Source organism: Paraburkholderia aspalathi (genome assembly GCF_905220735.1).
GTDB lineage: Bacteria > Pseudomonadota > Gammaproteobacteria > Burkholderiales > Burkholderiaceae > Paraburkholderia > Paraburkholderia aspalathi.
In genome coordinates, this window is record NZ_CAJNBA010000002.1 from 230,164 (window position 1) to 287,834 (window position 57,671).

The 57,671-nt window shown below is 62.4% G+C and carries 48 protein-coding genes and 1 tRNA gene (2 of these 49 only partly in view); 34 read left to right on the top strand and 15 right to left on the bottom strand.

Annotated features, from left to right (window positions below; translation table 11 throughout):
* From dapA to KHO30_RS12015, 3 genes are all read left to right on the top strand, one after another.
* On the top strand, nucleotides 1-790 hold the 3' portion of the coding sequence (gene dapA, locus KHO30_RS12005; RefSeq protein ID WP_200650619.1) for a 4-hydroxy-tetrahydrodipicolinate synthase. 125 nt of this gene lie to the left of the window's left edge; only the last 790 of its 915 coding nucleotides appear in the window; its start codon lies off the left edge, out of view; it ends in the stop codon at nucleotides 788-790.
* Between the two features lie 129 nt (nucleotides 791-919).
* Complete coding sequence (gene bamC, locus KHO30_RS12010) at nucleotides 920-2,059, top strand: outer membrane protein assembly factor BamC (RefSeq protein ID WP_200650618.1); 1,140 nt, start codon at nucleotides 920-922, stop codon at nucleotides 2,057-2,059.
* Between the two features lie 9 nt (nucleotides 2,060-2,068).
* Nucleotides 2,069-2,842, top strand: coding sequence for an MBL fold metallo-hydrolase (locus KHO30_RS12015; RefSeq protein WP_200650617.1), 774 nt, complete (start codon nucleotides 2,069-2,071; stop codon nucleotides 2,840-2,842).
* Between the two features lie 153 nt (nucleotides 2,843-2,995).
* Here KHO30_RS12015 and KHO30_RS12020 read toward each other — a convergent pair whose 3' ends face one another.
* Entirely contained in the window at nucleotides 2,996-3,694 is a 699-nt protein-coding gene (locus KHO30_RS12020) for a Bax inhibitor-1/YccA family protein (RefSeq protein WP_093633529.1), read from the bottom strand.
* A 311-nt stretch (nucleotides 3,695-4,005) separates the two neighbouring features.
* Here KHO30_RS12020 and ndk point away from each other — a divergent pair, with 311 nt between their 5' ends.
* From ndk to KHO30_RS12105, 17 genes are all read left to right on the top strand, one after another.
* A complete protein-coding gene (gene ndk, locus KHO30_RS12025; protein WP_012433533.1) occupies nucleotides 4,006-4,431 on the top strand; it encodes a nucleoside-diphosphate kinase in 426 nt (141 codons plus the stop codon).
* A gap of 214 nt (nucleotides 4,432-4,645) precedes the next feature.
* A complete protein-coding gene (gene rlmN, locus KHO30_RS12030; RefSeq protein WP_028199529.1) occupies nucleotides 4,646-5,797 on the top strand; it encodes a dual-specificity RNA methyltransferase RlmN in 1,152 nt (383 codons plus the stop codon).
* 217 nt (nucleotides 5,798-6,014) lie between these two features.
* Entirely contained in the window at nucleotides 6,015-7,145 is a 1,131-nt protein-coding gene (locus KHO30_RS12035; RefSeq protein ID WP_200650616.1) for a helix-turn-helix domain-containing protein, read from the top strand.
* 86 nt (nucleotides 7,146-7,231) lie between these two features.
* Nucleotides 7,232-8,548, top strand: coding sequence for a flavodoxin-dependent (E)-4-hydroxy-3-methylbut-2-enyl-diphosphate synthase (gene ispG, locus KHO30_RS12040; protein ID WP_200650615.1), 1,317 nt, complete (start codon nucleotides 7,232-7,234; stop codon nucleotides 8,546-8,548).
* 20 nt (nucleotides 8,549-8,568) lie between these two features.
* On the top strand, nucleotides 8,569-9,909 hold the full coding sequence (hisS, locus tag KHO30_RS12045) for a histidine--tRNA ligase (protein ID WP_171925482.1): 1,341 nt from the start codon (nucleotides 8,569-8,571) through the stop codon (nucleotides 9,907-9,909).
* Between the two features lie 66 nt (nucleotides 9,910-9,975).
* Nucleotides 9,976-10,605, top strand: a complete 630-nt coding sequence (locus KHO30_RS12050; protein ID WP_054038226.1) for a YfgM family protein — start codon at nucleotides 9,976-9,978, stop codon at nucleotides 10,603-10,605.
* Between the two features lie 75 nt (nucleotides 10,606-10,680).
* Entirely contained in the window at nucleotides 10,681-11,826 is a 1,146-nt protein-coding gene (gene bamB, locus KHO30_RS12055) for an outer membrane protein assembly factor BamB (protein ID WP_093633526.1), read from the top strand.
* A gap of 433 nt (nucleotides 11,827-12,259) precedes the next feature.
* Nucleotides 12,260-13,597, top strand: a complete 1,338-nt coding sequence (gene der / locus KHO30_RS12060) for a ribosome biogenesis GTPase Der (protein WP_093633525.1) — start codon at nucleotides 12,260-12,262, stop codon at nucleotides 13,595-13,597.
* A 153-nt stretch (nucleotides 13,598-13,750) separates the two neighbouring features.
* Nucleotides 13,751-13,987 carry an RNA chaperone Hfq gene (gene hfq / locus KHO30_RS12065; protein ID WP_006051315.1) on the top strand — a complete coding sequence of 79 codons (237 nt, stop codon included), beginning with the start codon at nucleotides 13,751-13,753 and terminating at the stop codon, nucleotides 13,985-13,987.
* A 73-nt stretch (nucleotides 13,988-14,060) separates the two neighbouring features.
* The gene (gene hflX / locus KHO30_RS12070) at nucleotides 14,061-15,233 is read left to right on the top strand and encodes a GTPase HflX (protein WP_408194124.1); all 1,173 of its coding nucleotides are present in this window, start codon (nucleotides 14,061-14,063) and stop codon (nucleotides 15,231-15,233) included.
* A 49-nt stretch (nucleotides 15,234-15,282) separates the two neighbouring features.
* Nucleotides 15,283-16,662 carry an FtsH protease activity modulator HflK gene (gene hflK / locus KHO30_RS12075; RefSeq protein ID WP_200617859.1) on the top strand — a complete coding sequence of 460 codons (1,380 nt, stop codon included), beginning with the start codon at nucleotides 15,283-15,285 and terminating at the stop codon, nucleotides 16,660-16,662.
* Between the two features lie 12 nt (nucleotides 16,663-16,674).
* Complete coding sequence (hflC, locus tag KHO30_RS12080; RefSeq protein WP_211701145.1) at nucleotides 16,675-17,577, top strand: protease modulator HflC; 903 nt, start codon at nucleotides 16,675-16,677, stop codon at nucleotides 17,575-17,577.
* A 44-nt stretch (nucleotides 17,578-17,621) separates the two neighbouring features.
* Entirely contained in the window at nucleotides 17,622-17,813 is a 192-nt protein-coding gene (locus tag KHO30_RS12085) for a DUF2065 domain-containing protein (protein WP_054041860.1), read from the top strand.
* 232 nt (nucleotides 17,814-18,045) lie between these two features.
* Nucleotides 18,046-19,197 carry an ATP phosphoribosyltransferase regulatory subunit gene (locus KHO30_RS12090; RefSeq protein WP_093633521.1) on the top strand — a complete coding sequence of 384 codons (1,152 nt, stop codon included), beginning with the start codon at nucleotides 18,046-18,048 and terminating at the stop codon, nucleotides 19,195-19,197.
* A 214-nt stretch (nucleotides 19,198-19,411) separates the two neighbouring features.
* Nucleotides 19,412-20,758, top strand: a complete 1,347-nt coding sequence (locus KHO30_RS12095) for an adenylosuccinate synthase (RefSeq protein WP_093633520.1) — start codon at nucleotides 19,412-19,414, stop codon at nucleotides 20,756-20,758.
* A gap of 3 nt (nucleotides 20,759-20,761) precedes the next feature.
* Nucleotides 20,762-21,352, top strand: coding sequence for a phosphoribosyltransferase (locus KHO30_RS12100; RefSeq protein WP_175053700.1), 591 nt, complete (start codon nucleotides 20,762-20,764; stop codon nucleotides 21,350-21,352).
* 301 nt (nucleotides 21,353-21,653) lie between these two features.
* On the top strand, nucleotides 21,654-23,540 hold the full coding sequence (locus KHO30_RS12105; protein WP_211701146.1) for a potassium transporter Kup: 1,887 nt from the start codon (nucleotides 21,654-21,656) through the stop codon (nucleotides 23,538-23,540).
* A gap of 150 nt (nucleotides 23,541-23,690) precedes the next feature.
* Here KHO30_RS12105 and KHO30_RS12110 read toward each other — a convergent pair whose 3' ends face one another.
* A complete protein-coding gene (locus KHO30_RS12110; protein WP_211701147.1) occupies nucleotides 23,691-26,042 on the bottom strand; it encodes a Tex family protein in 2,352 nt (783 codons plus the stop codon).
* A gap of 379 nt (nucleotides 26,043-26,421) precedes the next feature.
* On the opposite strand from KHO30_RS12110, the gene KHO30_RS12115 reads away from it, so the two are divergent.
* The 3 genes from KHO30_RS12115 (at nucleotide 26,422) to yoaA (ending at nucleotide 29,991) form a co-directional block, all read left to right on the top strand.
* Nucleotides 26,422-27,324, top strand: coding sequence for a hypothetical protein (locus KHO30_RS12115; RefSeq protein WP_211701148.1), 903 nt, complete (start codon nucleotides 26,422-26,424; stop codon nucleotides 27,322-27,324).
* Between the two features lie 129 nt (nucleotides 27,325-27,453).
* On the top strand, nucleotides 27,454-27,672 hold the full coding sequence (locus KHO30_RS12120) for a DUF465 domain-containing protein (protein ID WP_093633515.1): 219 nt from the start codon (nucleotides 27,454-27,456) through the stop codon (nucleotides 27,670-27,672).
* A gap of 63 nt (nucleotides 27,673-27,735) precedes the next feature.
* Nucleotides 27,736-29,991, top strand: a complete 2,256-nt coding sequence (yoaA, locus tag KHO30_RS12125; RefSeq protein ID WP_211701149.1) for a DNA repair helicase YoaA — start codon at nucleotides 27,736-27,738, stop codon at nucleotides 29,989-29,991.
* Nucleotides 29,992-30,141: 150 nt separating this feature from the next.
* Here yoaA and KHO30_RS12130 read toward each other — a convergent pair whose 3' ends face one another.
* Together KHO30_RS12130 and KHO30_RS12135 are read right to left on the bottom strand one after the other, a co-directional pair.
* On the bottom strand, nucleotides 30,142-30,402 hold the full coding sequence (locus tag KHO30_RS12130) for a hypothetical protein (RefSeq protein ID WP_093633513.1): 261 nt from the start codon (nucleotides 30,400-30,402) through the stop codon (nucleotides 30,142-30,144).
* Between the two features lie 231 nt (nucleotides 30,403-30,633).
* Nucleotides 30,634-31,884 (bottom strand): cupin domain-containing protein, encoded by a 1,251-nt coding sequence (locus KHO30_RS12135; protein ID WP_211701150.1) that lies wholly within the window; start codon nucleotides 31,882-31,884, stop codon nucleotides 30,634-30,636.
* Between the two features lie 32 nt (nucleotides 31,885-31,916).
* Between KHO30_RS12135 and KHO30_RS12140 the strand changes: the two genes are divergently transcribed.
* Nucleotides 31,917-32,459: an FKBP-type peptidyl-prolyl cis-trans isomerase gene (locus tag KHO30_RS12140; RefSeq protein WP_093633511.1), complete on the top strand. Its 543-nt coding sequence runs from the start codon at nucleotides 31,917-31,919 to the stop codon at nucleotides 32,457-32,459.
* Here the strand turns inward: KHO30_RS12140 and KHO30_RS12145 are convergent.
* The 4 genes from KHO30_RS12145 to KHO30_RS12160 form a co-directional block, all read right to left on the bottom strand.
* Nucleotides 32,439-33,794 (bottom strand): hypothetical protein, encoded by a 1,356-nt coding sequence (locus KHO30_RS12145; RefSeq protein ID WP_211701151.1) that lies wholly within the window; start codon nucleotides 33,792-33,794, stop codon nucleotides 32,439-32,441. The two genes, KHO30_RS12140 and KHO30_RS12145, sit on opposite strands and share 21 nt — an antisense overlap.
* Nucleotides 33,781-36,468, bottom strand: a complete 2,688-nt coding sequence (gene mutS / locus KHO30_RS12150) for a DNA mismatch repair protein MutS (protein ID WP_211701152.1) — start codon at nucleotides 36,466-36,468, stop codon at nucleotides 33,781-33,783. Before mutS ends, KHO30_RS12145 begins: the two co-directional genes overlap by 14 nt.
* Before the next feature lie 147 nt (nucleotides 36,469-36,615).
* A complete protein-coding gene (gene lplT, locus KHO30_RS12155; RefSeq protein ID WP_200617868.1) occupies nucleotides 36,616-37,914 on the bottom strand; it encodes a lysophospholipid transporter LplT in 1,299 nt (432 codons plus the stop codon).
* A 218-nt stretch (nucleotides 37,915-38,132) separates the two neighbouring features.
* A complete protein-coding gene (locus tag KHO30_RS12160) occupies nucleotides 38,133-38,936 on the bottom strand; it encodes an inositol monophosphatase family protein (protein ID WP_093633508.1) in 804 nt (267 codons plus the stop codon).
* 67 nt (nucleotides 38,937-39,003) lie between these two features.
* On the opposite strand from KHO30_RS12160, the gene KHO30_RS12165 reads away from it, so the two are divergent.
* From KHO30_RS12165 to cysE, 3 genes are all read left to right on the top strand, one after another.
* The gene (locus KHO30_RS12165) at nucleotides 39,004-39,156 is read left to right on the top strand and encodes a hypothetical protein (RefSeq protein WP_167378324.1); all 153 of its coding nucleotides are present in this window, start codon (nucleotides 39,004-39,006) and stop codon (nucleotides 39,154-39,156) included.
* A gap of 145 nt (nucleotides 39,157-39,301) precedes the next feature.
* Nucleotides 39,302-40,138: an RNA methyltransferase gene (locus KHO30_RS12170; RefSeq protein ID WP_211701153.1), complete on the top strand. Its 837-nt coding sequence runs from the start codon at nucleotides 39,302-39,304 to the stop codon at nucleotides 40,136-40,138.
* Nucleotides 40,139-40,320: 182 nt separating this feature from the next.
* Entirely contained in the window at nucleotides 40,321-41,151 is an 831-nt protein-coding gene (gene cysE, locus KHO30_RS12175; protein ID WP_211701154.1) for a serine O-acetyltransferase, read from the top strand.
* Nucleotides 41,152-41,161: 10 nt separating this feature from the next.
* Here the strand turns inward: cysE and KHO30_RS12180 are convergent, their stop codons facing one another.
* The 4 genes from KHO30_RS12180 to KHO30_RS12195 form a co-directional block, all read right to left on the bottom strand.
* Complete coding sequence (locus tag KHO30_RS12180) at nucleotides 41,162-41,959, bottom strand: UDP-2,3-diacylglucosamine diphosphatase (RefSeq protein WP_093633506.1); 798 nt, start codon at nucleotides 41,957-41,959, stop codon at nucleotides 41,162-41,164.
* A 47-nt stretch (nucleotides 41,960-42,006) separates the two neighbouring features.
* Nucleotides 42,007-42,501 carry a peptidylprolyl isomerase gene (locus tag KHO30_RS12185; protein ID WP_211701155.1) on the bottom strand — a complete coding sequence of 165 codons (495 nt, stop codon included), beginning with the start codon at nucleotides 42,499-42,501 and terminating at the stop codon, nucleotides 42,007-42,009.
* A 136-nt stretch (nucleotides 42,502-42,637) separates the two neighbouring features.
* Complete coding sequence (locus KHO30_RS12190; RefSeq protein WP_093633505.1) at nucleotides 42,638-43,219, bottom strand: peptidylprolyl isomerase; 582 nt, start codon at nucleotides 43,217-43,219, stop codon at nucleotides 42,638-42,640.
* Nucleotides 43,220-43,268: 49 nt separating this feature from the next.
* Nucleotides 43,269-44,000 (bottom strand): tetratricopeptide repeat protein, encoded by a 732-nt coding sequence (locus tag KHO30_RS12195; RefSeq protein ID WP_093633504.1) that lies wholly within the window; start codon nucleotides 43,998-44,000, stop codon nucleotides 43,269-43,271.
* A gap of 278 nt (nucleotides 44,001-44,278) precedes the next feature.
* Here KHO30_RS12195 and cysS point away from each other — a divergent pair, with 278 nt between their 5' ends.
* From cysS to KHO30_RS12225, 6 genes are all read left to right on the top strand, one after another.
* A complete protein-coding gene (gene cysS / locus KHO30_RS12200) occupies nucleotides 44,279-45,676 on the top strand; it encodes a cysteine--tRNA ligase (RefSeq protein WP_211701156.1) in 1,398 nt (465 codons plus the stop codon).
* 47 nt (nucleotides 45,677-45,723) lie between these two features.
* Nucleotides 45,724-46,791, top strand: coding sequence for a DNA-3-methyladenine glycosylase family protein (locus KHO30_RS12205; protein WP_093633502.1), 1,068 nt, complete (start codon nucleotides 45,724-45,726; stop codon nucleotides 46,789-46,791).
* 125 nt (nucleotides 46,792-46,916) lie between these two features.
* Nucleotides 46,917-47,888: an acetyl-CoA carboxylase carboxyltransferase subunit alpha gene (locus KHO30_RS12210; protein ID WP_028199560.1), complete on the top strand. Its 972-nt coding sequence runs from the start codon at nucleotides 46,917-46,919 to the stop codon at nucleotides 47,886-47,888.
* A 48-nt stretch (nucleotides 47,889-47,936) separates the two neighbouring features.
* Nucleotides 47,937-49,421: a tRNA lysidine(34) synthetase TilS gene (gene tilS / locus KHO30_RS12215; RefSeq protein WP_211701157.1), complete on the top strand. Its 1,485-nt coding sequence runs from the start codon at nucleotides 47,937-47,939 to the stop codon at nucleotides 49,419-49,421.
* A gap of 375 nt (nucleotides 49,422-49,796) precedes the next feature.
* Nucleotides 49,797-51,047, top strand: a complete 1,251-nt coding sequence (locus KHO30_RS12220; RefSeq protein ID WP_054041838.1) for an aspartate kinase — start codon at nucleotides 49,797-49,799, stop codon at nucleotides 51,045-51,047.
* Nucleotides 51,048-51,275: 228 nt separating this feature from the next.
* Nucleotides 51,276-51,369: transfer RNA gene (locus KHO30_RS12225), tRNA-Ser, on the top strand.
* Between the two features lie 124 nt (nucleotides 51,370-51,493).
* Here the strand turns inward: KHO30_RS12225 and KHO30_RS12230 are convergent.
* Genes KHO30_RS12230 through KHO30_RS12240 form a run of 3 tightly spaced genes read right to left on the bottom strand, consistent with a single transcriptional unit; the run spans nucleotide 51,494 to nucleotide 56,471 of the window.
* Nucleotides 51,494-52,681, bottom strand: a complete 1,188-nt coding sequence (locus KHO30_RS12230) for a porin (protein WP_093633384.1) — start codon at nucleotides 52,679-52,681, stop codon at nucleotides 51,494-51,496.
* A 60-nt stretch (nucleotides 52,682-52,741) separates the two neighbouring features.
* A complete protein-coding gene (locus KHO30_RS12235) occupies nucleotides 52,742-55,165 on the bottom strand; it encodes a glycoside hydrolase family 31 protein (protein ID WP_211701158.1) in 2,424 nt (807 codons plus the stop codon).
* Nucleotides 55,166-55,184: 19 nt separating this feature from the next.
* Complete coding sequence (locus KHO30_RS12240; RefSeq protein ID WP_211701159.1) at nucleotides 55,185-56,471, bottom strand: MFS transporter; 1,287 nt, start codon at nucleotides 56,469-56,471, stop codon at nucleotides 55,185-55,187.
* 868 nt (nucleotides 56,472-57,339) lie between these two features.
* On the opposite strand from KHO30_RS12240, the gene KHO30_RS12245 reads away from it, so the two are divergent.
* On the top strand, nucleotides 57,340-57,671 hold the 5' portion of the coding sequence (locus KHO30_RS12245; protein ID WP_093633381.1) for a hypothetical protein. Its footprint extends 16 nt past the window's final position; only the first 332 of its 348 coding nucleotides appear in the window; its start codon is at nucleotides 57,340-57,342; its stop codon lies off the right edge, out of view.

Genomic DNA, 57,671 nt, shown 5'->3' on the forward strand with positions numbered 1-57,671 from the left:
GCATATCGCAGAGGGCACGAACGCACTGGTCGTGGTCGGCACGAGCGGCGAGTCGGCCACGCTGTCGGTCGAAGAGCACGTGCTGATGGTCAAAACCGCAGTCGAGCACACAGCGGGCCGGATTCCGGTGATCGCGGGCTCGGGCGGCAATTCCACCACTGAAGCCATCGAGCTCACGCAGCAGGCGAAAGACGTCGGCGCGGACGCTACGCTGCAGGTCGTGCCGTACTACAACAAGCCGACCCAGGAAGGCATCTATCGCCACTTCGCGAAGATCGCCGAAACCGTCGATCTGCCGGTGATCCTGTACAACGTGCCGGGCCGCACGGTCGCGGACATGAGCAACGAAACGATCCTGCGTTGCGCACAGGTGCCGGGCATCATCGGTGTGAAGGAAGCGACCGGCAATATCGATCGCGCCGCGCACCTGATCAAGTCGGCGCCGGCCCATTTCGGCATCTACAGCGGTGACGATCCCACGGCGATCGCGCTGATGCTGCTTGGCGGCCACGGCAATATTTCGGTCACCGCGAACGTCGCGCCGCGCGCCATGAGCGAACTGTGCAAAGCTGCGCTTGCCGCGGACGCGAAGACCGCCCGCGAGATTCATCTGAAACTCCTGTCGCTGCATAAGAACCTGTTCATCGAGTCGAATCCGATTCCGGCGAAATGGGCGTTGCAGCAACTGGGTCGTGTGCAGGGCGGAATTCGCCTGCCGCTCACGCCGCTCGACGCGCAATACCACGAAGTGGTGCGCGGCGCGCTGCGCGAAGCGGGCCTGCTGGGCTAAGCGGGCTCAAACCCGCGCCCCCAGCGCTCAAGAAAGCCTGCCACCGGCATTCCCTTAACCGACGTCGATCCAGCCCACGTTCCCGGCACACAGAACCAGGCACCGCGTTCCAGCATCACGAAGGACCTCATGAAACGTTCCGCACTTTCCCTCCACGCAACCCGCATGGCGGCGCTGGCGCTTGCCCTGGTAACGCTCGCCGGCTGTGACACGCTGAACGACTGGTTCGCCTCCGACCGCGTCAACTACAAGGGCGCGGGCAGCGCACCGCCGCTCGCCGTTCCGGGTGACCTGAGCACCGCCCCGACCGACGGGCGCTATGTTGCGCCGCCGGCCAATCTGGCGCTGGGCGGCGCGCAGCAACGCGCAGTCACGGCAGCGGGTAATTCCACCGAAGGCCAGCCGAATGCGCAAGACCCGCTGGGCATGCACATCGAGCGTGACGGCGATCGTCGCTGGCTGGTCGTCGACGGCCGCACGCCTGAACAACTGTGGCCGCAGCTGCAGGAGTTCTGGCAGGAAAACGGCTTCGCGCTGAAAACCGATGCGCCGGCCACGGGCATCATGACCACCGACTGGGCTGAAAACCGCGCCAATATTCCGGACGACTGGTTCCGTCGCACGGTCGGCAAGGTGATCGACTTCGCTTACTCGTCGGGCACCCGCGACAGCTTCCGCACGCTCGTGTCGCGCGGGCCGGCTGAGACGACGGACATCTCGATCACGCATAGCGCGATGGAAGAAATGCTGACGGGCCAGGACAAGACGTCGTCGCGCTGGGAAGAACGTCCGCGCGATCCGGCGCTGGAAGCGCTGTTCCTGACCAAGCTGATGCAGAAGTTCGGCCTGACCGAAGCGCAGTCGAAGCAACTCCTGACCGATGCCCGCTCGGCCACCGCGCCGGCCACGATCGACCAGAGCGCGGGCGCATCGACGCTCGACTTGCAGGAATCGTTCGACCGCGCATGGCTGCGCGTGGGTCTCGCGCTTGACCGCACCAACTTCACGGTCGACAACCGCGACCGCGCGAAAGGCATCTACTACGTGCGTTACGCGGATTCGATGCAGGAACTGAAGAAGGAAGGGCTCTTCGGCAAGCTGTTCTACAGCGGCAGTTCGTCGAAGAAGCCGGGTCAGGAATTCCTCGTCAATGTGCGCTCGAAGGGCGACACCGTCACGCAGGTGGCGGTGCTGGACGCGAACGGGCAGGTGGATAATTCGTCTGACGCGCAGCGCATCGTGACGTTGCTGCACGCGCAACTGAACTAAGCGCGGGCTGTGCGCTTCGCCAGTCTCGGCAGCGGCAGTGAAGGCAATGCCTTGCTGGTGGAAGCGCAATGCGGCGCGACCACCACGCGCGTTCTGCTCGATTGCGGCTTTTCGGCCAAGGAAGTCGAGCGGCGTCTAACGCGGCTCGGCGCGGGCGTCGAAGGTCTCGACGCCATTCTGATTACACATGAACACAGCGACCACATTGGCAGCGCGCTGACGCTGGCGCGCAAGTGGTCGATTCCGTTGTACATGAGCTGGGGCACCGCCCGCGCGGTGGGTGCCGACGAAGCCGACGTCGACCTGCAGGTGCTGTGGAGCGACGAAGCGGTGGCGATCGGCGACCTCAGCGTCCTCCCTTACACCGTTCCTCACGACGCCCGCGAGCCGCTGCAGTACGTGCTCTCCAACGGCGCGAGCCGGCTTGGCGTGCTGACCGACGTCGGCACTTCCACGCCGCATATCAGCGCGGTGCTGAGCGGCTGCGACGCGCTGGTGCTCGAATGCAATCACGATGTGCGAATGCTGGCGGGTAGCCGGTATCCTCAATCGCTGAAGGCGCGTATCGGCGGCAATCACGGGCATTTGAACAACGAAGCCGCGGCTGAAATCCTGGCCTCGCTCGACCGTTCGCGCTTGCGCCATCTGGTGGCAGCGCATCTGAGTCAGCAGAACAACACGCCGGAATTGGCGCAGGCCGCCATGGCGGGTGTGCTGGGTGCCGCGCCGACCGACGTGGTGGTCGCTTCTCAGGATGAAGGCTTCGCCTGGCTGAGCTTGTGATCCGTCTCTGATTGACTGGCATCTGACATCTCGCCAGGCTCGGCGATTTACCGCTGACATGCCGGCAGTGCAAAGAAAAAAGCCCATGACGATTGCTCGCCATGGGCTTTTTCTTCAAGGCCGGCGTTTCGGGCGCCGCGCCTTGCGTCAGACTTAGTTGCGGTTGCCGCCGAAGATGCCGAGCAACGCGAGCAGGTTGACGAACACGTTGTACAGATCCAGGTAGATCGCGAGGGTAGCGGTGATGTAGTTCGTTTCACCGCCGTTCACGACGCGCTGGACGTCGAACAGCATGTAGGCCGAGAAGATCACGATGGCCAGCACCGACACCGTCAGCATCAACGCCGGCAGGTGCAGGAAGATGTTGGCGACCGAAGCCAGCAGCAGCACGATGACGCCCATGAACAGCCACTTGCCGAGGCCCGAGAAGTCACGCTTGCTGACCGTGGCGATCGTTGCCATGGCGGCGAAGATCACACCAGTGCCACCAAAGGCCAGCATGATGAGCGACGGGCCGTTCGAAAAACCGAGCACGAAGCTCAGGATGCGCGACAGCATCAGGCCCATGAAGAACGTGAAGCCGAGCAGCACAAACACGCCAATGGCGCTGTCTTTGGTTTTCTGGATGGCGAACATGAAACCGAAGGCGATCGCGAAGAACGCCAGCATGCTCATGCCGGGGCTGGTGGCGGCGAACAGCGAGAAACCGGTTGCCACGCCCACCCATGCGCCGAGCACGGTCGGAATCATGGACAGCGCTAGCAGCCAGTAGGTGTTCCGTAGTACGCGGTTGCGTGTTTCGACCGTGCTGACTGCGCCATTGCGGCCAAAGCTATACGGATGATCGTTCATGGTCTCTCCTTACCTCAGAAGCATGTTGCGTAATGGTTGTGCCGCGGGTTGCGCAGCAGGTGGTGCGTCAGGTAGTGCGGCGCCGGCCGGAATGCTTGCCGCCAGTCGCAGGGTGTTCATCCCTAAGATTGGCGCGGTGGCAGGGAGTTTCAATACCCAGAAAATGTCCACACGACCTACGCTACCAGTATTCAGAAACTCCTGCTTGGAGTCTTTCAATGTTGTAAGGGTTCAATCGCAATCATACACGGGAACATGCTACAATAGCGGATTCATTTGAATCTGTAACCTCTTAATTTTTTGGAGTTTTTATGGCGATCGAACGCACCCTGTCGATTATCAAGCCGGACGCAGTGGCCAAGAACGTGATCGGTCAGATCTACAGCCGTTTCGAAAACGCTGGCCTGAAGATCGTGGCTTCGCGCATGGTCCACCTGTCGCGCGCTGACGCAGAGAAGTTCTACGCTGTGCACGCTGCACGCCCGTTCTTCAAGGACCTGGTCGATTTCATGATCTCGGGCCCGGTGGTCGTGCAAGCGCTGGAAGGCGAAAACGCGATCCTGAAGCACCGCGACCTGATGGGCGCAACGGATCCGAAGAAGGCAGAAAAGGGCACGATCCGCGCTGACTTCGCTGACAGCATCGACGCTAACGCGGTGCATGGTTCGGACGCCGCTGAAACAGCTGCAGTTGAAATCGCGTTCTTCTTCCCGCAAGTGAACGTCTACTCGCGTTAAGCGGGTTTAGGCAGGTTTGAGCGCGTCTGAACGCGCTTGCCCTGCAAGGCGCTATCCGCGCGATTCGTGCGCTGCCGTTGGATTTGTCGCACGAATCCGCACGAACAGCCCGGCAAAGTAGTAAGGTAAAGCAGCAGGAATGGGCGCGAACGGCATTGCGTTCATGCAGCTTGTTGCATGAACGTAGTCTCGCACTGAAATGGCAGGATTCGATATGACGAGCAGTCCCACCGTCAACCTTCTCGACCTCGACGCCCAAGGGCTTGTCGCTTACTGCGACAGCCTGGGCGAGAAGCCGTTTCGCGCCAAGCAATTGCAGCGCTGGATCCACCAGTACAACGCTGCTGACTTCGACGGCATGACCGATCTGGCGAAGTCCTTGCGCGAAAAGCTCAAAGGGCGCGCAACGATCACGATGCCCGGCATCGTCAGCGACAATATTTCGACTGACGGCACACGCAAGTGGCTGATCGACGTCGGCAACAGCAACGCGGTTGAAACCGTCTATATCCCCGAAGAAACGCGTGGCACGCTGTGCGTGTCGTCGCAGGCGGGGTGCGCGGTCAACTGCCGTTTCTGTTCGACCGGCAAACAGGGTTTCTCCCGCAATCTCACCACCGGCGAAATCATCGGCCAGCTGCGTATGGCCGAGTTCGCGTTGCGCGCGACGCGCGGCACGGATGGCGGCCGCGCCACGGGCGGTGACGGCAAAGGCGAGCGTGTCGTCACGAACGTGGTGATGATGGGTATGGGCGAGCCGCTGCTCAATTACGACGCGGTGGTGCCCGCCATGCGCCTGATGCTGGACGATAACGCGTACGGCCTGTCGCGCCGCCGCGTCACACTATCCACCTCGGGCGTCGTGCCGATGATGGACCGGCTTGGCGCCGATCTGCCGGTGGCGCTCGCGGTCTCGCTGCATGCCCCGAGCGACCCGCTGCGCGACATGCTGGTGCCGCTGAACAAGAAGTATCCGTTGCGCGAATTGATGGCCGCTTGCCAGCGCTATCTTAAAGTCGCGCCGCGCGATTTCATTACGTTCGAATATTGCATGCTCGACGGCGTGAACGACAGCGAAGCGCAAGCGCGCGAATTGCTGGCGGTTACGCGCGACGTACCGTGCAAGTTCAACCTGATTCCGTTCAATCCGTTCCCTGAATCGGGCCTCATCCGCTCGAAGCCGGAACAGATCAAGCGGTTTGCACAAGTGTTGATGGACGCGGGCGTCGTCACCACAGTGCGTAAGACACGCGGCGATGATATCGACGCTGCCTGCGGTCAGTTGGCCGGTGCGGTGAAAGACCGCACGCGCCTCGCTGAGCGCACCGGGAAGGCGGCGAAGATTATCGAGGTGCGCGCCGTGTAATCGCGCGAGATAGTGGGGCGCGACCGTTCGGAGGAAAGCGATCCGGACGCGCGAAAACCCTCCACGCCATCCACGATTGAAAAGAAAGTTTGCAGAAGCGATCGGAAGCGGCACACAAGGCCGCGCATTTTGTTATAAACGGTCTGCGATTCGGGCGTGAGGCTTTGGCCCGTCCGGGTTGCACAAGTGAAAAAGAATCGACGCGAAAGGATTTGGGATGAGTGAGCCGCAGCACCCGCAGCCGCAGCCGCAGGAAACAGACACAAACGAAGGCCATCCGGCGCCAGTCGCCCGGGCGGTAGTGCAGCCTGTTGAGCAGCCGGGCCCGGCGAGTTTTGATTCCCTGGCGGCAGTTGGCGCGCGCTTGACCCAATTGCGTGAATTGAAGGGCTGGACGATCGAAGACGTGTCGGCGCGCCTGAAGGTCTCCGTCACCAAGCTGCGTGCGCTCGAATCGGGCGACATCAGCCATCTGCCGGACACGACCTTCGCGCTCGGCGTGGTGCGCAGCTACGCGAAGATGCTCGGCGCTGATCCCACGCCGTTTACGCAGGCTTTGCGCCGCGAGAAGGGTGTGCCCGCGCCGGATCTGTCGATGCCGGCATCGTCGGGCAAGGATTTGCCGCGCGGTCGTGTATCGCTGTCGCTCGGCGGCAGTGGACAAAAGAGCCGCTCATGGCTGTGGGGCATTGCAGCGATAATCGTCGCGGTGATCGCGCTCGGTATGTGGCATACCAATGGCGGTGATTCGTCGGCGTGGCTCGCACGATTGAAGGCGAGCGCCAACGGCGCGGCGGGTGGCGCGACCGGTGCATCGGGCGCGGTGGCGCAGGGTCAGCCGGCAGGTTCCGAGGCAACCGCGGAAGACGCGGCTTCGGCCCCGGAAGCGCAGGCCGCAACGGATAACGCAGCGTCGGGTACGCCGATGCCCGCCCCGCTGGCAACCGGTGAAGCGCCGTCTCCCGCTCCGGCGGTCACGGCAGCAGCAGTCGCCCCGAAGGCCGGTTCGCAGGTTCAGGCGGCGGCGCAAGGCGCGAGCGCGCCGGTGGTCGCCGCGATAGGCGCATCGGCGGCAGCGGATACGGCGGCGCCGGCCGCGGGTGAGGCGATCATCGCGTTGCGCGTGACGCAGGACAGCTGGTTCAGCGTGCGTGGCAAGGACGGCAAGGAAGTGTTCTCCGGCCTCGTGCACGCAGGCGATACGAAGGAAGTGACGGGCGCGGCCCCTTTCAAGGTCACGGTCGGCAACAAGGCGGGTCTCGAGTCGCTTACGCTCGATGGTCAGCCAGTCGATCCGTCGAAATATTCGGCAGCCAAGGGTAACGTGGCGCGCTTCGCGTTGCCTTGATAGATACGGTATGCGTCGCGGCCAACCGGTTCGCGGCGCTTTTTCAATTCAGGCGCTACGTCTTTTGTGTGGCGCATGCGGCGTAAATGGGTTTTTCGATGCAATCCGAAGCTCAATCCCAATCCAGTAGCAAGATCGTTTCAAACGAACCGGTGTTCGGCGGCCACGCTGTACGGCGCAAGTCGCACGCAGTCGATGTGCGCTGGGGCGGTCAGCTCGTCACCATCGGCGGCGATGCGCCCGTGCGCGTCCAGTCGATGACCAACACCGACACCGCGGACGCGATCGGCACGGCGATCCAGATCAAGGAACTGGCGCAAGCCGGTTCGGAACTGGTGCGTATCACGGTCAATACGCCGGAAGCGGCGGCGGCCGTGCCGGCGGTTCGCGAGCAGCTCGACCGCATGGGCGTGTCGGTGCCGCTGGTCGGCGATTTTCATTACAACGGCCATTTGCTGCTGCGCGATTACCCCGCGTGCGCGGAGTCGTTGTCGAAGTACCGGATCAATCCGGGCAATGTCGGCCACGGCGCGAAGCGCGACACGCAGTTCGCGCAAATGATCGAAGCGGCGGTGAAGTACGACAAGCCGGTGCGGATCGGCGTCAACTGGGGCAGCCTCGACCAGGACCTGCTCGCGAAGATGATGGACGAAAACGCCGCGCGTTCCACGCCGTGGGAAGCGCAGAGCGTGATGTACGAAGCGCTGATCCAGTCGGCGATTGGCTCGGCGGAGCGCGCGGTCGAAATCGGCCTGCCGCGCAACAAGATCATTCTGTCGTGCAAGGTCAGCGGCGTGCAGGATCTGATCGCGGTGTATCGTGAACTCGCGCGCCGTTGCGACTTCGCGCTGCATCTGGGTCTGACCGAAGCGGGCATGGGGTCGAAGGGCATTGTGGCGTCGACCGCTGCGTTGTCGGTGTTGCTGCAGCAAGGCATCGGCGACACGATCCGTATCTCGCTCACCCCGGAACCGGGTGGCCCGCGCACGGGTGAAGTGATCGTCGGTCAGGAAATTCTGCAGACCATGGGCCTGCGCTCGTTCACGCCGATGGTGATCGCGTGCCCGGGTTGCGGCCGCACCACCAGCACGCTGTTCCAGGAACTGGCGTCGCAAATCCAGACCTATCTGCGCACGCAGATGCCGGTGTGGCGCGATCAATATCCTGGCGTCGAAAAGATGCACGTCGCGGTGATGGGCTGCATCGTCAACGGTCCGGGCGAATCGAAACAGGCGAATATCGGCATCAGCTTGCCGGGTTCGGGCGAAAATCCGGCCGCGCCGGTGTTCATCGACGGCGAGAAGGTCAAGACGCTGCGCGGCGAGAACATCGCGCAAGAATTCCAGCAAATCGTGAGTGACTACGTCGAGCGCCGCTATGGTCGCGCCGAAGCACTCAACTAAATACCGCCAATCGAAGACAGATGACTGAACAGAAGAAAAAGCTCGAAAAGTTGTCCGGTGTGAAGGGCATGAATGACATCCTTCCGCAGGACGCCGGGCTGTGGGAATTTTTTGAAGCGACCGTCAAGTCGATGCTGCGCTCGTACGGATACCAGAATATTCGTACGCCGATCATCGAGCATACGCAGTTGTTCAAGCGCGGTATCGGTGAGGTGACCGACATCGTCGAGAAAGAGATGTACAGCTTTACCGACGCATTGAACGGCGAAAATCTGACGATGCGCCCGGAAAATACGGCGGCTGTGGTGCGTGCGACGATCGAGCACAACATGCTGTACGACGGTCCGAAGCGCCTGTGGTACATCGGCCCGATGTTCCGTCACGAGCGTCCGCAGCGCGGCCGTTATCGCCAGTTCCATCAGGTCGGCGTGGAAGCGCTGGGCTTTGCCGGTCCGGACGCCGACGCCGAAATCATCATGATGTGCCAGCGTCTGTGGGACGACCTCGGCTTAATGGGCATCAAGCTCGAGCTCAATTCGCTGGGTCTCGTGGAAGAGCGCGCGGCGCATCGCGTCGAGTTGATCGCCTACCTCGAAAAGCACATGGACGTGCTCGACGAAGAGGCGAAGCGCCGTCTGTACACGAACCCGCTGCGCGTGCTCGACACGAAAAATCCGGCCATGCAGGAAGTCGCGCAGAACGCGCCCAAGCTGATCGATTTTCTCGGCGAAGAATCCCGCGCGCACTTCGAAGGCCTGCAGCGCATTCTGAAGGCGAACAACATTCCGTTCACGATCAATCCGCGTCTCGTGCGCGGTCTCGATTATTACAATCTGACCGTGTTCGAGTGGGTGACCGACAAGCTTGGCGCGCAAGGCACGGTCGCGGCCGGCGGCCGTTACGATCCGCTGATCGAACAGCTTGGTGGTAAGCCGACGGGCGCATGCGGCTGGGCCATGGGCGTCGAGCGTATCCTCGAGTTGCTGAAAGAAGAGCAGCTCGTGCCGGAAGACGAGGGGTGCGACGTATACGTGGTCCATCAGGGCGACGCGGCGCGCGAACAGGCCTTTATCATCGCCGAGCGTTTGCGCGACACGGGTCTCGACGTGATCCTGCATTGCAGCGCGGACGGTCAGACGGCGAGCTTCAAGTCGCAAATGAAGCGTGCTGACGCGAGCGGCGCGGCATTCGCGGTGGTCCTCGGCGAAGACGAGATTGCGAACGGCACGGTCGGCGTCAAACCGCTCCGTGATACAAGTTCTAACGGCGGTAAAAACGAGCAACATAACGTGCCTGCCGAAGACTTGACCGAATTTCTAATCAATGCGATGGTTGCAACCGCCGAAGACGGCGACGACTGATCGCGATGTCGTCGGGCCCCTTGGCTCGACACGCACACGTATCAAGAAAGAGGAAATCGCCGGGCGATGAGTTACCACGACGAACAAGAATCGATTGAAAGTCTGAAAGCATGGTGGACGCAGTGGGGCAATGCAACCACGTGGATCGTGCTGGTGGCCCTGGTTGCCGCCGCCGGCTGGAACGGCTGGAATTTCTGGCAACGGCGCCAGGCCGCGGAAGCCGCGGTGCTGTATGACCAGGTGCAGCAGGCCGTGGCATCGGGCGACAAGGCGAAGATCACGCGCGTTGCCACCGATATGGAAGACAAGTTCAGCCGCACCGCGTATGCGCAGATGACCGCGCTGGGCGCCGCCAAGGCGCTGTACGCCGCGGGTGACGAAGCCGCCGCGAAGGCCCAGTTGCAATGGACCATCGATCACGCAAAAGACGACGAGTTCAAGCAGATTGCCAAGCTCCGTTTGGCTTCGCTGCTGCTCGACGACAAGGCTTACGACCAGGGGCTCGCACTGCTCGCCGAACCGCAGTCCGATGCGTTCAAGGGCATTGTGGCGGACGGCCGCGGTGATTTGCTCGCCGCCCAAGGCAAGCGTGACGATGCGCGCGCGGCCTACAAGCTCGCCCTCGACTCGCTGTCGAAAAACGATAGCTCGGCTCGCCAGTTGATTCAGTTCAAGCTGGATGCGCTGGGCGGCTAATCGCCGCATGCAGCGCGCCGCATGACACGACCAACCGGTCTCCTTTAACTCATTTCCTGAATGCTTCGTCCACCGATGAATCTGCTGAAACGTTACGCTGTGCCCGTTGCCTGTGCGATGACCGTGCTCACCATGGCGGCTTGCTCATCCACGAAAGACGAGCGCCGCGAGCCCACGCCGCTCACCGAGTTCAAACCCGTGCTCGACGTGCAGCAGGCGTGGAAGACGAGCGTCGGCAAGGCGGGTCGTTACCTGTTCTCGCCGGTCGCGGTCGGCAACGCGGTGTACGCGGCGGGCGCGAACGGCTCGGTTGCGAAGATCGACGCGCAAACCGGCAAGGACATCTGGCGCGTCAAGCTGCGTGACGATCTGTCGGCCGGTGTCGGCAGCGACGGCACGCTCACGGCGGTCGGCGGCCTGAAGGGCGATGTCTACGTGCTCGGCGCGGACGGCAAACAATTGTGGACCGCCAAGGCGCCTGGCGAAATCATCTCGCCGCCGCTGGTCGGCAACGGCCTCGTGGTTGTGCGCACGGTCGACGGTCAGATCGTCGCGTTCAACGCGCAAACTGGCGAGCAGAAGTGGAATTATCGCAATCGCGCGGTGCCGCTCAACCTGCGCGTGTCCTCGGGCATGACGTTCGCGGGTGACGCGGCGGTGCTGGCCGGCTTCCCGGGCGGCGCCTTCGCTGCGATCAACCTGCAGACCGGCGACAACTACTGGCAGACCCCGGTGTCGTATCCGAAGGGTGTGACGGAAGTGGAGCGCATCAACGACGTGACAGGCCCGCCCACGCTGCTCGGCTCGGAAACCTGCGCGGTGACGTTCCAGGGTCAGATTGGCTGCTTCGACGCGAACTCGGGCCGCGCGGTGTGGGAAAAGGCGTTTTCGAGCACGAGCGGTCTCGCGCAGGATGACCGTGCCGTGGTGGCGGCCGACGACTGGTCGGTGGTGTCGGCGTTCGACGTCAGCAACGGCGCGACCCTGTGGAAGAACGACAAGCTGAAGAATCGCGAACTCAGCGTCCCGTTCATTCTGGGTCATGCCGCCGTGCTGGGCGACTATCAGGGTTACGTGCACTTCCTGTCGCGCGACGACGGTACACTCGTGGCCCGTGTGAAGACCGACGGAACCCCGATTACCGCAGCGCCGGTGCTGGCCGGCGAAACGCTGGTCGTGCTGACACACGACGGCGATCTGTACGGCTACCGTCCGCGCTGATCGCGCAGGCTATCGGCAGTCAAGCGTCGTCAAACGTGCAGGCCGGCTTCGCCGGCCGCACGCGTTTTTGTTGTATAGCTGGGCAACTAGAAATATTCCGCCGGACTGGCTGGTCCGGCAAGTCGGATCAGAAACGGCCCATGTGGCCATCGGTGGCTGCTTGCGGCGCCACCTTCGACGGCATCCTGGTCGATACGCAGAGAATCGTATCGAACCGGTCTGAGCCGTTGAGCAAGAAAGACTGAAGCTGGCGGCCCATTGGCGCCGCCCCATACAGCCAAACCCCCGTCCGCCCGGGTGCGCATATTGACAGCACATCCGGGGCTGGCCGAATTCGTGATAATTTTCGTCAAAGGCTGCCGTGTAGCGGCCGCATGGCGTCGCTACGCGGGCCGTCGATTTCGATCCCGCGTTTCACCGTGAACAACATCTGATGAAACCCGTTATTGCCCTGGTTGGGCGCCCCAATGTGGGGAAATCCACGCTATTCAACCGTCTCACGCGCACGCGTGATGCGCTGGTTGCCGACCTGCCCGGTCTCACCCGCGATCGCCATTACGGCGAGGGGCGCGCCGGCGACCGGCCGTATCTGGTCGTCGATACCGGCGGCTTCGAACCGGTCGCGAAAGACGGCATCCTGCACGAGATGGCGCGTCAAACCCGCCAGGCGGTCGAAGAATCGGACGTCGTCGTGTTCATCGTCGACGGTCGCAACGGTCTCGCGCCGCAGGACAAGACGATTGCCGACTACCTGCGCAAGACCGGCCGGCCGATCTTCCTCGTCGTCAACAAGGCGGAGGGGATGAAGTACAGCACGGTGGCCGCCGACTTCTACGAACTCGGCCTCGGCGACCCGCGCGCGATTTCGTCGGCACACGGCGACGGCGTCACCGAAATGATCAATGACGCGCTGGGTGTCGCGTATGCCGGACAGCCGGAAGAGAGCGACGAGGAAAAACAGGCGCACGGCGTGAAGATCGCGATCGTCGGCCGGCCGAACGTCGGCAAGTCGACCTTGATCAATGCGCTGGTGGGCGAAGAACGCGTGATCGCGTTCGACATGCCGGGCACCACGCGCGATTCGATCTACGTCGACTTCGAGCGTCAAGGCAAACCCTACACGCTGATCGACACGGCCGGTTTGCGCCGTCGCGGCAAGGTGTTCGAAGCGATCGAGAAGTTCTCGGTGGTGAAAACGCTGCAGTCGATTTCGGACGCGAACGTCGTGATCCTGCTGCTTGACGCGCAACAGGATATTTCCGAACAGGACGCGCACATTGCCGGTTTCGTGGTGGAGCAGGGCCGCGCGCTGGTGGTGGGCGTGAACAAATGGGACGGGCTCGATTCGCATGTGCGCGAGCGCACTAAGGCGGACATCGAGCGCAAACTAAAATTTCTCGACTTCGCCAAATTCCACTTCATTTCCGCCGCGGAAAAAACCGGAATTGGCCCGCTGATGCGCTCGGTCGACGACGCCTACGCCGCCGCCATGGCCAAGCTGCCGACGCCGAAGTTGACGCGTGCGCTGATCGAGGCAGTGGAATTCCAGCAGCCGCGCCGACGCGGTCCGGTGCGCCCGAAACTGCGTTACGCGCACCAGGGCGGACAGAATCCGCCGATCATCGTGATTCACGGCAATGCGCTCGATGCGATCACCGAAACGTACAAACGCTACCTCGAAAACCGCTTCCGGGAAACTTTCAAGCTGACTGGGACTCCATTGCGCATAGAGTTCAGATCGTCGACGAACCCTTACGCGGATAAAGGCTAAATCCAGGCTGAAACCCGCGTGTGTGTTGGGTTTGGCCGCAAGGCCGGCCCGCTCGCGCAAAAATGAAAATCGGCTATAGTGTAGCGGTTGACGGCGGATCTCTTTTTCTTCGTCGTCAATTCAGTCAACCTGCAAAAAAATACGGAGTTTGCTATGAGCAACAAAGGGCAATTGTTACAAGACCCGTTTTTGAACGCACTGCGTAAAGAGCATGTGCCGGTGTCGATCTACTTGGTCAACGGCATCAAGCTTCAAGGGAACATCGAATCGTTCGACCAGTACGTCGTGTTGCTCCGGAATACGGTCACCCAGATGGTTTACAAGCACGCAATTTCTACGGTCGTGCCTGCCCGTCCGGTGAATTTCCACCCGGATTCCGAACAGTCCTAACCCCCGTCCGCGGCCGGCGTAGCGTCGCCCGTTGGCGATTACTCCCGGCCGCCTTATTTTGATACCCTCCAATTTGATCAATGCAGCGCTTGTCGGCATCGACTTCGGTAAGATCGATTTCGAAGCCAGTCTGGAAGAACTCAGCCTGCTCGCGCAAAGCGCGGGCGCCAATCCCTTAGTCACCCTCACGGGGCGCCGGTCCAGTCCCGATGCCAAGATGTTTGTAGGCAGCGGCAAGGCCGAAGAATTGCGTCTGGCCTGTGAGGCGAACGACATCGAACTCGTCATTTTCAATCACGCTCTGGCGCCTGCACAGCAGCGCAATCTGGAGCAGGCGCTTAACCGCCGCGTGATCGATCGCACCAGTCTCATCCTCGATATTTTTGCGCAACGCGCCCGCAGCCATGAAGGCAAGCTGCAGGTGGAGCTCGCGCAGTTGCAGTATCTATCGACGCGGCTAATCCGCGCATGGACCCACCTTGAACGCCAGAAGGGCGGTATTGGTTTGCGCGGTCCTGGCGAAACGCAGCTCGAAACTGACCGCCGTTTGATCGGTGAGCGCATCAAGGCGCTCAAAACCCGCCTCGAAAAACTGCGCCGCCAGCACGGCACGCAGCGCCGCGCGCGCAGCCGCAATCAGACGATGTCCGTGTCGCTCGTCGGCTACACCAACGCGGGCAAATCCACGCTCTTCAATGCGCTGACGAAGGCTCAGGCGTACGCTGCCGACCAGCTGTTCGCCACGCTGGACACCACGTCCCGCCGTGTCTATCTGGGCGATGAAGCCGGCCAGGTGGTGGTATCCGACACGGTCGGTTTCATCCGCGAATTGCCTCACCAACTGGTGGCGGCTTTCCGCGCCACGCTCGAGGAAACCATCCACGCCGATCTGCTGCTGCATGTGGTCGACGCGTCGAGCGCCGTGCGTCTCGATCAGATCGATCAGGTGAACGAGGTGTTGCACGCAATTGGTGCGGACACGATCCGGCAGGTGCTGGTGTTCAATAAGATCGACGCCGTGCCGGAGTTGGCGGCCCGTGGCGACGCGGTCGAGCGGGATGAGTATGGTAATATTTCGCGCGTCTTTTTGAGCGCGCGCACGGGGCAAGGGCTGGATACATTGCGCGCTGCCATCGCTGAAATCGCTACTGCCGAACCTCTCTCCGATCCGCTGGTCGATCTGTCGGAAGAAGACCGGTCGGCAGCACCACGCGAGGACCGTAAGGTCTCAGAACTCGGGCACTGACCCGCTCCAATTGCACTGACCCGCTGTCTACTCTGGTGAACGAACACAGGTGAACGATTACAACGAGCGGAGTATCTGGCTGCGCATGCGCGCCATGCTTTCACTGAACGATCCGCGCTGGGGCCGGGGCGACGGCAATGGCGAACGCCAACGACCTAACGAACCCAAGCGGCCGCCGGCCAAGGACGGTGAAGGCCCGCCCGATCTCGACGAGATGTGGCGCGATTTCAACCGCCGTTTGAGCCGGGTGTTCGGCCGCAAGGGCGGCGGTGCGGGTGGTGGCCGTCCGGACAACGGTCGCGGCGCGCGCATTGGCGTGGGCATCGTGATCGGCGTGTTGATCGCGATCTATCTCGGCAGCGGCGTGTTCGTCGTGCAGGATGGCCAGGCCGGCGTCGTGATGCAGTTCGGCAAGTATCGCTACACCGCGGGGCAGGGTGTGCATTGGCGTCTGCCGTATCCGTTCGAGGCGCACGAGCTCGTCAACGTCGGCCAGATCCGCCAGGTGGAGATCGGCCGTAACAACGTGGTGCGTCTCGCCAACGTGAAAGACGCGTCGATGCTCACGCACGACGCCGATATCGTCGACGTGCGCTTTGCCGTGCAGTACCAGGTGAGCAAGCCGACCGACTATCTCTTCCGCAGCGTCGATCCCGATCAGAGCGTGATGCAGGCCGCGCAGGCGGCGGTGCGTAGCATCGTCGGTGCGCGCAGCACCAGTGACATCCTCTATCAGGATCGCGAAACAATTCGCCAGCAACTGATGGCGTCGATTCAGCAATCTTTGGATGAATACCAGTCCGGCCTCGCCGTGACCGGTGTGACGATCCAGGGTGTGCAGGTGCCCGACCAGGTGCAGGCCGCTTTCGACGATGCCGCCAAAGTGCGCCAGGACAACGAACGCGCCAAACGCGACGCGCAGGCCTATGCCGCCGAGCTGCTGCCGCGCGCGCAAGCGGATGTGGCGCATCAGGTCGACGAAGCGAAAACGTATAGCGACAAGACGGTGGCCCAGGCGCAAGGCGATGCCGAACGCTTCAAGCAGGTCTACGCGCAGTACTCGAAAGCGCCCGCTGTGATTCGCGAGCGCATGTACCTGGAAACCATGCAGCAGATCTATTCGAATACGACCAAGGTGTTTGTGGACAGCAAGAGCGGCAACAACGTGTTGTATCTGCCGCTCGACAAGCTGGTCGAGCAGACTCGCCAGCGCGTAGCCGACGCTGCTGCAGCCGCTTCCGGTGCTGCCGTTACGTCGGGCGCCGCCGCGCCGCAAGCCGCGAGCAGCGCCACCGCACCGGCTGCTGCTGCCGCTGCTTCCGCGCCCGCCGCGGTTGCGACGCCTGCCAGTCAGGCCGCCGCCAGCAGCGACGCACTGCGTTCACGCGACTCCTTCCGCAGCCGTATGCGCGAAGACGACGTTCAATAAGGAGCGCACATCATGAACAAGATCATTGCGCTCGTCGTAGCCGTCGTCATCGTGCTGTTTGCCGCGTCGTCGATGGTATTCGTGGTCGACCAGCGGCATATGGCTGTGTTGTCCTCGCATGGCGACACCGCGCCCGAATTGCTCGGCCCGGGCTTGCATGTGAAGCTGCCGCCGCCGTTGCAGACGGTCACGCTGGTCGATAACCGCATCCAGTCGCTCGACGCGCCGGATGAAGACCGTTATGTCACGTCGGACAAAACCGACCTGCTGGCCAACCCGGTCATCAAATACCGCGTAACCGATCCGCTGAAGCTGCTCGCCGAAACCCGCGGCGACGTGCAAAGTCTGGCGGACCGCCTCGCGCTGTTGTCGCGCAGCGCGCTCGGCGACGCGTTCGCCAAGGTCACGCTGACCGATGCGCTGGCAAAGCAACAAGCCGTCGCGGACGAAGCACGTGGCACGATGAGCAAAGCCGCGGCGTCGCTGGGCGTTTCGGTGCTCGACGTGCAACTGACGCGCGTCGATTTCCCCGCGGCGATGGCCGACTCGGTCTACAAGCGGATGATCGCCGCACGCGAGCAGGCCGCGGCCGACGAACGTGCGAAGGGCACGGCCGAGGCCGACCAGATCAAGGCGGATGCCGTCGGCCAGCAACAGGCGATTCTCGCGGACGGCTATAAGCAGGCGCAGACCATCAAGGGCGAGGGCGATGCCAAGGCCGCGGAAATCGCGGCGGAAGCATATGGCAGCGACCCGCAGTTCTACCAGTTTTATCAAAGCATGCAGGCGTACAAGAACACCTTCAAGCCGGGCGACGTGATCGTGGTCGACCCGAGCAGCGAGTTCTTCCGCTTCATGCGTAGCCCGACCGGTGGCGCCGCCCCGGACGCTCCCGCGGTACCGCGCAAACACTGATAACCGGAAGGCCGCGGCATCCGCATCGCGGCCCCTTCATTCGCATGGACATAGCCGGCTCGTTACTGCTCGCGATCGCATTGATGCTGATTATCGAAGGGATGTTTCCCTTCGTTTTTCCGAGCGCCTGGCGCGACACGTTCCGTAAAATAGCGGAACGGCCCCCGCATCAGATTCGCGTCGGCGGGCTGGTCGTGATGGTGCTCGGATTGATCCTGCTGTTTATCGTGACCTGAGGGCGTCGCATAGCGCCGCCGCTGCGCGCCGTTGCGTTGGCGCTCCATTTGCGCGGCATCAGCGGCTTGGCAACAGCGAGCGTTCAGCGGCGCGGGCCAGGAAGGGTTATGAAGGGCCGTAAAGGGCCGCCCCAATACCCGCGACAGCCGCCAGAATAGAGCCGTCGCCCGCCATTCACACACATTTACCGGCGCACCCAGCCGCCGTGTTCAACGTCGTAGGACTGTATCGATGTCGACCTGGTTACTTCCCGAGAATATCGCCGACGTGCTGCCGTCGGAAGCCCGCAAGATCGAAGAGTTGCGGCGCCATTTGCTGGACCGTTTCCGCTCGTACGGCTACGAGATGGTGATGCCGCCGCTGCTCGAGTACATCGAGTCGCTGCTTACCGGCGGCGGGCAAGATCTGAATCTGCGCACGTTCAAGCTCGTTGATCAGATGTCCGGGCGCACGCTCGGTCTGCGCGCCGACATTACGCCGCAGGTCGCGCGTATCGACGCACACCTGCTGAATCGTCAGGGCGTGACGCGTCTTTGCTATGCCGGCAATGTGGCGCATACGCGTCCGCGCGGCCTGCACGCCACGCGTGAACAGATCCAGATCGGGGCGGAAATCTATGGTCACGCCGGTCTCGAAGCGGATCTGGAAATCCAGCAGTTGATGCTCGACGCGCTGCGTCTGGCCGGCCTCGCGAAAGTGCGGCTCGATCTGTGCCATGCCGGCGTGCTCGCCGCGCTGATCGAAGCGGAACCTGCTGCTGCGGAGTTGGGCCAATCGCTGTACGACGCGTTAGCCGGCAAGGATGTGCCGCGCCTCGTCGAGCTGACCGCCAATCTCACGCCGGTTACGCGCGACGCATTGCGCTCGCTCCCTACACTTTACGGCGACGCGTCGGTACTCGACGAAGCCCGGGCACGCTTGCCGAACGCACCAGCTATCGCCCGCGCGCTCGACGACCTCGCATTCCTCGCGAGCCAGGTGGACGGCGCCGAAGTGATGATCGATCTGGCTGATTTGCGCGGCTACGCGTACCACAGCGGCGTGATGTTCTCGGCGTATGTGGACGGCGTGCCGAACGCGGTTGCGCGCGGCGGCCGTTACGACCACGTCGGCCAGGCCTACGGCCGGGCACGTGCCGCAACTGGCTTCTCGCTCGATCTGCGCGAAGTTGCTCGAATTTCGCCCGTAGAAGCGCGCAGCAGCGCGATTCTCGCGCCGTGGCAGCATGACGACGCGCTGCGCGTGAGCGTCGCCGCACTGCGCGATGCCGGTGAAGTCGTGATCCAGGCGCTGCCTGGCCACGAGCACGATCTGGACGAGTTCGCCTGCGACCGCGTGTTGGTCGAGCGCAACGGCGCGTGGGTCGTCGAACCCCGTTCCTGAGCGTGAATCGATAGACCGCCCGAGGGCCATCCCAAGGGCCATCCCAAGGGCATTTCAGAAGGCGTCCAAAGCGTCGCCGAACCCGGCGCGGCCACTCGCCGCGCTATTTTCGATATACCCACCATAACGTGCATACCGTTGAGCGGAAACGGAAAAATTCGGAAGGTTCCGCGAACATAGGTAGAATACGTTTTTAACCAGCTTACGAAACAACATGTCTGCCAGCGCAGTGAATGTGAACCCCGGGCGCAACGTCGTCGTCGTGGGGACCCAGTGGGGTGATGAAGGCAAGGGCAAGATCGTCGACTGGCTGACGGACCACGCCCAAGGCGTCGTTCGCTTCCAGGGCGGTCACAATGCCGGTCACACGCTTATCATCGGCGGCAAGAAAACCATCTTGCGTCTGATTCCGTCGGGCATCATGCATCCCGGCGTCGCGTGCTACATCGGCAATGGCGTCGTGTTGTCGCCGGAAGCGTTGTTCAAGGAAATTGGCGAGCTCGAAGCCGCCGGGGTCGATGTTCAGAATCGCCTCTTCATTTCCGAAGCCACCACCCTGATCCTGCCGTATCACATTGCCATCGACCAGGGCCGCGAAGCGCGCCGTGGCGCGAGCAAGATCGGCACCACCGGCCGCGGCATCGGCCCGGCCTACGAAGACAAGGTGGCGCGCCGCGGTTTGCGCGTGCAGGACCTGTTCGAGCCAGAAAGCTTCGCCGAACGTCTGCGTGAAAATCTCGATTATCACAACTTCGTGTTGACGCAATACCTGGGCGTCGCTGCAGTCGACTTCCAGCAAACGCTCGACACGATGCTGAGCTATGCCGACCGTCTGAAGCCGATGGTGACCGACGTGTCGCGCCGTCTGTACGATGAAAACGCCGCCGGCAACAATCTGCTGTTCGAAGGCGCGCAAGGCACGCTGCTCGACATCGACCACGGCACCTATCCGTACGTCACGTCGAGCAACTGCGTGGCCGGTGCGGCTACCGCGGGCGCAGGTGTGGGTCCGCAAAAGCTGAACTACATTCTTGGCATCACCAAGGCGTATTGCACGCGTGTCGGTTCGGGCCCGTTCCCGAGCGAACTGTACGACGCGGATAACGCCGCGCGTCAGGAACCGATTGGCCTGGAACTCGCCAAGGTCGGTAAGGAATTCGGCTCGGTCACCGGTCGTCCGCGCCGCACCGGCTGGCTCGACGCCGCCGCACTGCGCCGCTCGATTCAGATCAACGGCGTGTCGGGTCTGTGCATGACCAAGCTCGACGTGCTCGACGGCCTCGACGAAGTGAAGCTGTGCGTCGGCTACACGGTCGACGGCAAGAATATCGACCTGCTGCCGCGTGGCGCATCGGAAGTCGCGCGTTGCGTACCGGTGTACGAAACCTTCGCGGGCTGGAAGGAAAGCACCGTCGGCATCACGGAATGGGACAAGCTGCCGGCCACCGCGCGTGCGTATCTGACGCGTGTGCAGGAAGTCGCGGGCATTCCGATCGACATGGTGTCGACCGGTCCGGATCGCGACGAAACGATTCTGCTTCGTCATCCGTTCAAGGTTTAAGCCATGGTGCAAGGTGTACCCATGATTGCGATGAAAGATCCGCGCAACGACGACAAGAACCTGTGGGTCGGCTGGGACGAATATCACCGGCTGATCGAACTGCTGGCGTTGCAGGTGCATGAATCGGGCTGGAAGTTCGACAAGATTCTGTGTCTCGCGCGCGGCGGTTTGCGCGTCGGCGACCAGCTCTCGCGTATTTACGATCTGCCGCTGGCGATTCTCGCCACCAGTTCGTACCGCGAAGCGGCCGGCACGGAGCAGGGCGAGCTTGACATCGCGCAATACATCACGATGACGCGCGGAGAGCTGCACGGCAACGTGCTGCTGGTCGACGATCTGGTCGATTCGGGTGTGACGCTGGCACGCGTGCAGGCGCATCTGAAAGAACGTTATCCGGCGATCACCGCGGTGCGCTCGGCGGTACTCTGGTACAAGGGCTGCTCGAAAGTGAAGCCTGATTACCATGTGCAGTATCTGCCGACCAATCCGTGGATTCACCAGCCGTTCGAGGAATGGGACACGGTTCGTCCGCATAACCTCGGCGCGTGGATCAAGCGCGGCATGCAGCAGGACCAGGAGTCGTCGGGCACGTGATGCGCGCTACGACGTCGTGTGTATCGCGTCGTATCCCGTGCAGTGTCTGCAAGACGGAGCCCGATTGGGCTCCGTTTTTTTTATGTGCGTTATGTGTCCGCCGTATGTCCCGCGAAGGGTGCCTCGCAAAACGCGCATGCCGCGCTGGCGAAACGCCTGACGCAGCAGACGCGCCTAAATCGCAGTGCTACACTGCGCGGACCATCCACGTGGTGTATCCACAACAAGCCGGGCGGCGCTAGGCGGGCAGTTTAGAATAGCGGTCGTTTTTTCCGCTCAGGGAACGGATTTCCTCGCGTCTATGACAGATAACAATCACGTGCACAAACAGCCTCTGCCTTCCCTCGCGATTGCTGCGATCGGAGTGGTGTTCGGCGATATCGGCACGAGCCCGCTGTACTCGCTGAAAGAAGCTTTCAGCCCGGCACATGGCATTCCGCTGACCAACCAATCGATTCTGGGTGTGATCTCGCTGCTGTTCTGGGCGATCGTGATCGTGGTCAGCATCAAGTACGTCTTGTTCGTGATGCGCGCCGACAACAACGGCGAAGGCGGCGTCCTCGCGCTGATGGCGCTGGCGCTGCGCTCTCTCGACCAGAAGTCGAAAATGGCCGGCCTGTTGATGATGCTCGGCATTTTCGGCGCCTGCATGTTCTATGGCGACGCGGTGATTACGCCCGCCATTTCGGTGATCTCCGCAGTCGAAGGCCTTGAGATCGCGGCGCCCAATCTGTCTCATCTGGTGCTGCCGCTCACGATGGTGATCCTCGTGCTGCTGTTCTGGATTCAGCGGCACGGAACGGCCACCGTCGGTCGCCTGTTTGGCCCGATCATGGTGCTGTGGTTCGTGGTGCTCGCCGCGCTCGGCCTGTGGCACATCCTGCAGTCGCCGAATGTGATCCGCGCACTGAATCCGTACTACGCCTACACCTTTATGGCCGCGCACGTGTTGCAGGCTTACGTGGTGCTTGGCTCGGTCGTGCTGGTGCTGACGGGCGCCGAAGCGCTGTACGCCGATATGGGCCACTTCGGTGCGAAGCCGATCCGCATGGCCTGGTACTTCCTCGTAATGCCTTCGCTGGTGCTGAACTATTTCGGCCAGGGCGCGCTGCTGATGCACGACCCGAAGGCAATCGAAAACCCGTTCTTCCTGCTTGCACCGGATTGGGCGCTGCTGCCCCTCGTGGTGCTGTCCACGGTGGCGACCGTAATCGCGTCGCAAGCCGTGATTTCTGGCGCCTATTCGTTGACGAGCCAGGCGATCCAGCTCGGCTACGTGCCGCGCATGAAGATCCTGCACACGTCGGAACTGGCGATCGGCCAGATCTATGTGCCGGTGGTGAACTGGATGCTGCTGTTCATCATTCTGTGCATCGTGATCGCGTTCAAGAGCTCGGATAACCTCGCCGCCGCGTACGGTATCGCGGTGACGGCCACCATGGTCATCACCACGGTCCTGGCCTGCGTCGTCATGGTGAATGTGTGGAACTGGAACAAGTTCCTCGTGGCGCTGATCATCGGCGTGTTCATGGCGGTCGATTTAGGCTTTTTCGGCGCCAATCTGCTCAAGGTGGCCGAAGGCGGCTGGCTGCCGCTCGGCATCGGCGCGCTCCTGTTCTTCCTGCTGATGACCTGGTTCAAGGGCAGGATGATCGTCAAGGAGCGTACAGCGGCTGACGGTATTCCGCTTATGCCGTTCCTGCAGGGTCTGCTCGCGCATCCTCCGCATCGTGTGTCGGGTACCGCGATCTATCTGACGGGTAGCGATTCGCTCGTGCCGGTGAGCTTGCTGCACAACCTGAAGCACAACAAGGTGCTGCACGAACGCACGATTTTCCTGACTTTCGTGACGCTGGATATTCCGTATGTGAATGATGCGGAACGCGTGACGGTAAAGGATCTGAACGGCGGCTTGTTCCTCGTCAAGGCAGCGTACGGTTTCAACGAAACGCCTGACGTGAAGGCTGTGTTGCTCGAAGTCGGCCGCACGCACGACATGACCTTCGAGTTGATGGACACGTCGTTCTTCCTCGCCCGTGAAACGGTCGTGCCGACGCAGTTGCCTGGCATGTCGGTGTGGCGCGAACGTGTGTTCGCATGGATGCATCAGAATGCCGCCAAGCCGACCGACTTCTTCAGTATTCCCGCCAACCGGGTGGTGGAGTTGGGGACGAAGATCGAGATCTGACGCGACGGATCGAGGTTCGGACGCGCCTTGCATGTGAAGGCGCGGCAAGCGAAAAGAGATAAAAAAAGCCCACGCAATTGCGTGGGTTTTTTTTCTGCTCAGTCATCGCGGATGTCAGTGCGTGAGCGAATCACGCACTGACGAACCCGCTTATTTCTGCTTGAGCTTGGCGAATGCCGCGGCCATTGCGCCGCCTGCTTCCGGCTCACGCGAGCGCTGTTGCTGCGCGCCGCGGCCAGCACCGCCCGAACGGCTCGAACCGCCCCGATCCTGCTGGGCGCCGCCACCGCTGCGCGGCGCGGCTGCCGCGCCGAACTCGTCGTCCAGACGCATGGTCAGCGCGATACGCTGGCGCTTCACGTCGACTTCCAGCACCTTCACCTTGACGATCTGGCCGGCCTTGACCACTTCGTGCGGGTCTTTGATGAACTTCGTCGACATGGCCGACACGTGCACCAGACCGTCCTGATGCACGCCGATGTCGACGAACGCACCGAAGGCCGCCACGTTCGTCACGACGCCTTCGAGCACCATGCCCGGCGTCAGATCGCTGACCTTCTCGACGCCTTCACGGAAGGTCGCGGTCTTGAACTCGGGGCGCGGGTCGCGGCCCGGTTTTTCGAGTTCCAGCAGAATGTCGCGCACGGTCGGCAGGCCGAAACGTTCGTCGACGAATTCGGCCGGCGAGAGGCCACGCAGTGCATCGCGATTGCCGAGTACTTCGCCGACATGCTTGCTGATCTTCGCCAGCATGCGTTCCACGACCGGATACGCTTCCGGGTGAACCGACGAACGATCGAGCGGGTTCTCGCCGTTGTTGATGCGCAGAAAACCGGCGGCCTGTTCGAAGGTCTTGTCGCCCAGACGCGGCACCTTGCGCAGATGTTCGCGCGACGGGAACGGGCCGTTTGCATCGCGATAGTCAACGATGTTACGAGCCAGCGTCGCGTTCAAACCCGACACGCGCGCGAGCAACGCGACCGACGCCGTATTGGCGTCCACGCCGACCGCGTTCACGCAATCCTCGACCACCGCGTCGAGCGAGCGGGCCAGTTCGCGCTGATTCACGTCGTGCTGATACTGGCCGACGCCGATTGCCTTCGGCTCGATCTTCACCAGTTCCGCGAGCGGATCCTGCAAACGGCGCGCAATCGACACCGCGCCGCGCAGCGACACGTCCATGTCCGGGAATTCTTTCGCCGCGAGTTCGGAGGCCGAGTACACGGACGCACCGGCTTCCGAGACGACGATCTTCTGCAGCTTGAATTCCGGATGACGCGCGATCAGCTCGCTCGCAAGCTTGTCCGTTTCGCGCGACGCCGTACCGTTGCCGATACTGATCAGCTCAGCCTGCGTCTGTGCACAGATGCGCGCCAGTTTCGCAATCGAGCCGTCCCAGTCGCGGCGCGGCTCGTGGGGATAAATCACGTCGGTGGCGAGCACCTTGCCGGTCCGGTCGACCACGGCGACTTTCACGCCGGTGCGCATGCCCGGATCGAGGCCGATCACGGCCTTCGGTCCGGCGGGCGCTGCCAGCAGCAAGTCCTTCAGATTGCGCGCGAACACGCGGATCGCTTCATGTTCGGCTTCGTCGCGCAGATTGGTCAGCAGTTCGTTTTCGATATGCGGCTGCACCTTCACGCGCCAGCACCAGCGGCACACGTCGGCGAGCCACTTGTCGGCCGGACGGTTCTGATTGGCGATGCCGAAGTGGCGGGCGATCAACGCTTCGCCCGGATGCGGCACTTGCGCGTCGAGTTCTTCGCCGAGCCCGAGCTTGACCATCAGCACGCCCGCATTGCGGCCGCGGAACAGGGCCAGCGCGCGATGTGACGGCACGGTTCGAATGGTTTCCGCGTAATCGTAGTAATCGCGGAATTTTTCTTCTTCCGCGTTTTCCTTGCCCTCGACCACTTTCGACGACACCACGCCCTGGTTGAACAGGTAATCGCGCAGCTTGCCGAGCAGATCCGCGGTTTCGCCGAACTGTTCGGAGAGGATGTCGCGCGCGCCGTCGAGCGCGGCCTTGATGTCGGCGACGCCTTTCTCGGCGTCCACGTAGGCGGCGGCTTCGGTTTGCGGGTCGAGGAGGGGATTGGCCAGCAGCGCGTCGGCGAGCGGCTGCAGGCCGGCTTCGCGGGCGATCTGCGCGCGCGTGCGGCGCTTGGGCTTATACGGGAGATACAGGTCTTCCAGCACCTGCTTGCTGTCGGCGCCTTCGATCGCGGCGCGCAGTTCGTCGGTGAGCTTGCCCTGTTCGTCGATGCTCGCGATGATCGTGGCGCGCCGGTCTTCCAGCTCGCGCAGGTACAGCAGGCGCTCCTCGAGATTACGCAGTTGCGTGTCGTCGAGATTGTCGGTCACTTCCTTCCGGTAGCGGGCGATGAACGGAACAGTCGCTCCTTCGTCGAGAAGTTGCACCGCGGCCGCGACCTGGCGCGGCTGGACGGACAGTTCGGCGGCGATGCGCTGTACGATCTTGAGTGCTACGGTTTCCGTCATAAGGTCTTGGTGTTCCTGCTGCTCAATCAAAGGTCGCGCCGTAGTGGCACATGCCCGACACATGCCAGGCATACTCCGGGCCCACGTCGGGCACACCGGTGTACGCTGGGTATGCGCGCTGCGACCAGGTTGCTGGAGCGGGGCATTTTGCCATAAATGCAAAAGGGCTCAACCGCAGGGTGATAGAATTTCGGGCATGTTCCGTTGACCAATTACGACGTTGCCAACCTCCCTGTCCCTCAACCGCCTGGACTCCCGCTTGGTCTCTCGCTTGTCACAATTACCGCTTTTTCTGACGCCGCGTGTGTCGCGCTCGCCGCTTACATCGCTCACGTCGGTGTTGCGGTCCCTGTTCAGGTCAGCGCTTCCGTCCAATGGGATGTTTTTCGTTTCGTGCGCGTCGTGCGTCATGGCAGCTTCGCTGGCCATGTCCGCGCCGGCCGTAGCGCAATCCGCAGCGCCGCTCGTGGCCGCCAGCAGCCTCGCGCCGGCAGCGGCTTCGGGCACAACGAGCACCCTGAGCGCCACGGGCGCGGACAATGCCGATAACGCGGCATCGCCCAACAGCGCATTCGACGCGCGGCAGAAAGTCCTCGATCAGCGTACTGAGGAAAACAACTACCGTTACGCGGTCGCCGAACACGATTGCTACAGTAAGTTCTTTGTCAACCACTGTCTGAACAAAGCGCGCGACAGCATGCGTTCGGTGCAGGCCGATATTCGCAAGGAACAGCTCGCGCTCGACGGCGAACAGCGTGTCCAGCACGCCCGCCAGCGTGACGAGCAGGCAGCGCTCAAGCGCGCGCAAGACGAAGCCAGCGCGCCGCAGCGTGCCGCTGACGACGCGCGCAACGCCCAGGCCTACGAAGACAAGCAGCGCCAACACCAGCTCGACCAGGCGCAGCGCGCGGCCGAGGCGCCGCAACGCAGCGCCAACGAGCAAGCCTATCAGCAGAAGCAACAACAGCACGCGCTGGATCAGGCGCAGCGCGGCATCAGTCCGTCGCAGGCCGCTGCCAACAGCCAGGCATACGACCAGAAGCAGGGCGACTTCCAGCGCAAGCTTGACCAGGCGCGTCAGCAGGGCGCGCAAAAGGCGCAGGAGCGGGTGGAGAAGCAGCAGACCTTCGAGAAAAAGCAGGCCGATGCGGCGCAGCACAAGGCCGATGTCGAGGCTCGTCAGAAGCAGGCGGCCGAGAAAGCCGAGCAGAAACGTCAGGACCAGTTGAAAGAGCAACAGCAGCTTGAAGAACAGCAAAAGCAGCAAAAGGAACAACAGTAGGTGTGCTGTAGCGGGTTCTGGTAGGGTAGTAGCCAGGCAGCAGTCGTCGTAACGCGTTTTAAGCCGGACAGCAACCTCAGGCATTGGGCTGCATATGCAGCCCTGTGCCGCATACGAGAGGAGGCGAGCATGCGCGATCAACATCACGTCATCACCGCGGACACATTGCGCGACCGTATTCTGCAACTGGAATCGGAGCATAGTGGGCTCGATCGCTTGATCGACCGAATGTCGGAAGAGCCCGGCATCGACGACTTCGAGTTGCAGCGCCTGAAAAAGCGCAAACTCAAAGTCAAGGACACCATCATCTTGCTGCAATTGCAGCTCGAACCGGACGCACGCGCCTGAGTTCGCGCCCTGGCAGGTGCCGGGTCGCGCCGCGCGCGCCGGACTTTGCAGGAAACGCTTGCCTTGAATTCACCGCTTGAAACTTCACCACACGCCACGGCGGGCGAGGACGCTCCGGCGGCCGGCACGCCCGCGCTGCGTCCTCCCGCGTCTGCGCTCTCCGCGTCGCTGAATCCACGCCGCGTTGCCGAACTGGACGATATCTTCGCCGACAACGGCCTGCTCGCCCGTCAGATCGACGGCTATCGTTCGCGCGCGTCGCAGATCGAGATGTCGCGCGCCGTCGCGGCGGCCATGGAAGCGTCGGGCCGTGCGATGCCTGAGCCCGCGATGTTCGAGGCGCAAAAGCGTCCGGCGCGGCGTCTGCAATCGCCAGGCGCGGAGGCGGCAACTGGGGCTCCTGAAAACGACGAATCGAGCGCTCTCGACGGCAGCGAAAACACGCTGATCGTGGAAGCGGGCACCGGCACCGGCAAGACCTATGCGTATCTCGTGCCGGCCATGTTGTGGGGCGGCAAGGTGATCGTCTCCACCGGCACCAAGCATCTGCAGGATCAGCTCTTTCAGCGCGATATTCCGACCGTGCGCGATGCGCTCGCTGTGCCGGTGTCGGTGGCGATGCTCAAGGGCCGCGCGAACTACCTATGCCATTACTATCTGCAGCGCACAGCGGATAACGGTCGCCTGCCGTCGCGCCAGGAAACCTCGTATCTGCAGGACATCATTCGCTTCGCCAAGATCACGCGCACCGGCGACAAGGCCGAACTCGCGAGCGTGCCGGAAACGGCGGCAGTGTGGTCGATGGTCACGTCCACGCGTGAGAACTGTCTTGGCCAGGAGTGCCCGCATTACAAGGAATGTTTTGTGATGCAGGCGCGCCGCGAGGCGCAGCAGGCCGATATCGTGGTGGTGAATCACCATCTGTTTTTCGCCGACATCATGTTGCGCGATACCGGCATGGCTGAATTGCTGCCGACGGCCAACACCATCATCTTCGACGAAGCGCATCAACTGCCTGAAACCGCGACGCTGTTTTTCGGCGAGACGCTTTCCACCACGCAATTTCTCGAGCTCGCGCGCGATTCCGTGGCGGAGGGCCTGGGTCATGCGCGTGAATCGGTCGACTGGGTCAAGCTCGGCTCGACACTCGAACGCGCGGCGCGTGACGTGCGGCTCGCTTTCAAGGAGGACACGGTGCGCTTGTCGATCGGTCAGTTGCCCGACGATCATCCGCTATTCCCCGCACTCGAAACACTTGAGACCGAGCTCGACGCATTGACGTCCGCGTTGGCGGGTCAGGCCGAGCGAGCCGAATCGATCGGGGCGTGTCTGCGCCGCGCACGCGAACTGCAAGGCGTGCTCGCGGGCTGGACCACACCGCCCACCGAGACCGAACGCGCATCCGCTGACGCCGCCGCGGAGGACGCCAAGGCCGAACGCACCGATCCGAACGAAAAGGTGCGCTGGATCGAAGTGTTCGCGCATACGGTGCAATTGCACGAAACACCGCTGTCGGTTGCGCCGATCTTCGCTAAGCAGCGCGCGGGTGTGCCGCGCGCTTGGATCTTCACCTCGGCGACATTGTCGGTGCGTGGCGACTTCACGCACTACGCGGCGCAGATGGGCCTGAACGCAAAGCGCTCGATGACGCTGCCGAGCCCCTTCGACTATCCGACGCAAGGGCTTCTGTATGTGCCGCGCAATTTGCCGCAGCCTTCGTCGCCAATGTTCACCGACGCCGTGTTCGACGCCGCATTGCCCGCGATCGAAGCATCGGGCGGCGGCGTATTCATGTTGTGCACGACGTTGCGCGCGGTGGACCGCATCTCGGCCAAACTGCGCGACACCATTGAAGCACGCGGCTGGGACTATCCGTTGCTCGTGCAGGGTGACGCGAGTCGCACCGAGTTGCTCGATCGCTTCCGTGCGTATGGCAATGCGATTCTGGTGGGCAGCCAGAGCTTCTGGGAAGGCGTGGACGTGCGGGGCGATGCGCTCTCGCTGGTCGTGATCGACAAGCTGCCGTTTGCGCCGCCTGATGACCCGGTGTTGTCGGCGCGTCTCGATGCGCTAACGAAGAAGGGATTGAGCCCGTTCGCCGTCCACCAGTTGCCGCAGGCTGTGATTACCCTCAAGCAGGGCGCAGGCCGTCTGATTCGCGCTGAGACCGATCGTGGCGTGCTGATGATCTGCGATACCCGTCTCGTCGACAAACCGTATGGGCGCCGTATATGGCAAAGCCTGCCGCCATTTAAACGCACGCGAGAGATCGAAGTCGTGCGTGAATTCTTCGAAGAGAACGCAACGCCGGCTGAATAGCAGGTGATTAAGCGAATGCCGTTGTAAAAAACGGCGCTTAAATGACAAAACGCCACGGATTTGAATCCGTGGCGTTTTGCTTTACTGCCCAGGAAATCGAGGTGATTTCCCGGAGCAGTTTTCGCCCAGAGGCGAACCCTATGCGACAGCTTACTGGCTTGCGCCCGAAGCCGGAGCAGCAGCCGAAGCAGCAGCGCCTGCGTCCGAAGCAGCGGTCGTAGCCGAAGCAGCAGCGTCGCTCGCAGCAGCAGCCGCACCCGATGCAGCAGCAGCCGAATCCGAAGCTGCAGCAGCCGGTGCCGAAGCAGCAGCTGCGTCGCTAGCCGGGGCAGCTGCTTGATCGTTGCTCTTGTTGCATGCAGCCAGTGCCACAGCTGCCAACAGGGATGCTACGAGGAGGGATTTCTTCATGATCACGTCCTTTTATGGTTAAAGGTAAGCAACAGCGCAAAATAATACCGGTAATGTGCTCCAACATCGACCTGGGCCGTTGGTGGAGACGCTCTTTTGACGAGCTAGAATCTTCCCTACGGCTTGGGCGGAAATTATATGCACTTTCGTACTGACAATCCATAAATCCGGGGTCAATACGTTGTCTTTCTCATACAAAATTTCACAGTACGGTATAACAGGCGGGCAGAGTTACGCAAGCTCGCCCACTTGTATCCAGCCCGCACAATACCACTCGTGAAGCAGTGCTGTCACCGACGAATCGTCTGAGAGTGTTACAAAGCGTTTCGCACTCAGACACCGGTGGTCAGCGAGGTCAATCAACCACTTTTTGGCCCCATTAAACGGCGTTTCCTCTCCATTTAGGAAGAAAAAACGGCGGTTGTACAACAAATTAGTCTTGCGGTCCAGTCGAATGCCAGACTTGGATGCCTGACTGATGAAACGTGCTTCATTGAGCGGTCGTTGCGGCGGATCAAACACAACGCTCGGCTTCGGTTCGCTTAGGTACGTGCCAAGGAACGACGCAATGTCCTGCTCACTCCACTTGACGCCAGCAAGGATCGAACCAACCCGTTCGATCAAGGCGGCGGGCAGCGCTGCCGGACGGTCTACTGCGGCTTGCTGCGGGTCGCGATAAAGCGCATCGGGCCGCGCGGCCGAGTCGCCGCGTTCGGCCAGATGATAGAGGAACTGCGCGGTCAATTCGCCCGCGGACGGGGCGCGAAAACCGATCGAGCAGGTCATGCATTCGCCTTCGGCAACACCGTCATGAGCGATATGCGGCGGCAGGTACAGCATGTCGCCCGGCTCGAGCAGCCATTCCTCTTCTGCTTCGAAATGCTGTAAAACTTTCAACGGCAAACCCGGTTGGAGTGTCAGATCTTTCTGAGCACTTATTCGCCACCTGCGTTTGCCTTTTACTTGCAAAAGAAACACATCGTAGGAATCGAAGTGGGGGCCGACGCCGCCGCCATCGCTTGCATACGAAATCATCAGGTCGTCCAGACGCGCGTCCGGCACGAAGCGGAAACGGTCGAGCAAGGCGCGCGCGCGATCGTCGTAAAGATCCACGCCTTGTACGAGCAAGGTCCAGGCGCGCTGCTTGAGCGAGGGCAGTTCATCCGGCGCGAACGGGCCGTGCTCCAACTGCCATTTGTTGCGAAAGTGCGTGATCAGACGTGCTTCGACTTCGTCCTGATCGGCCAGCTCGAAAAACTCCTCGCGCGACAGCGGCGCCTCTACGTTCGGGATCGCCTGGCGGATCAGCAGCGGCTTCTTCTGCCAGTACCGGCGCATGAATTGCGACGGTGTCAGATTGCCGAGCAAGGGTATGGGCGTGTCGGGCGAGGGCGGGAGAATAGGGCGAGCCGGCTTTGAAGCCGGCGAAGAATTCCGTGCCGAAGCTGCATCGGCCGGGTGGTCAGTGGGCCGCTTGGGCATCGTATAATGTGAGTTGTATTCTGGAGAATCGAATGAAAATCGCAAAGAACACCGTCGTGTCGGTCGCTTACAAGCTATCGGATGCGCAGGGCAATCTGATTGAAGAAAGCGACGAGCCGATGGTCTATCTGCACGGCGGCTATGATGGCACGTTCCCCAAGATCGAGGAAGAGCTCGACGGCCACGAGGCCGGCTTCGAGACTCAGATCCAGCTCGAGCCGCAAGACGCGTTCGGCGAGTACGATCCCGATCTCGTGAAGATCGAGCCGCGCGATCGCTTCCCGGAACCGCTCGAAGTCGGCATGCAATTCGAAGGCACGCCGGAAGAAGGCGATGAGGATCTCGATTCGCTCGTCTACGTGGTGACCGACGTGGCGGAAGACAAAGTCGTGCTCGACGGCAACCATCCGCTCGCCGGCATGGCGCTGCGTTTCGCGCTGACCGTCAAGGACGTGCGTCCGGCTACGGAAGACGAAATCCAGCACGAACACGCGCATGGCGCCGACGGCCTCGAAGTCCTCGATGACGATGACGACGAAGCCGAAGACGACAAGTCAGGGCCCACGCTGCACTGAGCTTGCGGGCGTACTGGGCGCGCCTGAGGGCGTACTCGGTGCGTGCGGCAAAACGGTCGAGGCGGGCGGGCCGGACATGGCAGGCCCATACTCGCCGTTGCCGTCGTCCGTCGATCTGTGTTGCTGCGAGTCCGGTTGCTGCTGCCCGGGCGTTTGCAACAACGGCGGCAACTCGGAAGCGGGGCCCAAGGCGGGCACGGCCGGCATCGAAGCGGCCGGCTCTTCGCGCTGCGGCGCCGGTGCTGCTATCGGCATTGGCATTTGCTTCGGCACGTCGCGCACACTCACGCGGAACGGCGGTTTCTTGCCGAGATCCGCTTCAATCTGAATCCACTGGTTAAGACGATCATGCGGCGCAAGCGCGACACGCGTGAGGTTCGTCACCAGCATCCCCTTGTCATTGCGTAGCGGCTGATCGATCACGAAGCCGGCGCTCGCGCGTTCGTCGTCGCAATGAATCACCAGCACCGGTCCGCGAAAAATCTGCGCGAGTTTGACGAGGCTGCGTTTGAATTCCAGAAAGCCGTCGCGTCGCGTGTTTCGCGCAAAGCGTAGCCACGCGAAACGGTCGGGCCGTTCGTAGCGCTCCGGATCGGGGTCGCCCTGAATGAAGACGACAATCGCGCGCGCGTCGCGGCGTTTTGCGTATTCGCCGGCATGTTCGAGCCAGAATGCATTGGCGATCACGCGATCTTCGAACTCACCATTGCGGCCGCCCGCGGTCAGATAGTGATTGTTCGGGCTCGGCGCGTTCAGACCGACAAACACGGTATCGCCGACTTGCCAGCGCACGTTTTCCCGGAACGGACGGAAACGCGACACTTCGCTCTCGCGTGTCAATGCGATCGGGTTCTGACCCATCGAGGTGGAGTCGGTGAAGAGGGTCTGGCGCAGTTGATCGAGCCGCTCGACCGGGTCGAAGCCGCCGGCCTCAGCCGTGCCGCAGTCGGCCCAGTCGTGCTGGCCCGGAATGAAGAAGAGGGCGGGCCGCGATGTTTCGAGCAGCGCGTGGCGCCGTTCGTATAACGCATCGCGGCAGGCTTCTTTCGCGCCCTTCAGATTGCCGTCATAGACGACGAACGATACGTCGCGGTCGCGGCCGATTGCGTCAATCAGACGTTGGGTGGGCGCTTCGTCGGCGGGGCTTTGCATCGTGCTGGCGATGACCGCGAACGCAAAGCGCGGCGCTTCGGCGTGCGCGAGCGGGGCACTCACCACGAGCACCACAAACGACGCTAGAGACGCAAAGCCGCCCGTAAGCGTGAGAGCATTGGTCAGCGCCGCGCAAAGTTTGCGCGGGCGCTGTGAGGGCCTGTGTGCGTCAATGATCTGCATCCGGCGCGGCGGCCAGGTCGTGCAGTTCGTACAGCAGATCGAGCGCTTCGCGTGGCCGCAGATCGTTCGGATCGATTGCACGCAGACGTTCGACGAGCGCCTGCATGGCCGGCGACGCTGCCGTTGCTGTCTGCTTGTCACTGGGGCCGTCGTCGGCGTCTTCAAGCAGCATGGGCATAGGTGCGGCGAACAGATCGAGTTGCGGAGCGGGTTGCGCCGCCGATTGTTGTTCGAGATGCGCAAGATGCTTGCGGGCGGCACGAATCACTGCGTTCGGCACACCGGCCAGTTGCGCGACCTGCAAACCATAGCTCTGATTCGCTGGCCCTTCGCTGACCGCATGCAGGAACACGATGCCGTGCCCATGCTCGACTGCCGAAAGGTGCACATTGGCCGCGTGTGGAAACTCAGCGGGCAACTGCGTCAATTCGAAGTAGTGGGTGGCGAACAGCGTATGACAGCCATTGTGCGAGAGCAGGTGCCGCGCGATGGCCCACGCCAGCGCGAGGCCGTCGAACGTCGACGTGCCGCGCCCGATTTCGTCCATCAGCACGAGACTTTGCGGTGTTGCGTCGTTCAGGATCGCTGCGGCTTCGGTCATCTCCACCATAAAGGTCGAGCGGCCGCCGGCCAGATCGTCCGCGGCGCCGATCCGCGTGAAGATGCGATCGATCGGACCGAATGCCGCGCGCCGTGCGGGCACATAGCTGCCGACGTAGGCCAGCAACGCGATCAGCGCGGTCTGCCGCATGAAGGTCGATTTACCGCCCATGTTCGGGCCGGTGATCAGCAGCAGCTTGCGCTCGGGTGTGAGCGTGCAGTCGTTAGCGATAAATTGCTCGACCTGTGCCTCGACAACCGGATGCCGGCCCTGCTCGATTTCGATACCGGTATCCGGCGAAAACGTCGGCGCGACCCAATCGAGTGCGCGAGCGCGTTCGGCGAAGGCCGCGAGCAGATCGAGTTCGGCGAGTGCCGCCGCGACCCGCTGGCAGTCCGGGATAAAAGGCAGCAGCGCTTGCAGCAACGCGTCATAAAGCGAGCGTTCGCGGGCCAGCGCGCGCTCCTGCGCGGACAATGCCTTGTCTTCGAACGTCTTCAGCTCAGGCGTGATGTAACGCTCGGCGTTTTTCAGCGTCTGACGGCGGCGGTAGTCGTCCGGCACCTTGTCAGTCTGGCCGCGCGTGACTTCGATATAGAAGCCGTGCACCTTGTTGTACTCGACGCGCAGATTACCGATGCCGGTGCGCGCCCGTTCGCGCGTTTCGAGGTCGATCAGGAACTGCCCGCAGTTCTCCGAAATATCTCGCAACTCATCGAGTTCCGCATCGTAACCACGCGCGATCACGCCGCCGTCGCGCACCATCGCGGCGGGCTCCTGCGCGACCGCGCGCTTGAGCAGTTCGACGCAGGCTTGCGGCGGTTCCAGCGATGCATCGATACGCGCCAGCGAATCCGCATTGGACGAAACGGCCGCGAGTTGCGTGCGCAACTCGGGCAAGGCGATGAACGTATCGCGCAGGCTCGACAGATCGCGCGGCCGCGCCGACAGCAGCGCGAGACGCCCGGTGATCCGCTCGATGTCGGAGATTTGCCGCAATGCGCCGCGTAGCGTGTCGACGCCCGCACCGAGCGGTGCGTCGAGCAATGCGCCGATGGCCTGCTGACGTGCTTGCGCCACGGCAGCTTCACGCGGCGGATGATGCAGCCAGTGACGCAACAGACGGCTGCCCATCGTCGTGCAGCAGGTGTCGAGCAGTGAACACAGCGTGGGCGATTCGGTGCCGCGCAGTGTTTCGGTGAGTTCTAGATTGCGGCGTGTGGCGGGGTCGAGCCCGATATATTCCGACTCGTACTCGACCTTCAGGCTGCGCACGTGACGCAATTGCTGGCCTTGCGTGGCCGCCGCATACAGCAGCAGCGCGCCGGCCGCGCCGCATGCGGCTGTCAGCGAGTGCGCGCCAAAGCCGTCGAGGCCGGCCACTTCCAACTGGTCGCACAGACGCTGCGTGCCCGAGGCGATATCGAAGTGCCACACCGGCACGCGGGTAAGGGCGCCGGCGTTGACCGGCGGCGTCCAGCTCGCGGAGTCGGCGGGCGCATCGGCCACCAGAATTTCCGCAGGACGAATCCGCTCGAGCGCGGCGGCCACCTGGTCGGGCGCCACTTCGGCGAGGCGCAACGCGCCGCTCGCCAGATTCAGCCACGCGAGCCCGACGCTCGTGGCGACGCCGCGCCGATTATGCGCGACGCACAGCGCCATCAGGTAGACGTCGTTCTTGTCGGACAGGAGCGCTGCGTCCGTCAGCGTGCCGGGCGTGACCACGCGCATCACTTTGCGCTCGACGGGCCCTTTCGACGTAGCCGGGTCGCCGATCTGTTCGCAAATCGCGACGGATTCGCCGAGCTTCACCAGCTTGGCCAGATATTGTTCGACGGCGTGATGCGGCACGCCCGCCATCTTGATCGGATTGCCCGCCGAGGCGCCGCGCTGCGTAAGTGTTAAATCGAGCAGACGCGCGGCCTTTTCCGCGTCTTCGAAAAAGAGCTCGTAGAAGTCGCCCATCCGGTAGAACACCAGCGTGCCCGGATGATCCGCCTTGATGCGCAGATATTGCTGCATCATCGGCGTGTGTTGTGCGACGTCATTGGCCGCTGCGGTTTGAATGCCCATCCGTGGTGTCTTTTTGCGTTAGCTGTTCAGGGCGTGAGTTTAACCCGCCAGCGCGGTGAGCGGACCCTGGCCGGATGGCCAGGCGCTACGCAACTTACCTGTCGTAAGACAGATTCTCGCGCCAGCCGGGCGATTCTCGCCGTGCCATCATTCTTCAACGAGCGCCCGCATATCCACCGTGCGCTCATTCACGGCGCTGCGCCGCTTGGCGAGCCACATCATGAACGTGATGAAGCTGCCGAATACGACAATGATCCATTGCGCCGGCATCTTCGCGGTGAGCAGTATCGCGTAGGCCCCGAGCATCAGCAGCACGGCCAGATTCTGGTTGAAATTCTGCACCGCGATCGAATGCCCCGCGGAGAGCAAGGTCGCGCCACGATGCTGGAGGATCGCGTTCATCGGCACGATAAAAAAGCCGGACAGCGCGCCGAGCAGGATCATCAACGGATAGGCGAGCAGGATGTAGATCGGCAACACGTACGAGCCGATACGGATGCCGGCGCCCGCCGGAAACAGGTCCTTGTTGTAGAAAGCCACGGCGATCGCAACCGCGCCGGTGAGGATGCCGACCGGCAGCACGCGCAGCGAACTACGCAATGGGATCAGCGCGGCGGCGGCAGACGCACCGACGGCGATGCCGAGCCCCGTCACGCCTTGCATCACGGCCGCCTTCGAAAGCGACAAGCCAAGATTCACGTTCGCCCATTTGAGCACGAGCAATTGCAGCGTGACCGCGCCACCCCACATCAGCGTCGTGACCCACAGCGCGATCTGTGCGAGCTTGTCGGCCCACAGCACGTTGAAGCAATGATAGAAATCGCCGACCAGTTTCTTCGGCTCGTTCAAACGATTCGGATAACGCGCGCCGGTATCGGGAATGAAGATGTTGATCGCCGCCGCGATGGCATACGTAACCATCACCGCGAACATCGCCAGATCGGCGGAAGAGCGGATCAGCGGCAGATGCGCATGCGCGACGAACCGGTCGGCGAGCGTGCTGATCAATGCGCCGCCGACCATCGTGCCGACAATGGTCGACAGGACGGTGGCCGATTCGAGCCACGCGTTCGCCTTGACGAGTTTTTCCGCGGGCAGGAGCTCGGTGAGAATGCCGTATTTGGCCGGCGAATACGCGGCCGCGCCAAAACCGACCACGCCATACGCAATCATCGGATGGACGCCGGCAATCATCATCAGGCAACCGCTCGCCTTGAGCGCGTTGGAGATGAACATGACGTGGCGCTTTTGCAGCGCGTCGGCGAAGGCGCCGACGAAGGGGGCGAGCAACACGTAGGAGACAGTGAAGAAAATCTGCAGCAGCGGCGTGACCCAGGCGGCCGAACGGATCACCGATAGCAGGGCGATGGCGGCGATCAGCAGGGCATTGTCCGCGAGCGACGAAATGAACTGCGCCGCGATGATTGTGTAGAAGCCTTTTTTCATGAAGCGGATCGGAAGCTGCGCGGAAACCTGACGCGAAGCAGGGCGCTGCAAGAAGCGCGCAAAACGCAGCCAGCGATCGAGCTTGCCGGCGCGGCATTCCGCTTTGTAGCACGAACGCCCGCCGGATGCTGGCGGCCCAACGAAAAAGCGGCCGAAGCCGCTTTATGTATTACCGATGCCGGCGCCAAGCCGGCCAGTCCAGAACTAAGACCTGAACCTTAAGCCGCTTGCTGACGCGTGCGGCTGTAGCGCGACAGGATCGGGATCATCTGCGCGTAGACCTTCGGATTGCCCGCGACGATTTCGCCGACGTGCAGGAAGTCCGAGTCGCCTGTGTAATTGCCGACCAGACCGCCGGCTTCCGTGATCAGCAGGCTGCCCGCGGCGACGTCCCACGGATTCAGGCCTTGCTCGAAGAAGCCGTCCATACGGCCCGCGGCAACATTCGCCAGATCGAGCGCAGCAGCGCCCGGACGGCGCAGGCCGGCGCAGGCTTCGGTCATTTCAGCGAACTGGCGGCCGTACGCTTCGAGGCCGTCCTTTTCGCGGAACGGGAAGCCGGTGCCGATCAGGCCGTCAGCCAGGCGGTCGCGCTTGGCGACGCGGATACGGCGGTCGTTCAGGAACGCACCGCGGCCGCGCGAGGCGGTGAACAGGTCGTTGCGGGTCGGATCGTAGACCACGGCCTGCGTCACGATACCCTTGTGGGCGAGCGCGATCGACACGCAGTAGTACGGGAAGCCGTGGATGAAATTGGTGGTGCCGTCGAGCGGATCGATGATCCACTGATATTCGGACTCGTTGTCCGACTTGCCGGATTCTTCGGCGAGGATGGCGTGATCGGGGTAGGCTGTCTTGAGCGTGTCGATGATCGCCGCTTCAGACGCTTTGTCGACCTCCGTGACGAAATCGTTGTGCTGTTTCTTGCTGACCTGGAGCAGATCGAGGTCGAGCGACGCGCGGTTGATGATCTGGGCTGCGCGGCGCGCGGCCTTCACAGCGATATTGAGCATGGGATGCATGAGACTGGATCCTTGTGCCGGGGCAGCACGGCTGCTTACCGGTAAATGAGCGCGGGATGGGCGCTAATTGAGCGCCATCAAAGGGCGCGGAAACAGCACGGAACGCACGTCCGGCAAAGGACCGGGTGCGCATTCCGCCGACGGAGACGAATTGGATAAGAACGAGGCGCCGGAGCTTTCACAGGAGAAAACCGGGCGCGAATATTGGTATTTTACCTGAGTCCGGGCTACCGCGGCAGCGCTTGCTGCCCGGTATAGCGTGCCACGGTCCAACGGCGCGGTTCTGGCGCGGCGCACGCGCGCATTTCAGAGCCGATGCGGCGTTGGCGCTACCATACGCGTTCTTTACTTTGCCGAGTTTCATCGTGGACCACCCCCACCATTCTTCCGATCCCGCCGTGGCGGACCTGCGCGGCGGTTTTACGTCGACGCGCTTCGTGCTCGTCGAGCCCAGCCATCCCGGCAACGTCGGCGCCGCAGCGCGCGCGCTGAAAACCATGGGGTTTTCGCGCCTCGTGCTGGTGTCGCCACGTGTGCCGCACGTGCAAAGCGATCCGGAAGCCATCGCGATGGCGAGCGGCGCCGATGACGTGCTGGCGTCCGCGCACGTCGTCCCGACGCTTGCCGATGCGCTGAATGGCGTGCATTGGTCGATTGCGCTGACCGCGCGGCTGCGTGAATACGGGCCGCCGCAATGGACGCCGCGTGCCGCGGCAGGCGCCGCGCGTGAGCAGGCTCTACATGGCGAGATCGCGCTGGTGTTCGGCAACGAGCGCACGGGGCTGTCGAACGAAGACGTCGAGCGTTGCAGCGCGCTCGCGCATATTCCGGCCAATCCCGCCTACAGTTCGCTTAATCTTGCGCAGGCCGTGCAGGTGTTGGCGTATGAATTGCGCACGGCGTATCTGTCCTCGGACGAGGTAACGGCGGCAGCATCCGAGGTGGCGCAGACGGCGGCCGGGCAGGGCGAGCCGGTCGGCGCGCGAGCGGCGAGCGACGAAATCGAAAGCATGTACGCGCATCTGGAGAGTGCGCTGGTCGCCCTCGAGTTTCTCGATCCGGCCAATCCGAAGAAATTGATGTCCCGCTTGCGGCGCCTGTTCGCACGTTCCGGCCTGGAGCGCGAGGAAGTGAATATCGTGCGCGGCATCGCCAAACATATTCTGCTGAAGACCAGACCGCCCGGCGGCGACGCGTCTTAAGGGCTGCCCGCCCATCAATCTACGACCTTGCCGGCAGCGTGGGCTTCCGGCAGGTTTCGCGCAATCGCCCTACAATCGCTCGAAACGTTCTAAGCAAAGCTGCCGATCTGCTATACGGCAAGCATCCGCCGTGCGTGGTGTTTCACGCAGGCGGTCTTTTCCCCTACAACCTAGTCCCTGCCATGTTCACGAGACTCCGCGAAGACATCGCCACGATCCGCGAGCGCGATCCCGCCGCCCGCAGCGCCTGGGAAGTCCTCACGTGTTATCCGGGTCTGCACGCGCTGGTGCTGCACCGGCTCGCGCACGCCTGCTGGCAGGCTAAACGCCGCTGGCTCGCGCGATTCGTCTCGCAGATGGCGCGTTTCATGACCGGCATCGAAATCCATCCGGGCGCCACGCTGGGCCGTCGTGTGTTCATCGATCACGGCATGGGCGTCGTGATTGGCGAGACGGCGCAAGTCGGTGACGACTGCACGATCTACCAGGGCGTAACCCTTGGCGGCACGTCGCTCACGCGGGGGGCGAAGCGGCATCCCACGCTTGAACGCGGCGTAATCGTGGGCGCGGGGGCGAAGGTCCTCGGCGGCTTTACGATCGGCGCGGACGCGAAGATCGGTTCGAATGCGGTGGTCACGAAGCCGGTGCCGGCACGCGGTACGGCAGTGGGGAATCCCGCGCGGATCATCGTCCCGGCAGCGGCTGCCGTGGCAGCCACGGCGAGCGCATCGGCAAATGGCGCGTCGCGTGAGTTGAAAACCACGTCAGAAAAGAGCGGATTCTGCGCCTACGGCATCACGCCGAACGCGGATGATCCGGTATCGCTGGCGATTCACGGTCTGATCGATCACGCTGCCACGCAATCGAAGCGTATCGACGAAATCGTCGACGCGCTGGAGCGGCTCGGCACCAGTCTGGAAGGTTTGCAAGGCGCCGATGCGGCGCTGCTCGATCTGCGGCGCCTGTCGGCTGCGATTGCGGGAAAGGTGGAAGGGGCAGTGGCGGAGCGCTAGTCTAGCTAGGTCAATTCAGCGGCAACGCCCGAATTCCTTCCGCATCGATTCGCAGATAACCGCCACGGCGCTCGCCGTGGTCGAGATCCCAATCCGGCAATACCCAGCGCGTGCCGCCTGGCTCGCGATGCAGCGCCGGTCGATGCGTGTGCCCATGAATGATCGTGGCCGTTTTCGACACCTTGAATAACGCAGCGACGGCCTTCGGCGTCACGTCATACTTCGGCGAAACCGGACGCGAGCGGCCTTGCTCGCTCTTTGAGCGCATGTTTTCTGCAAGCGCTTGACGCCAGCGAAACGGCCACGCGAGAAACAGCATCTGCGCGACACGGTTGCGCGCAAAGCGCCGGAAAAATTGATAGCCGCGATCCGCGGTGCAGAGGCCGTCACCATGCGCGAGCACGATGCGCGTGCCGAATGCGGTGATCACAAACGGGTCGGGCAGCCAGATCGCGCCGGCCGCTTTCATGAAGCGCTTGCCGAGCAGAAAATCGCGATTGCCGTGCATGATGTAGAGCGCGATACCGCGTTCCGACAACGTATGCAGCAACGCCGCCATGCGCGCGACGAACGGCTCGACGAGCATGTCGTCGCCGATCCAGTACTCGAACAGATCGCCGAGAATGAAAACCGAATCCGCCTGCTCGGCCGTGACGCGCACGAAGTGTTCGAACGCGGCGACCGTATGCGGAATCGCCTCGCTCAGATGAATATCGGAGAGGAAAAAAAACGGGCGTGCGGCGTGCGGGCGTTTGCCCTCGCCAGGCACGCCCGCGGCGACGCTTCGCAGCGGCGTTTCTTGCAGCATTGAAGGTGCCTGATATCAGTTCAAACAGGTTAGCCCTGATCGGACGCTTAGTCGACGATCACTGTTTTTTCGATCACGACGTCGTCGGCCGGCACGTCCTGATGGAAGCCCTTCGAACCCGTCTTGACCTTCTTGATCTTCTCGACGATGTCCATGCCGTCGACCACCTTGCCGAACACCGCATAGCCCCAGCCCTGCGGCGTCGGCGACGAGTGGTTCAGGAAGTCGTTGTCGTTCACGTTGATGAAGAATTGCGCGGTTGCCGAGTGCGGGTCGTTCGTGCGAGCCATCGCGATCGAGCCGTTGACATTCTTCAGGCCGTTGTTCGCTTCGTTGGTGATCGGCTCAGCCGTCGGCTTCTGCTTCATGCCGGGTTCGAAACCGCCGCCCTGGATCATGAAGCCGTCGATCACGCGGTGGAACACCGTGTTGTCGTAGTGGCCGGCCTTCACGTAGTTGAGGAAGTTCTCAACCGACTTCGGCGCCTTTTCAGCGTCCAGTTCGAGTTTGATGACGCCGTGGTTTGTATGCAGTTCAACCATGATGGAATCCTTTGATGAACGGGGTGGGTAAAAGGCGCGGCCGTTCGTCACGAAGTGAGATGACGACGGGCCGCGCCGGGGGGCGTAGATTGAGTTGCTTTCCTGTGCAGCGTGCCGGGTGCTGCTTCCTGTTCTATTACTTGCTGACCACCGTGGCCGATTCGATCACGATCGGTTTTTGCGGCACGTCGCTCATCGGGCCGCGTGTGGTGGTGGCCGTGCCTTCGATCTTCTTCACGACGTCCATGCCGCTCGTGACCTTGCCGAACACCGCGTAGCCGTTGCCGTCCGGATTCGGATAGTCGAGGCCTGCGTTATCCACCGTGTTGATGAAGAACTGCGCCGTGGCCGAATTCGGATCGCTGGTGCGCGCCATGGCGAGCGTGCCGGCTGCGTTCTTCAGACCGTTGCGGCTTTCGAGCGGAATCGGCGCGCGCGTGGGCTTCTCAGCGAAGCTCTGCGTGTAACCGCCGCCCTGAATCATGAAGCCGCGAATCACGCGATGGAAAATCGTGCCGCTGTACTGGCCGGACTTCACATAGTCGAGGAAGTTGGCGACCGTTTTCGGCGCCTTCTCAGGATACAACTCGACGCGGATGTCGCCTTCCGTGGTCTTGAAGAGGACGGACGGATGCGCGGCCTGCGAACCGGACTGGGCAAAGGCGGGGGCGTTTGCGATCAGGGCGGCGCTGCCGAGCGCCAACATCAACCATTTCATGAAGATCCTCAGGGTTGGAAAAAACGTGTTGCCGAAAACGGTGACCGTGTTACTGCGACGGCGCCATGTAGGGCGGCATGGCGAGCGAGCCATTTGCGCCGCCGTACTGGAAGCTCGGCGTTTGTGTCATGTCCGCGGAGGAGCGCGCGGCGCTGGCCTCGGCAGGCGCCGCGGCTTTTTTCGCCGGCCCGGTGCTCTTGGGGGGCGAAACGATCTTCTGGATGTCGGCGATGCGCTGCGTGGTGGTGGCGCTCGCTTTACCGAGGCCTTGCGCGCGACGGTAAGCCGAGTCGGCCATGCGCAGATACAGGTCGCCGAGATTCTCGTACGCGAGACCGTAGGCCGGATTCACCTTGGTCGCGGTTTCGAGCGCGGCGCGTGCCTCCGTATAACGGCCGTGCTTTGCATAGAGCGCGGCCAGGTTGTTATACGGTTCGGGCAGTTCCGGATACAGCTGCGTGAGTTCGGTGAACGCGGTGATGGCTTCGTCGTCGCGATTCAGGTGGGCTAGCACCGTGGCGCGCTTGAACTTGGCTTGTGCGTCGTGCGGATTCGAGGCGATGCGCGCGTCGAGCTGGGTGAGCGAGGCTTCCCAGTTCTTCTGCGCAATCGACGCGTCGATTTCCGGCGTGTTGTCACGCACGGCGGGGCCCTGCGGCATGGTCGCGGCGCCTTTCTGCGCGTACGCGGGAGCACCCGGCAAGACCGTGAGGGCGACGGCGCAGAATGCCGTCGCGGCGAGGGTCGCAGCGCTGCGCGCGCGGCCGCTGGAAGGTTTCATAGGCTCGGGTCTGGATGTTATACTCCGACCCATTCTAACAAAAGGTCTGCGCGTTCCGTCGAACCGCAAACTGTCTTTTCGCCACTCGTGGTCGTCTCCGCCTTGAACGCAGCCTGACCGCCGCACCAGATGCACCGGTTTGCTGCTGTGCGTGTTTTAGTGCAAAGGTAGTGCAAAGCGGCAGTACAGAACGCACCCGCCGTCTTTTCGCGGGGCGCCTCATGCACGAAACAGCACGAACACATTGCGGATTTCTTTCGGCCCACGCACCGTTCTCTATGGAATCACTGCGCATCTACAACACGCTCGCGCGTGACAAGCAAACTTTCGTGCCGCTGCAAGATGGCGTCGTGCGGATGTACGTCTGCGGGATGACCGTGTACGACTATTGTCACGTCGGTCATGCGCGGGTGATGGTCGTGTTCGACATCGTGCAGCGGTGGTTGCGCACGCTCGGTTACGACGTCACCTACGTGCGCAACATCACGGATATCGACGACAAGATCATCCGGCGCGCAGTGGAGAACGGCGAAACGATCAAATCGTTGACCGACCGCTTCATCAAGGCCCTGCATGAAGATGCGGACGCGCTCGGCATCGAGCGGCCCGATCTGGAACCGCGCGCCACCGATTTCATCCCGCAGATGCTCGGCATGATCGAGAAGCTCGAGGCGAACGGTTACGCCTATCAGGCGGCCGACGGCGACGTGAACTACGCGGTGCGCAAGTTCGTGGGCTACGGCAAGCTGTCGGGCAAGTCGCTCGAAGATCTCCGTGCCGGCGAACGCGTCGCCGCGAACGACGCGAAGCAGGACCCGCTCGACTTCGTGCTGTGGAAGCAGGCGAAGCCCGACGAACCGGCCGACACCGGCTGGGAGTCGAAGTACGGGCGCGGCCGCCCCGGCTGGCATATCGAATGCTCGGCAATGGGCTGCACGTTGCTCGGCGAGCATTTCGACATTCACGGCGGCGGTCAGGACCTGCAGTTTCCGCACCACGAGAACGAGATTGCGCAGAGCGAAGCTGCGACCGGACAAACCTTCGTCAATTACTGGATGCACAACGGCTACGTACAGATCGACAATGAGAAGATGTCGAAGTCGTTGAACAATTTCTTTACGATCCGCGAAGTATTGGCGCAGTACGATGCCGAGGTCGTACGTTTTTTCATCGCGCGCGCGCACTACCGCTCGCCGTTGAATTACAGCGACGTGCATATCGACGACGCCCGCAGTGCGCTGACGCGTTTGTACACCGCGCTGAAAGACGTCACGCCGGATGGCGCGGAGCTCGACTGGAACGAAGCGCATGCGCAGCGTTTCCAGGCAGCAATGAACGACGACTTCAACACGCCGGTTGCAGTGTCGGTGTTGTTCGAGTTGGCAACAGAAGTGAACCGCACGCGCGACCCCGCGCTGGCCCGTCAATTGCGCTCGCTGGGCGCTGTGATCGGCTTGTTCGGCCGGGAGCCGCGTGCATACCTGCAGCAGGCTGCGGGCGCTGCCGCAGAAGGCGCGCTCGACGCGACCGCGATCGAAGCGAAGATCGCCGCGCGCGTGGCCGCCAAGCAGGCGAAAGACTATGCAGCAGCAGACCGGATCCGGGCCGAATTGCTCGAGGCCGGCGTTGCACTTGAAGACAAACCCGGCGGGTTGACCGAGTGGCGGCGCGTGTGAGCGCACCTCGTACTTCCCTCTGATCGACTCGCCAGGCAGGAGGCAGGATGGCAACGGCCACGAAGACGCCGGCTAAACGAGCCACGTCTCAAACAAACGCTGCAACCGCGGTAAAGTCGACACGAACGTCGGCTCGTGCGGGCGGCAGCGCGGTAAAGAATGCGTCATCGAAAGCCGCCGGGGCGGCGCCGAAGGCTGGCGTGCGTGCAGCGGCAACGACCGGAGCGGCGAAGAAGGCCACCGTCAAGCGCGCGCTGAACGGTTCGTCGGCGCACGCGCCTGTTTCGACACGCGCCAAAACGCCGCGTGCAAAAAGCAATGGCGCGTTGCCTGCCGAACTCGCCGGCGACGTGCAGGAACTCGCGCGCGTTACGCAAGACGGACACGAAGGCGAAGTCGTTCGCAAGACACGTGCGTCGTCGAGTGCGGGCGGCGAAGCAGCCGATGTTGCTGAACTCGCGGTGCCGGTGCAGATCGGCGGGCTCACGCCTGAAGTCACCCGTCCGGCGTATTGGGACAAGGCGTGCGCGGACCTCGTCAAGCGCGACCGTATCCTGAAGAAACTGATTCCGAAGTTCGGCCCGGTGCATCTGCTAAGCCGTGGCGATCCGTTCGTCACGCTCGCGCGTTCGGTGGTGGGGCAGCAGATCTCGGTCGCTTCCGCGCAGGCGGTCTGGGCGAAAGTCGAGGCAGCGTGCCCGAAGCTCGTGCCGCAGCAGTTCATCAAGCTTGGTCAGGACAAGCTGACCGCGTGCGGCTTGTCCAAACGCAAGGCCGAATACGTGCTCGACCTCGCGCAGCACTTCGTGTCGGGCGCCTTGCACGTCGGCAAGTGGACCTCGATGGACGACGAAGCGGTGATCGCCGAACTCACGCAGATCCGCGGCATTGGCCGCTGGACCGCGGAAATGTTCCTGATCTTCAATTTGTCGCGCCCGGACGTCCTGCCGCTCGACGATCTCGGCCTGATCCGCGCGATCAGCGTCAATTACTTCAGCGGCGAACCGGTTACGCGCAGTGAAGCGCGTGAGGTCGCGGCAAACTGGGAGCCGTGGCGCACTGTCGCCACCTGGTATATGTGGCGTAGTCTCGATCCGTTGCCGGTCGACTACTGAAGAATAAGAAGCGATGCTGTTTCAAAAAACTATCGATTGTTAAAAATCGATAGTTGCGAGATGGTTTTGACATCGGCGAGCGCGGTTAGAATACGCGCTGCCGGTAAGTCCAAGGATTACAACCAATGAAGACCACCTTTCTGGATTTCGAACAGCCGATCGCTGAACTCGAAGCGAAGATCGAAGAATTGCGCTTCGTGCAGGACGATTCGGCCGTCGATATTTCGGAAGAGATCGAGCGGCTGTCCAAGAAGAGCCAACAGCTCACCAAAGATCTGTACGCGAACCTCACCCCGTGGCAGGTTTCGCAAATTGCCCGTCATCCCCAACGCCCGTACACGTTCGATTACGTGAACGAGCTGTTCACCGATTTCCACGAGCTGCACGGCGACCGCAACTACGCGGACGACCTGTCGATCGTCGGCGGCCTCGCGCGGTTCAACGGCCAGGCTTGCATGGTGATCGGCCATCAGAAGGGGCGTGACACGAAGGAGCGCGCGCTGCGCAACTTCGGCATGCCGCGTCCGGAAGGCTACCGCAAGGCCGAACGCCTGATGCGTCTCGCCGAGAAGTTCGGCTTGCCGATTTTCACGTTCATCGACACGCCGGGCGCGTACCCGGGTATCGGCGCGGAAGAGCGCGGCCAGTCGGAAGCGATCGGCCGCAATCTGTACGTGATGGCTGAACTCAAGACGCCGCTGATCGCCACGATCATCGGTGAAGGCGGCTCGGGCGGCGCGCTCGCGATCGCCGTTGGCGACAGCGTGCTGATGCTGCAGTTCTCGACCTACTCGGTGATTTCGCCGGAAGGGTGCGCGTCGATCCTATGGAAGAGCGCCGCGAAAGCGCCGGAAGCTGCGGAAGCGCTCGGCCTGACCGCGCATCGTCTCAAGGCGCTTGGTCTGATCGACAAGATCGTCAACGAGCCGCTCGGCGGCGCGCATCGCGATCCGAAGGGCATGGCCGCCATGCTGCGCCGTGCACTCGCCGACTCGCTGCGCCAGTTCCAGGGCATGAGCATCAACGACCTGCGTCAACGCCGTTTCGAACGGTTGATGGCGTACGGCAAGTTCAAGGAAACGACGCCGGGTGCTTAAGCCCGCGCGCGTTTTCTTTCGTCCTTCAGCGCGTAACGCGCTAGCGACGTGACTCCCACCGAAGATTCGCACGCCGACCGCCTCGTTCTCGAGGCGGTCGGCGTTGCGCTGTCCGCCTTGCCTGCGAATGCGCGCATTGCGGTGGCGTTCAGCGGCGGCGTCGATTCGAGTGTGTTGCTCGATGCTGTGGTGCGTGTCGCGGGGGCGTCGCGTTGTGTTGCGCTGCATGTGCATCACGGCCTCAGTGCGCATGCCGACGAGTGGCTCGCGCATTGCGACGCTTTTGCGCGGGAACGCGGCGTTGAATTCGCGGCACAGCGTGTCGACGTGCCGCGTGACGCGGGCGTGAGTGTCGAGGCCGCGGCGCGCGATGCGCGTTACCGCGCACTGGACGCCATGTGCGCAACACGCGGCGTTCGCACGCTATGGCTCGCGCAACATGCGGACGATCAGGCGGAGACGGTGCTGTTGCAACTGCTGCGCGGCGCGGGTCTCGCGGGACTTGCGGCGATGGCGCCGGAGTACTTGCCGGCAGGCGCTTCCGCGGTGCGCGTGAGGCCCTTGCTGCATCTGTTGCGTGCGCAACTCGAGCAGTATGCGAGTGCCCGGAGTCTACGCTGGATCGACGACGAATCGAACGCGGATACACGTTACGCGCGCAACGCGTTGCGTCACGAGGTGACACCGGCGCTGGCCGTTCACTTCCCTGGTTTTCGCGACGCACTCGCGCGCACGGCGGCGCATGCGGCATCGGCACAGCGTCTGCTCGACGATCTCGCGCGCATCGATCTGAACGAAGCCGTGCGCGATGACGGCCGTGCGCTATCCCATGACGCGCTGCTCGCCCTCGACGACGATCGCGCGCTCAACCTGCTGCGCTACTGGATGCGCACGCTGGGTCTCGTTGCGGCATCGACTGCACGTCTCACCGATGCTTTGCGGCAGTTGCGCGAAGTTGGGCAAGCAGGCGAGGGCCATAGTCTGCGCATCGATCATGCGGGGCAGGCGTTGCGTAGTTATCGCGGGTTGATCTACTGGGAAGCGGGTGATAGCAGCGAACCCGCCGACGAAACCGCGCTCGCTGAGCGCGCAGTGAGCGAACTCGCGTGGCAGGGCGAAACGATCTGGCGGTTGCCGCAATGGCGGGGCACTATTGTGTTTGTCGCCGTTGCTTCTAATGTCGATTCAGCTGCCGATGGCGATACCTCCCGCAGCGTCAATGCAGCGCCAGCCGATCACGATACGCTTCCCGTCAGCGTGCTACGCCGGGCATTGCTAAGCGCGCGTTCGCGCAGCGGCGGCGAACGGATGCGCATGAGTGCCGCACCGGGCAGCCCGAGCCGCACGCTGAAAAACCTGTTCCAGGAGCGCGGCATTCCGGCATGGAAGCGCGACGTGCCGCTCCTTTACGTCGGCGGCGATTTGCTGTTCGTGCCCTTGCTCGGCCTGAACCGCGCGGCGTTGCCCGAACCGGCCGATGCCGCCGGCCAACGCGTCCGGATCATCTGGCGCGACGATCTGCTGATCGCCTGACCGGCCGGTCGGGCACACGGCTTACCCATCCGGTGAATCCTTGAAAAAGGGCGCAAAACCGCACCGGATAAGCCTTTTCAGCCGCGAATAAGGGCCATTCGACGGCCATTTCGGCTTGTCTTTTTGCGCTCGATCGGGTAATTTAGCTTGTTTGCCCGACCCGATTTCGCCGTCGCTTTTGCGGTTTCCGTGCGTGATCCGTCGTTTCCGGTAAGTCACTAGCGATCATTCCCGGGCAAATCCGCGCGTGTTACACGCGCGCTGCATCTACGCCGCCACACACTTTGCCGTCGTTCACAAGACGTTGCGCTCCTGTGCTTTTGTGCGGTCGTCTCCAGCGCGCCAGCGCGTTTTCTCCTCCAGTTCAGAACGACAATGGCACTCATCGTACATAAATACGGCGGCACCTCGATGGGCTCGGTCGAGCGCATCAAGAACGTCGCCAAGCGCGTCGCGAAATGGCACAAGGCCGGCCACAAGATGGTCGTCGTGCCGTCGGCAATGTCCGGCGAAACCAACCGCCTGCTCGGTCTCGCGAAAGAAATCACGAGCCAGCCGAGCCCGCGCGAACTCGACATGATTGCCGCCACCGGCGAGCAGGTCAGCTCGGGGCTGCTGGCCATCGCGCTGCAGGAAGCCGGCGTCGACGCGGTCAGCTATGCCGGCTGGCAAGTGCCGGTCAAAACGGATAGCGCATTCACGAAAGCGCGCATCAGCGAAATCGACGGCGAGCGCGTGCTGCGCGATCTCGAAGCGGGCAAAGTAGTGGTGATCACCGGCTTCCAGGGTATCGACCCTGACGGCCACATCACCACGCTCGGCCGCGGTGGTTCGGATACGTCGGCTGTTGCAGTCGCTGCCGCATTGAAGGCCGACGAGTGCCTGATTTACACGGACGTCGATGGCGTCTACACGACCGACCCGCGCGTGGTGGATGGTGCACGCCGCCTCGATCGCGTGACGTTCGAAGAAATGCTGGAAATGGCAAGCCTGGGTTCCAAGGTGCTGCAGATCCGCTCGGTGGAATTCGCCGGCAAATATCAGGTGAAGACGCGCGTGCTGTCGAGCCTGACCGATCCGCTGATCCCGCTTGACACTGAAATGAAGTCGGGCACCCTGATTACTTTTGAAGAAGACGAGACCATGGAAAAAGCAGTCATCTCAGGCATCGCGTTTCAGCGCGACGAAGCTCGTATCGCCGTGATGGGTGTACCCGACAAGCCGGGCATCGCATATCAGATTCTCGGCCCGGTGGCGGACGCGAATATCGACGTCGACATGATCATCCAGAACCAGAGCGTCGAAGGCAAAACGGCTTTCACGTTCACGGTCGGCCGCGGCGATTATCAGCGCGCCATGGACATCCTCACCGGCCAGGTGAAGGGTCATGTTCAGGCCGAGCAGGTGCTGGGCGATCCGAAGGTGTCGAAGGTCTCGGTGGTCGGCGTCGGCATGCGTTCGCATGTGGGTATCGCGAGCACGATGTTCCGCACGCTGTCGGAAGAGGGCATCAACATCCAGATGATATCGACCTCCGAAATCAAGATTTCGGTGCTGATCGACGAGAAGTACATGGAGCTCGCCGTGCGCGCGCTGCATAAGGCTTTCGAACTGGATCAGGCGTAATTTGCTGCATGGGGTGGGGCGCCGAGTTGGACGAACAGCGCGCCTCGTCTTCGCCTCGTCTTTTTTGCATGGCCGTATGCGCGGCCCATGTGACGCAGGTAATGTCATTAGTTGCGTCTGCGATGACAAAACTGGCACAAAAAATGTGTGGTAGACATTGACCTTCGCGGTTCGGCCCGCTATTATCTTGGCTTCGTTGCGCTGACTCCCTGCGCAACCGAAAGTTTGGGAGACGTGGCCGAGAGGTCGAAGGCACTCCCCTGCTAAGGGAGCATCTGGGCCAAAACCTGGATCGAGGGTTCGAATCCCTCCGTCTCCGCCAGCAATGGCGGCAAACCCCGCAGAGTCTAGGCTCTGCGGGGTTTTGTTTTTCCAGACTCGCAATTGGCCTTTTCCGCTCCGGAATTCCTGCCATTCTGGAGCGGGCATTCAATCTCCCATCTGCATCAAAACGCGTGCCGCAACCCCACCATGCCGACGAATTGCGACGGCCCCGACGACGGCGTCGTATTCTGCGAGTCGCCGACCACAGCCACTGCGTCAGTAATGCTCGTGCCCGTGCTGCCCGACGCGACCAGGGTCTTGCCGCGCGCATGCTGATACGCCTCCAGTGCGTATAGCGTTGTGCGAGCGGAGAGGTTGTACGTCTGCTCGAGCGAGACCTGCTGATAGCGCGCGGCATCGCTGATGCCATTCGCTTTGCTCGCCTGCGTGTAGCTGTAGCCGGCGCCGACCGTCACGGCCGGCGTGATCCGGTACGTGGAAATCACGCCGTAGGTATTGAATACGCCTTCGCCGGTGAAGAACGAACTGTTGCCCGGCGCGTATTGCACGTTCGAATAGTTCACACCGACCATCAGGTCCTGGTGGGTGTAGCGCGCCGCCGCGGCGAACAGCTGCGCGCTGCGTGCCGTCGCGTAGCCGCTGTTCACCGGCGAGTTGACCGCGTAGCTGCCGAGTGCCTGGCTCGTCGCGATGTCTTTCAGTTTCAGGTAGCCCACCGCGATCGCAAACGGCTGGTAGTCGTAGCGAACAGCAGCGCTGAACTGGCTGCCGTTGGCGACGCTCCCCGGCACACCGCCCAGGCCGTACTGCGCGCTGAATTGCAGACCGGCGAGGTTCGGCGAAAGATAGGTAACCGAATTGTTGAGGCGCAGTGTGGTGTCGAGCGCGTCGAGGTCGCCCGGATGCGCGCCGGTTGCGCCCGTCAATACGCCCGTCGGCCCGAGTGCGCCGACCATCTGGAAGTAGGGCGTGTACTGGCGGCCGAGTGTCACCGTTCCGTACCTGTCGTTGTTGAGCCCGACATACGCTTGCCGATTGAAAATGAAGCCCGCGCTGCTTTGCGCGCCGGTCAGTGAGTTAAAGCCGCTTTCCAGCCTGAAAATCACCTTCGTGCCGCCGCCGATGTCTTCTGCACCGAGCAGGCCGAACTTGCTCGCCTGCAGGTTGCCCTGGCTCATGTAGAAGTTGGAGTGTCCCTTCTGGTTGCTGACATAGGTGAACGCGTTGTCGACGACGCCGTACAGCGTCACGCTGCTTTGCGCCGATGCGCCGCTTGACAGCACGACGCCCGCAAACGGCAGGCACGAGAGGACGAGTGCGCGTGTACGCGCGCGCTTCAATGAGTTCATGAGCGGGTCTCCGGATTGGATAGGGAATCGTTGGTCTTCAGGTAGGTGATGCATGCTGTGTCAGTGGGCGATGGCGATCGTCAGGCATCGCCAGCCGTCGGCGGTGTGGTCGGCCACCAGCGCGCCGTCGTTGCAGACGGCCGTGCGTGTTTCGTCCTTGGGCACGAGCAGTCGAACTTCCTGCTGCGGTTGCTGGACCCAGCCTTCCCGCACGATTGAAATGCGCAGCGTGCTCGCATCGCTTGTAATCGTGACGTGCCAGCGGCCTTGCGCGCCTGTGCGCCACGCTTCGCTTTCGCCGTCGTCTTCGACGCAGTTGCCGTGAGCGATGCCTGCGCCGGCATGCGGCACGGCGATGAACGCACGTTCGTCGGCGGGACGGCCGAAGTGTTGTTCAGCGATGTTCAGCGGAATTACGCTGCCTTCACGCAGCAAGGTCACTGGCTGCTCGAACGGGGCCGGCAGGGTCACCGTCTGACCGCCTTCGAACACCTCGCCGCTCCAGTACGACGCCCAACGTGCACCGGTCGGCAGATAGACGTCGCGCGTCGACTGGCCCGCATCGACCACCGGTGCAACCAGCATCGACGAGCCCAGCATCATGTCGTCGCCATCCGCGAGGCAACGCGGATCGTGCGGAAACTCCGCGAACATGGGACGCAGTACCGGCTCGTACGCGCTGTGCGATTGCCATAGCAACTCGTACAGGTAGGGAATCAGCCGGTAGCGCAGTTTGATTAGATCCGCCACCTGCTGCGTGACTTCGGGGTGCATCCAGGGCTCGTTGACTGTGCCGTCGTCGTTCCAGGAATGAATGCTGAAACGCGGCAGGAAGATGCCGAAGGCCACCCAGCGGACGAACAACTCCGGACCGGGCGCCGGACCCGAGAATCCACCGATATCGTGGCCGCTGTTCGACACGCCGGACATGGCGAGCCCGAGGCCCATTTTCAGATTGAAACGCAGCGTTTCCCACGAGGTGTAGTTGTCGCCGGACCAGGTTTGCACATAGCGTTGCATGCCCACGCCGCCCGAGCGGGACACGAGGAATGGCCGGCGATCCGGCGCGTATTCGCGTTGTGCGTCGTGCGACGCGCGCATCATCAGCTGCGTTTGCAGCACCTTCGCCTCGCGCGCGGGATACGGTTGGCCGAAGCCCTGGGCAATTGCGTCGGGCGACCAGATTTCGAATTCGTTGTTGTCGTTCCAGGTTGCGGCGATGCCGTGTTTCAACAGGCTGTCTTTCACGCGCGCTTTCCACCAGTCGATGGTGGCGGGATTCGTGAAGTCGAGATATGCGCCGACTTCGTCCCAGAACTGCACCCACGCCGGATCGCCGTCGCTCGACGCGATCAGCAAGCCGGCGCGCGCCACTTCGTCGAATGCTGGGTGGTCCTGCAACAGGCACGGCTTGATGTTCGCGCATAGACGCACGCCGTGCTCGAGATAGCCGCGCACGAAGCCGTCGATGTCCGGAAACTTTTCGTGGTTCCAATTGAACACGTAGCGCTTCGGCCCGATCGAGGTATAGCCCGAGGACAGATGGAATGAATCGCACAGCACGTCGTGCTCGCTGCATCGATCGATGAATTCGCCCATGCGCTGCTGCGCGTCGGGCGCGTCGGTATAGCTCATCGTCGAGCCGGAGTAGCCGAGTCCCCATTTCGGCATCCAGGCCGGACGCCCTGTCAGCCACGTAAAGCGGCGCACCGCATGCAAGGGCGTGCCCGCCGACGCGATGAAGTAATAGTCGAGGTCGCCATGCTCGGCGACAAAGTGCCGGTAGTGCCCGTGATAGTTGTCGAGCTCGCGGCCCATGTCGAAGCGGCAGTCGGCGAGCGTGTCGTAGAACAGGCCGAATCCTGTGGCGCTTTCCGGTTGCCACGTCACGTAGAAGGGGATGTGCTTGTAGAGCGGATCGGTTGTGCGCGCGCTGTAACCCATCGCGTCGATATTGCGCATTTCGTAGGACTGGTCCGCGCGGTTCAGCGAACCGGCGCGCTCGCCGAGACCGACATACATTTCGTCCTTGCGACGCTCGATGTAGTGGTACACGCGCTCGTCCCACCAGCCGAAGTTGTACGCCTGCGTCTTCCGATCGCTCATCACGCGATGCCACGTCGAATCGTGCAGGATGTCCCACGCGCAGAATCCGCCGTTCAGCGTGACCGTTAAACGGATGCGCGCGGTTTCGATCACGACGTGCCCGGCTTCGCTTGAAAGCGCGAACGGCGGCGGGGTGAAGCCGCTCATGTCACGGCGATCGCGGCCTTCGAGCGGAACGTCGTCAGTGCCCGGCGCTATGGACCAGGTCCGCGGACCGTGCGTTTCGCCGTCCGGCAGCACGAGTACACGGATGATGTCGTCGGCGAGAACGAACAGTTCGATCCGGCAGTTTTCCTGTGTCGCAAGAACGACGTGGTTGCCGGTATGGGAAGACAGTGAAAAACACGGCGGGTGCTCCAGATTCGTCAGTGAACGCATGATGGGTCTTCGAGTGAGGTCACGCAGCAGGGCTGGCGTTGTTGTCGACTTGATGCGGACGTGCGTCGCGTTTGACGCCGCGCATCAGAATGATCAGCAGCGTGGCGCCGATCAGATCGAACGCGCCGAGGGCGCCGAAGAGCGGCGTGTAGCCGATCGTATCGGCCAGCGCGCCGACCAGCAGCGAAAAGCTCAGGCCGCCTATCCACGCGGACATGCCGGCAAATCCGGCGACGGTGCCGACTTCGCTGGGGTCGAAGACGTCGGCTGCCAAGGTGTTGACGAGCGCTGAGATCATCTGATGCGCGAAGCCGCCCACGCAGAAGAGCGCGATCGCCTGATACGGCGAGGCGACGAGGCCGATACAGGCCGGTCCGAGCATCATGAAAGCGCCGAGCACGACACCTGCGATGCGCGAGCCGATAAGCGGGATGCGCAAATGCTTCATCAGGAACGGCGACAGGTAGCCGCCGAAGAGGCCGCCAAGGTCGGCGGCAAGGAACGGCAGCCACGCAAACAGCGCGATCTGCTTCAGATCCATGTGCCGTTGCGTCGCGAGGTAAAGCGGAATCCAGAAGCTGAACGTTTGCCACGCCGGTTCCGCGAAGAAGCGCGCTTGTGCGATCGCCCAGAAGCGGCGCGTACGGAGGACTTCGCGGATGCTGCGCCGTTGCGGTGCGCCCGGGGTTTGTCCGCTGACGATCGTTTCGCGCTCGGCCGCGCTGATGCGCGCGTGATCGGCCGGCGAGCGATACAGCACATACCAGGCGGCAGCCCATACGAAGCCGAGCGCACCGGTCACCGCAAACGCGCTTTGCCAGCCATATCTCAACGACAGGAAGACGACGAGCGGCGGGGCGAGCAGCGAGCCGAGCGACGTGCCCGCATTGAAGTAGCCCACCGCCACGGATTTCTCGCGATTGGGAAACCATTCGGCGACCACCTTCATGCCCGCCGGGATGGCGACGGCCTCAGTCAAACCCATGAGGCCGCGCAAGGCCGCAAGCGAAAGCCAGCCGGTCGCGAAACCGTGCAACACGCCCGTCAGCGACCAGAGGCAGGCGAACAGCGCAAAGCCGAGGCGCAATCCGATCAGATCGATGATCAGGCCGCAAACCGGCTGCATGATCGTATAGCCGACCTGGAACGCACCGACTACGTACGAGTACTGCTTGGTGCTCATGTGCAACAGCTGCGTCAACTGCGGCGCCATCACACCGAGGGCGTTGCGCGACAGATAGTTGACGATCGTCCCGGCACACACGAGCGCGATGATCCACCAGCGCAAACCAATGATTGTTTTCAAAATCTGTCTCCGTACCCAATGTGTCCGCTGACTGGCCGCTGGACGGCAGGCATGCGCGAATTCGAACATTTATCTTCGTTTAGTGTCAGTCATCGTATCACTAGCAGAGCTATCGGATACTAGGGAAAACCATTGGTTAAGTGGTTGAGTTTCTTGAAATATCTATTGAATTAGGCTTTTTTGTGCCGTGCATTGAAGGTGATGAGGTCGGACGACCGGCGACATGTAGATTTTGTCTAAATGTTCTTTCGAACATTCAATGTTCGTTTTGGCGGCCGATGCGAATGGGTGCGGTTGGGTTGCGGCTATCGGGGCGGAGAGATGGAAAGGTGGAAAGGTGGAGAAGTCGCTTGGACGAGAGGCGACGCTTTGCAGCGCCACGCTATCTTGCGATCCGATATGAATTGCCTGGGGTGCGGCGCGAGCGAGCGGGAAGGCAGGGGAGATTGAGGCGGATGGAGTGGACGGTTTTGGAGCTAGGCCGGGCCCACTACGTGCCGCAAGAATGCTTCGACATCCTACTGATTTGAGTGCGCCGCCATTTTTAAGGCCACAAGGCGGATCGTGAACCCTGCGGCGACCGGATGACCAGGCACGCGCGGATGCGGCGACCAGAATTACCCCGCAGCGGCGAGGGCGGTGAACGATGAGCAACTTGCCGACAGATGGGCGACTAAACGACCAACGGCAAGACGGCTCGATTACACCGCCACCACTTTTTCACCAAATCTTTGTCCAGTGTAACGAGACGTAACGAAGCGGCCACCCATGCGATGTTGTGCATCAGTTATTACAAAGTTGAAATACGCGGACGGCTGCCTTGCGCTATATTTCGGCCAACAACACACATTCTTCAAAAGGGTGATCAATGAAGTCCGCACGTCTTGTTCCACTTCTGATCGGGGTTCTCGGGTTGGCTGCGTCGGGTGCTGCAATGGCCGGCGGGCTCAACATTGGTGTCAACATCGGCATTCCTGCGCCGGTCTACGTGGCGCCGGCTCCGGTCTACGCACCGCCGCCGCCCCCGCCGCCGCCCGTCGTCTATCAACCGGCTCCTGTGTACTACGGCGGCCCGGCGATCGTGATCGGCTGGCACGGCGACCGCTATTGGGACGGCCGCCGCTACTGGGCGCGCGACGACTGGTATCGCCGTCATCCCCCGGGCCGCTACGATTACGGCCGTGACCACTACGACAATCA

Bases quoted from the DNA above. Each gene is read 5' to 3' on its own strand.
- KHO30_RS12205 (WP_093633502.1), top strand. From the start codon at position 45,724: ATGGCAACGGCCACGAAGACGCCGGCTAAACGAGCCACGTCTCAAACA.
- KHO30_RS12230 (WP_093633384.1), bottom strand. From the start codon at position 52,681: ATGAACTCATTGAAGCGCGCGCGTACACGCGCACTCGTCCTCTCGTGC.
- hisS (WP_171925482.1), top strand. From the start codon at position 8,569: ATGACTGAACAGAAGAAAAAGCTCGAAAAGTTGTCCGGTGTGAAGGGC.
- ndk (WP_012433533.1), top strand. From the start codon at position 4,006: ATGGCGATCGAACGCACCCTGTCGATTATCAAGCCGGACGCAGTGGCC.
- hflC (WP_211701145.1), top strand. From the start codon at position 16,675: ATGAACAAGATCATTGCGCTCGTCGTAGCCGTCGTCATCGTGCTGTTT.
- ispG (WP_200650615.1), top strand. From the start codon at position 7,232: ATGGGTTTTTCGATGCAATCCGAAGCTCAATCCCAATCCAGTAGCAAG.
- KHO30_RS12220 (WP_054041838.1), top strand. From the start codon at position 49,797: ATGGCACTCATCGTACATAAATACGGCGGCACCTCGATGGGCTCGGTC.
- KHO30_RS12105 (WP_211701146.1), top strand. From the start codon at position 21,654: ATGACAGATAACAATCACGTGCACAAACAGCCTCTGCCTTCCCTCGCG.
- KHO30_RS12130 (WP_093633513.1), bottom strand. From the start codon at position 30,402: ATGAAGAAATCCCTCCTCGTAGCATCCCTGTTGGCAGCTGTGGCACTG.
- KHO30_RS12090 (WP_093633521.1), top strand. From the start codon at position 18,046: ATGTCGACCTGGTTACTTCCCGAGAATATCGCCGACGTGCTGCCGTCG.
- KHO30_RS12135 (WP_211701150.1), bottom strand. From the start codon at position 31,884: ATGCCCAAGCGGCCCACTGACCACCCGGCCGATGCAGCTTCGGCACGG.
- KHO30_RS12085 (WP_054041860.1), top strand. From the start codon at position 17,622: ATGGACATAGCCGGCTCGTTACTGCTCGCGATCGCATTGATGCTGATT.
- KHO30_RS12235 (WP_211701158.1), bottom strand. From the start codon at position 55,165: ATGCGTTCACTGACGAATCTGGAGCACCCGCCGTGTTTTTCACTGTCT.
- KHO30_RS12020 (WP_093633529.1), bottom strand. From the start codon at position 3,694: ATGAACGATCATCCGTATAGCTTTGGCCGCAATGGCGCAGTCAGCACG.
- KHO30_RS12185 (WP_211701155.1), bottom strand. From the start codon at position 42,501: ATGGTTGAACTGCATACAAACCACGGCGTCATCAAACTCGAACTGGAC.
- rlmN (WP_028199529.1), top strand. From the start codon at position 4,646: ATGACGAGCAGTCCCACCGTCAACCTTCTCGACCTCGACGCCCAAGGG.
- cysS (WP_211701156.1), top strand. From the start codon at position 44,279: ATGGAATCACTGCGCATCTACAACACGCTCGCGCGTGACAAGCAAACT.
- KHO30_RS12095 (WP_093633520.1), top strand. From the start codon at position 19,412: ATGTCTGCCAGCGCAGTGAATGTGAACCCCGGGCGCAACGTCGTCGTC.
- mutS (WP_211701152.1), bottom strand. From the start codon at position 36,468: ATGGGCATTCAAACCGCAGCGGCCAATGACGTCGCACAACACACGCCG.
- KHO30_RS12100 (WP_175053700.1), top strand. From the start codon at position 20,762: ATGGTGCAAGGTGTACCCATGATTGCGATGAAAGATCCGCGCAACGAC.
- KHO30_RS12195 (WP_093633504.1), bottom strand. From the start codon at position 44,000: ATGAAACCTTCCAGCGGCCGCGCGCGCAGCGCTGCGACCCTCGCCGCG.
- KHO30_RS12050 (WP_054038226.1), top strand. From the start codon at position 9,976: ATGAGTTACCACGACGAACAAGAATCGATTGAAAGTCTGAAAGCATGG.
- hfq (WP_006051315.1), top strand. From the start codon at position 13,751: ATGAGCAACAAAGGGCAATTGTTACAAGACCCGTTTTTGAACGCACTG.
- KHO30_RS12035 (WP_200650616.1), top strand. From the start codon at position 6,015: ATGAGTGAGCCGCAGCACCCGCAGCCGCAGCCGCAGGAAACAGACACA.
- bamB (WP_093633526.1), top strand. From the start codon at position 10,681: ATGAATCTGCTGAAACGTTACGCTGTGCCCGTTGCCTGTGCGATGACC.
- KHO30_RS12190 (WP_093633505.1), bottom strand. From the start codon at position 43,219: ATGAAATGGTTGATGTTGGCGCTCGGCAGCGCCGCCCTGATCGCAAAC.
- KHO30_RS12110 (WP_211701147.1), bottom strand. From the start codon at position 26,042: ATGACGGAAACCGTAGCACTCAAGATCGTACAGCGCATCGCCGCCGAA.
- KHO30_RS12210 (WP_028199560.1), top strand. From the start codon at position 46,917: ATGAAGACCACCTTTCTGGATTTCGAACAGCCGATCGCTGAACTCGAA.
- KHO30_RS12145 (WP_211701151.1), bottom strand. From the start codon at position 33,794: ATGCAGATCATTGACGCACACAGGCCCTCACAGCGCCCGCGCAAACTT.
- bamC (WP_200650618.1), top strand. From the start codon at position 920: ATGAAACGTTCCGCACTTTCCCTCCACGCAACCCGCATGGCGGCGCTG.
- KHO30_RS12160 (WP_093633508.1), bottom strand. From the start codon at position 38,936: ATGCATCCCATGCTCAATATCGCTGTGAAGGCCGCGCGCCGCGCAGCC.
- KHO30_RS12115 (WP_211701148.1), top strand. From the start codon at position 26,422: ATGTTTTTCGTTTCGTGCGCGTCGTGCGTCATGGCAGCTTCGCTGGCC.
- cysE (WP_211701154.1), top strand. From the start codon at position 40,321: ATGTTCACGAGACTCCGCGAAGACATCGCCACGATCCGCGAGCGCGAT.
- der (WP_093633525.1), top strand. From the start codon at position 12,260: ATGAAACCCGTTATTGCCCTGGTTGGGCGCCCCAATGTGGGGAAATCC.
- KHO30_RS12140 (WP_093633511.1), top strand. From the start codon at position 31,917: ATGAAAATCGCAAAGAACACCGTCGTGTCGGTCGCTTACAAGCTATCG.
- lplT (WP_200617868.1), bottom strand. From the start codon at position 37,914: ATGAAAAAAGGCTTCTACACAATCATCGCGGCGCAGTTCATTTCGTCG.
- KHO30_RS12120 (WP_093633515.1), top strand. From the start codon at position 27,454: ATGCGCGATCAACATCACGTCATCACCGCGGACACATTGCGCGACCGT.
- KHO30_RS12180 (WP_093633506.1), bottom strand. From the start codon at position 41,959: ATGCTGCAAGAAACGCCGCTGCGAAGCGTCGCCGCGGGCGTGCCTGGC.